57 protein-coding genes (2 of these 57 cut by a window edge) are annotated in these 54,704 nt (G+C 65.6%); 28 read left to right on the plus strand and 29 right to left on the minus strand.

What is annotated here, in order from left to right:
• Positions 1-32: the 3' portion of a M16 family metallopeptidase gene (locus XH79_RS28370; protein WP_271583732.1), read on the plus strand. Its footprint begins 1,339 nt before the window's first position; the window shows 32 of its 1,371 coding nt (coding positions 1,340-1,371); its start codon lies beyond the left edge, outside the window; the stop codon is at positions 30-32.
• A gap of 120 nt (positions 33-152) precedes the next feature.
• Positions 153-569 (plus strand): alternative ribosome rescue aminoacyl-tRNA hydrolase ArfB, encoded by a 417-nt coding sequence (arfB, locus tag XH79_RS28375; RefSeq protein WP_271583733.1) that lies wholly within the window; start codon positions 153-155, stop codon positions 567-569.
• Between the two features lie 60 nt (positions 570-629).
• Here the strand turns inward: arfB and XH79_RS28380 are convergent, their stop codons facing one another.
• Complete coding sequence (locus tag XH79_RS28380; RefSeq protein WP_212341878.1) at positions 630-938, minus strand: hypothetical protein; 309 nt, start codon at positions 936-938, stop codon at positions 630-632.
• Between the two features lie 304 nt (positions 939-1,242).
• Between XH79_RS28380 and XH79_RS28385 the strand changes: the two genes are divergently transcribed.
• From XH79_RS28385 to XH79_RS28400, 4 genes are read left to right on the plus strand one after another with little or no spacing between them, the layout of a single operon-like run.
• Complete coding sequence (locus XH79_RS28385) at positions 1,243-1,629, plus strand: c-type cytochrome (RefSeq protein ID WP_271583936.1); 387 nt, start codon at positions 1,243-1,245, stop codon at positions 1,627-1,629.
• Positions 1,630-2,025 (plus strand): VOC family protein, encoded by a 396-nt coding sequence (locus XH79_RS28390; protein WP_212341882.1) that lies wholly within the window; start codon positions 1,630-1,632, stop codon positions 2,023-2,025.
• Between the two features lie 45 nt (positions 2,026-2,070).
• A complete protein-coding gene (locus XH79_RS28395; protein WP_271583734.1) occupies positions 2,071-2,619 on the plus strand; it encodes a gluconate 2-dehydrogenase subunit 3 family protein in 549 nt (182 codons plus the stop codon).
• 28 nt (positions 2,620-2,647) lie between these two features.
• Positions 2,648-4,216: a GMC family oxidoreductase gene (locus XH79_RS28400; protein WP_271583735.1), complete on the plus strand. Its 1,569-nt coding sequence runs from the start codon at positions 2,648-2,650 to the stop codon at positions 4,214-4,216.
• Between the two features lie 219 nt (positions 4,217-4,435).
• Here XH79_RS28400 and XH79_RS28405 read toward each other — a convergent pair whose 3' ends face one another.
• Complete coding sequence (locus tag XH79_RS28405; protein WP_183242904.1) at positions 4,436-4,753, minus strand: ribbon-helix-helix domain-containing protein; 318 nt, start codon at positions 4,751-4,753, stop codon at positions 4,436-4,438.
• A gap of 240 nt (positions 4,754-4,993) precedes the next feature.
• Between XH79_RS28405 and mutL the strand changes: the two genes are divergently transcribed.
• Positions 4,994-6,808 (plus strand): DNA mismatch repair endonuclease MutL, encoded by a 1,815-nt coding sequence (mutL, locus tag XH79_RS28410; protein ID WP_271583736.1) that lies wholly within the window; start codon positions 4,994-4,996, stop codon positions 6,806-6,808.
• 139 nt (positions 6,809-6,947) lie between these two features.
• Here mutL and rsmD read toward each other — a convergent pair whose 3' ends face one another.
• Complete coding sequence (gene rsmD, locus XH79_RS28415; RefSeq protein WP_271583737.1) at positions 6,948-7,502, minus strand: 16S rRNA (guanine(966)-N(2))-methyltransferase RsmD; 555 nt, start codon at positions 7,500-7,502, stop codon at positions 6,948-6,950.
• Between the two features lies 1 nt (position 7,503).
• Positions 7,504-9,561 carry a pseudouridine synthase gene (locus tag XH79_RS28420; RefSeq protein ID WP_271583738.1) on the minus strand — a complete coding sequence of 686 codons (2,058 nt, stop codon included), beginning with the start codon at positions 9,559-9,561 and terminating at the stop codon, positions 7,504-7,506.
• Positions 9,562-9,679: 118 nt separating this feature from the next.
• On the opposite strand from XH79_RS28420, the gene XH79_RS28425 reads away from it, so the two are divergent.
• Positions 9,680-10,138: a nucleoside deaminase gene (locus XH79_RS28425; RefSeq protein WP_271583739.1), complete on the plus strand. Its 459-nt coding sequence runs from the start codon at positions 9,680-9,682 to the stop codon at positions 10,136-10,138.
• On the opposite strand, the gene XH79_RS28430 is transcribed toward XH79_RS28425, so the two are convergent.
• The 5 genes from XH79_RS28430 to XH79_RS28450 form a co-directional block, all read right to left on the minus strand.
• The gene (locus XH79_RS28430) at positions 10,135-11,040 is read right to left on the minus strand and encodes an alpha/beta fold hydrolase (protein ID WP_271583740.1); all 906 of its coding nucleotides are present in this window, start codon (positions 11,038-11,040) and stop codon (positions 10,135-10,137) included. The two genes, XH79_RS28425 and XH79_RS28430, sit on opposite strands and share 4 nt — an antisense overlap.
• Before the next feature lie 191 nt (positions 11,041-11,231).
• Positions 11,232-12,515 carry a phosphoribosylamine--glycine ligase gene (gene purD / locus XH79_RS28435; RefSeq protein ID WP_271583741.1) on the minus strand — a complete coding sequence of 428 codons (1,284 nt, stop codon included), beginning with the start codon at positions 12,513-12,515 and terminating at the stop codon, positions 11,232-11,234.
• A 280-nt stretch (positions 12,516-12,795) separates the two neighbouring features.
• A complete protein-coding gene (locus tag XH79_RS28440) occupies positions 12,796-13,095 on the minus strand; it encodes a winged helix-turn-helix domain-containing protein (protein ID WP_271583742.1) in 300 nt (99 codons plus the stop codon).
• Between the two features lie 2 nt (positions 13,096-13,097).
• On the minus strand, positions 13,098-13,649 hold the full coding sequence (locus XH79_RS28445) for a hypothetical protein (RefSeq protein WP_271583743.1): 552 nt from the start codon (positions 13,647-13,649) through the stop codon (positions 13,098-13,100).
• A complete protein-coding gene (locus XH79_RS28450; protein WP_271583744.1) occupies positions 13,646-14,656 on the minus strand; it encodes an alpha/beta hydrolase in 1,011 nt (336 codons plus the stop codon). The genes XH79_RS28445 and XH79_RS28450 overlap by 4 nt, the downstream gene beginning before the upstream one ends.
• Before the next feature lie 137 nt (positions 14,657-14,793).
• Here XH79_RS28450 and xseA point away from each other — a divergent pair, with 137 nt between their 5' ends.
• On the plus strand, positions 14,794-16,416 hold the full coding sequence (gene xseA, locus XH79_RS28455) for an exodeoxyribonuclease VII large subunit (protein ID WP_212342448.1): 1,623 nt from the start codon (positions 14,794-14,796) through the stop codon (positions 16,414-16,416).
• A gap of 322 nt (positions 16,417-16,738) precedes the next feature.
• Here the strand turns inward: xseA and XH79_RS28460 are convergent, their stop codons facing one another.
• Together XH79_RS28460 and XH79_RS28465 are read right to left on the minus strand one after the other, a co-directional pair.
• Positions 16,739-16,888 (minus strand): hypothetical protein, encoded by a 150-nt coding sequence (locus XH79_RS28460; protein WP_271583745.1) that lies wholly within the window; start codon positions 16,886-16,888, stop codon positions 16,739-16,741.
• 294 nt (positions 16,889-17,182) lie between these two features.
• Positions 17,183-18,013, minus strand: a complete 831-nt coding sequence (locus tag XH79_RS28465) for a dienelactone hydrolase family protein (protein WP_271583746.1) — start codon at positions 18,011-18,013, stop codon at positions 17,183-17,185.
• Positions 18,014-18,201: 188 nt separating this feature from the next.
• Between XH79_RS28465 and XH79_RS28470 the strand changes: the two genes are divergently transcribed.
• Positions 18,202-18,426, plus strand: a complete 225-nt coding sequence (locus tag XH79_RS28470) for a DUF2093 domain-containing protein (protein WP_183242872.1) — start codon at positions 18,202-18,204, stop codon at positions 18,424-18,426.
• A gap of 163 nt (positions 18,427-18,589) precedes the next feature.
• Here the strand turns inward: XH79_RS28470 and XH79_RS28475 are convergent, their stop codons facing one another.
• On the minus strand, positions 18,590-18,904 hold the full coding sequence (locus tag XH79_RS28475; RefSeq protein ID WP_271583747.1) for a hypothetical protein: 315 nt from the start codon (positions 18,902-18,904) through the stop codon (positions 18,590-18,592).
• 158 nt (positions 18,905-19,062) lie between these two features.
• On the opposite strand from XH79_RS28475, the gene XH79_RS28480 reads away from it, so the two are divergent.
• The 4 genes from XH79_RS28480 to XH79_RS28495 all read left to right on the plus strand — a co-directional run bounded on the left by XH79_RS28480 (position 19,063) and on the right by XH79_RS28495 (position 21,934).
• On the plus strand, positions 19,063-20,385 hold the full coding sequence (locus XH79_RS28480; RefSeq protein WP_271583748.1) for a TadE/TadG family type IV pilus assembly protein: 1,323 nt from the start codon (positions 19,063-19,065) through the stop codon (positions 20,383-20,385).
• Positions 20,386-20,396: 11 nt separating this feature from the next.
• Complete coding sequence (locus tag XH79_RS28485; RefSeq protein ID WP_271583749.1) at positions 20,397-20,900, plus strand: TadE/TadG family type IV pilus assembly protein; 504 nt, start codon at positions 20,397-20,399, stop codon at positions 20,898-20,900.
• A complete protein-coding gene (locus tag XH79_RS28490; protein WP_271583750.1) occupies positions 20,897-21,274 on the plus strand; it encodes a TadE/TadG family type IV pilus assembly protein in 378 nt (125 codons plus the stop codon). The genes XH79_RS28485 and XH79_RS28490 overlap by 4 nt, the downstream gene beginning before the upstream one ends.
• Before the next feature lie 375 nt (positions 21,275-21,649).
• Positions 21,650-21,934 (plus strand): hypothetical protein, encoded by a 285-nt coding sequence (locus XH79_RS28495; protein WP_271583751.1) that lies wholly within the window; start codon positions 21,650-21,652, stop codon positions 21,932-21,934.
• A 306-nt stretch (positions 21,935-22,240) separates the two neighbouring features.
• Here the strand turns inward: XH79_RS28495 and lpxK are convergent, their stop codons facing one another.
• Genes lpxK through XH79_RS28525 form a run of 6 tightly spaced genes read right to left on the minus strand, consistent with a single transcriptional unit; the run spans position 22,241 to position 27,780 of the window.
• Positions 22,241-23,257 carry a tetraacyldisaccharide 4'-kinase gene (lpxK, locus tag XH79_RS28500; protein ID WP_271583752.1) on the minus strand — a complete coding sequence of 339 codons (1,017 nt, stop codon included), beginning with the start codon at positions 23,255-23,257 and terminating at the stop codon, positions 22,241-22,243.
• Complete coding sequence (locus XH79_RS28505; protein WP_271583753.1) at positions 23,250-24,566, minus strand: 3-deoxy-D-manno-octulosonic acid transferase; 1,317 nt, start codon at positions 24,564-24,566, stop codon at positions 23,250-23,252. Before XH79_RS28505 ends, lpxK begins: the two co-directional genes overlap by 8 nt.
• Complete coding sequence (locus XH79_RS28510; RefSeq protein ID WP_212341905.1) at positions 24,559-25,272, minus strand: lysophospholipid acyltransferase family protein; 714 nt, start codon at positions 25,270-25,272, stop codon at positions 24,559-24,561. Before XH79_RS28510 ends, XH79_RS28505 begins: the two co-directional genes overlap by 8 nt.
• Entirely contained in the window at positions 25,269-25,511 is a 243-nt protein-coding gene (locus XH79_RS28515) for a DUF4170 domain-containing protein (RefSeq protein WP_018648410.1), read from the minus strand. The genes XH79_RS28510 and XH79_RS28515 overlap by 4 nt, the downstream gene beginning before the upstream one ends.
• 60 nt (positions 25,512-25,571) lie before the next feature.
• Positions 25,572-26,390, minus strand: coding sequence for an inositol monophosphatase family protein (locus tag XH79_RS28520; RefSeq protein WP_271583754.1), 819 nt, complete (start codon positions 26,388-26,390; stop codon positions 25,572-25,574).
• Entirely contained in the window at positions 26,377-27,780 is a 1,404-nt protein-coding gene (locus tag XH79_RS28525) for a TldD/PmbA family protein (protein WP_271583755.1), read from the minus strand. Before XH79_RS28525 ends, XH79_RS28520 begins: the two co-directional genes overlap by 14 nt.
• Positions 27,781-28,054: 274 nt before the next feature.
• On the opposite strand from XH79_RS28525, the gene XH79_RS28530 reads away from it, so the two are divergent.
• On the plus strand, positions 28,055-28,573 hold the full coding sequence (locus XH79_RS28530) for a DUF6101 family protein (protein ID WP_212341911.1): 519 nt from the start codon (positions 28,055-28,057) through the stop codon (positions 28,571-28,573).
• 99 nt (positions 28,574-28,672) lie between these two features.
• Here XH79_RS28530 and ubiA read toward each other — a convergent pair whose 3' ends face one another.
• A complete protein-coding gene (gene ubiA / locus XH79_RS28535; RefSeq protein ID WP_271583756.1) occupies positions 28,673-29,605 on the minus strand; it encodes a 4-hydroxybenzoate octaprenyltransferase in 933 nt (310 codons plus the stop codon).
• On the minus strand, positions 29,602-30,261 hold the full coding sequence (locus XH79_RS28540) for a hypothetical protein (RefSeq protein WP_212341915.1): 660 nt from the start codon (positions 30,259-30,261) through the stop codon (positions 29,602-29,604). The genes ubiA and XH79_RS28540 overlap by 4 nt, the downstream gene beginning before the upstream one ends.
• A gap of 211 nt (positions 30,262-30,472) precedes the next feature.
• Here XH79_RS28540 and XH79_RS28545 point away from each other — a divergent pair, with 211 nt between their 5' ends.
• From XH79_RS28545 to XH79_RS28570, 6 genes are all read left to right on the plus strand, one after another.
• Positions 30,473-31,228 (plus strand): 16S rRNA (uracil(1498)-N(3))-methyltransferase, encoded by a 756-nt coding sequence (locus tag XH79_RS28545; RefSeq protein WP_271583757.1) that lies wholly within the window; start codon positions 30,473-30,475, stop codon positions 31,226-31,228.
• Positions 31,229-31,359: 131 nt separating this feature from the next.
• The gene (locus XH79_RS28550; RefSeq protein WP_271583758.1) at positions 31,360-32,511 is read left to right on the plus strand and encodes an ATP phosphoribosyltransferase regulatory subunit; all 1,152 of its coding nucleotides are present in this window, start codon (positions 31,360-31,362) and stop codon (positions 32,509-32,511) included.
• A gap of 3 nt (positions 32,512-32,514) precedes the next feature.
• The gene (gene hisG / locus XH79_RS28555) at positions 32,515-33,492 is read left to right on the plus strand and encodes an ATP phosphoribosyltransferase (protein WP_212341918.1); all 978 of its coding nucleotides are present in this window, start codon (positions 32,515-32,517) and stop codon (positions 33,490-33,492) included.
• Between the two features lie 87 nt (positions 33,493-33,579).
• Positions 33,580-34,656, plus strand: a complete 1,077-nt coding sequence (locus tag XH79_RS28560) for a glycosyltransferase family 2 protein (protein WP_212341919.1) — start codon at positions 33,580-33,582, stop codon at positions 34,654-34,656.
• Positions 34,653-35,498, plus strand: coding sequence for a ChbG/HpnK family deacetylase (locus XH79_RS28565; protein ID WP_271583759.1), 846 nt, complete (start codon positions 34,653-34,655; stop codon positions 35,496-35,498). Before XH79_RS28560 ends, XH79_RS28565 begins: the two co-directional genes overlap by 4 nt.
• Positions 35,499-35,634: 136 nt before the next feature.
• Entirely contained in the window at positions 35,635-36,441 is an 807-nt protein-coding gene (locus XH79_RS28570; protein ID WP_271583760.1) for a DUF2076 domain-containing protein, read from the plus strand.
• 126 nt (positions 36,442-36,567) lie between these two features.
• Here the strand turns inward: XH79_RS28570 and XH79_RS28575 are convergent, their stop codons facing one another.
• The gene (locus XH79_RS28575; protein ID WP_212341923.1) at positions 36,568-37,383 is read right to left on the minus strand and encodes a L,D-transpeptidase; all 816 of its coding nucleotides are present in this window, start codon (positions 37,381-37,383) and stop codon (positions 36,568-36,570) included.
• A gap of 316 nt (positions 37,384-37,699) precedes the next feature.
• On the opposite strand from XH79_RS28575, the gene XH79_RS28580 reads away from it, so the two are divergent.
• A complete protein-coding gene (locus tag XH79_RS28580) occupies positions 37,700-38,485 on the plus strand; it encodes a protein phosphatase CheZ (protein ID WP_212341924.1) in 786 nt (261 codons plus the stop codon).
• Positions 38,486-38,664: 179 nt separating this feature from the next.
• Here the strand turns inward: XH79_RS28580 and XH79_RS28585 are convergent, their stop codons facing one another.
• Entirely contained in the window at positions 38,665-39,186 is a 522-nt protein-coding gene (locus tag XH79_RS28585) for a hypothetical protein (protein ID WP_212341925.1), read from the minus strand.
• Positions 39,187-39,502: 316 nt separating this feature from the next.
• Here XH79_RS28585 and XH79_RS28590 point away from each other — a divergent pair, with 316 nt between their 5' ends.
• From XH79_RS28590 to XH79_RS28600, 3 genes are all read left to right on the plus strand, one after another.
• On the plus strand, positions 39,503-39,799 hold the full coding sequence (locus tag XH79_RS28590) for a co-chaperone GroES (protein WP_008544107.1): 297 nt from the start codon (positions 39,503-39,505) through the stop codon (positions 39,797-39,799).
• Between the two features lie 118 nt (positions 39,800-39,917).
• Positions 39,918-41,549, plus strand: a complete 1,632-nt coding sequence (groL, locus tag XH79_RS28595; RefSeq protein ID WP_212341926.1) for a chaperonin GroEL — start codon at positions 39,918-39,920, stop codon at positions 41,547-41,549.
• A gap of 200 nt (positions 41,550-41,749) precedes the next feature.
• Positions 41,750-42,961: a hypothetical protein gene (locus XH79_RS28600; protein WP_271583761.1), complete on the plus strand. Its 1,212-nt coding sequence runs from the start codon at positions 41,750-41,752 to the stop codon at positions 42,959-42,961.
• Between the two features lie 91 nt (positions 42,962-43,052).
• Here XH79_RS28600 and XH79_RS28605 read toward each other — a convergent pair whose 3' ends face one another.
• Both XH79_RS28605 and XH79_RS28610 read right to left on the minus strand, forming a co-directional pair.
• The gene (locus XH79_RS28605; protein WP_212341928.1) at positions 43,053-43,451 is read right to left on the minus strand and encodes an META domain-containing protein; all 399 of its coding nucleotides are present in this window, start codon (positions 43,449-43,451) and stop codon (positions 43,053-43,055) included.
• 138 nt (positions 43,452-43,589) lie between these two features.
• Positions 43,590-45,254 carry an L-lactate permease gene (locus XH79_RS28610; RefSeq protein WP_271583762.1) on the minus strand — a complete coding sequence of 555 codons (1,665 nt, stop codon included), beginning with the start codon at positions 45,252-45,254 and terminating at the stop codon, positions 43,590-43,592.
• Positions 45,255-45,566: 312 nt separating this feature from the next.
• Between XH79_RS28610 and XH79_RS28615 the strand changes: the two genes are divergently transcribed.
• On the plus strand, positions 45,567-47,330 hold the full coding sequence (locus XH79_RS28615) for an ABC transporter ATP-binding protein/permease (RefSeq protein ID WP_271583763.1): 1,764 nt from the start codon (positions 45,567-45,569) through the stop codon (positions 47,328-47,330).
• A 357-nt stretch (positions 47,331-47,687) separates the two neighbouring features.
• On the opposite strand, the gene XH79_RS28620 is transcribed toward XH79_RS28615, so the two are convergent.
• The 4 genes from XH79_RS28620 to XH79_RS28635 all read right to left on the minus strand — a co-directional run bounded on the left by XH79_RS28620 (position 47,688) and on the right by XH79_RS28635 (position 52,118).
• Entirely contained in the window at positions 47,688-48,701 is a 1,014-nt protein-coding gene (locus XH79_RS28620) for a TorF family putative porin (protein ID WP_212341932.1), read from the minus strand.
• Between the two features lie 406 nt (positions 48,702-49,107).
• Positions 49,108-49,488, minus strand: a complete 381-nt coding sequence (locus XH79_RS28625) for a histone (protein ID WP_271583764.1) — start codon at positions 49,486-49,488, stop codon at positions 49,108-49,110.
• 69 nt (positions 49,489-49,557) lie between these two features.
• Positions 49,558-50,880: a glycolate oxidase subunit GlcF gene (glcF, locus tag XH79_RS28630; RefSeq protein ID WP_271583765.1), complete on the minus strand. Its 1,323-nt coding sequence runs from the start codon at positions 50,878-50,880 to the stop codon at positions 49,558-49,560.
• Complete coding sequence (locus tag XH79_RS28635; RefSeq protein WP_212341938.1) at positions 50,877-52,118, minus strand: FAD-binding protein; 1,242 nt, start codon at positions 52,116-52,118, stop codon at positions 50,877-50,879. The genes glcF and XH79_RS28635 overlap by 4 nt, the downstream gene beginning before the upstream one ends.
• Positions 52,119-52,339: 221 nt before the next feature.
• On the opposite strand from XH79_RS28635, the gene XH79_RS28640 reads away from it, so the two are divergent.
• A complete protein-coding gene (locus XH79_RS28640) occupies positions 52,340-52,828 on the plus strand; it encodes a putative quinol monooxygenase (protein ID WP_245003734.1) in 489 nt (162 codons plus the stop codon).
• A 48-nt stretch (positions 52,829-52,876) separates the two neighbouring features.
• Here XH79_RS28640 and XH79_RS28645 read toward each other — a convergent pair whose 3' ends face one another.
• The gene (locus XH79_RS28645; RefSeq protein ID WP_271583766.1) at positions 52,877-54,370 is read right to left on the minus strand and encodes an FAD-linked oxidase C-terminal domain-containing protein; all 1,494 of its coding nucleotides are present in this window, start codon (positions 54,368-54,370) and stop codon (positions 52,877-52,879) included.
• Between the two features lie 230 nt (positions 54,371-54,600).
• Here XH79_RS28645 and cycA point away from each other — a divergent pair, with 230 nt between their 5' ends.
• Positions 54,601-54,704, plus strand: partial view of a cytochrome c-550 CycA gene (gene cycA / locus XH79_RS28650; RefSeq protein ID WP_212341942.1) — the 5' portion only. It continues 307 nt past the right edge of the window; only the first 104 of its 411 coding nucleotides appear in the window; it begins with the start codon at positions 54,601-54,603; the stop codon falls past the right edge of the window.

Below are 54,704 nucleotides of genomic sequence, written 5' to 3' on the forward strand. Positions count from 1 at the left end.
AGCCCGCGGCCACGGCGCCCAAGTCGAACTGATCTCTTCTCTATAGCCTTCGTGAATGGCCGGGCTCGCCCCGGCCATTTGCATTTCGCTGGGAGCGCCATTGCCGAACATGGACGTCCGCGATATGTCCGGGCATCACGAATGGTGCCATCATGCTGCGGATATCCCGCGATCTCGTCATCGACGAGGACGACATCGAGATCGGCTTCGTCCGCGCCTCCGGGCCTGGCGGGCAGAACGTCAACAAGGTCGCGACCTCGGCCCAGTTGCGCTTCGACACGCGCAAGCTGACCCTGCCCGAAGATGCGGCGCTGCGCCTCGCCCGCATCGCCGGCCAGCGCATGACCAAGGACGGCGTCATCGTGATCCATGCCCAGCGCTTCCGCACCCAGGAGCGCAACCGCCAGGACGCTATCGACCGCCTCGTCGAGATCCTCAAGGAGGCTATGGTGCGGCCGACGCCGCGGCGCGCAACGCGGCCGACCTTCGCCTCCAAGCAGCGCCGGCTCGAAGGCAAGAAGCGCCGCAGTGACGTCAAGGCCGGACGCGGCGGCCGCTTCGACGACTAACAGGCGCGGCAAAAAACTCCGGCCGCAAGGCGACCGGAGTTTTGCCGGTTTACCCGCTGACTAGTAACGCTTGGACGGGGCTGCGCCGCCCGTCGCGGCATCGTCGGCCGTTCCCTTGCGCGCAGCGCTGCCCGTGGTGCCGACCGCGCCTCGGGTCGACTTGGTTGACTTCATGCCGGCCTTCTCGCCCGCTGCGCCCGGCTGAGCATTCATCTCCTCATCTTCGCCGACTGCCGCGCCGCCCTGCATGGGCTTGCTTTGCACGGTGCCGCCAGGCCTGGCGCCCGACGACGTCCCTTGCGCGAGAACGGGCGTCGCAATGAGGGCCGCGAGAGCGCATGCGATTGCAGAGGTCTTCACCAACTTCATCCATTATCTCCTGGATTTTTTCGCGATGAACGGATCGGCTGCCTTCTGCGCCGTTCGCCTGCACCGGACCGGTTCATCGCGTAGAGAGTTCGAACGGCGCGTTGGTGATGCAAGCCGCGTCGTGTGGTGATCGTTTAGGGTTTTCGCGGCGGTTTCGCGGAATTGTGCTCCGCATATAAGGCAGCGCGGAACACCACACGCCACAAGCATCGACGCGCGCGGCGAAACAGCCCGCTACTACCACCGCATGTTTGGCCGCGCCTAGTGTTTGCCCTCGTTGATGCAGATGGGCGGATTCTTGGCGATGCGCGTGGTCGTGCTGGGATTGTGCACCGCGATGGTGCTGGTGGTGCGGATTGCGGATGCGCAGATGCCGTTGCCAGCCGCAAAGCCGCCGGATGGTGCCACCTTGTTCAAGCAGCAATGCGCGGTGTGCCACACCTTGAGCCTGTCGGAGCCGATGCGGCAGGGTCCGCCCCTGGTCAAGGTCGTCGGCCGGCCCGCCGGCAAGGCCGAAGGCTTCAAATACTCGGAGGCGATGTCGAAAGCGGACTTTGCCTGGGACGAGACCCGGCTCGATGCCTGGCTGAGCAATCCTCAAGCTGTCATTCCCGGCGTGACCATGGTGTACCGGCAAGCCAAGCCGGAGACTCGCGCCGCCATCATCGCCTTTCTCAAGGAGCAGAACTGAATGGCAAAGCCAGTCCATTCCATGATCCGCGTGCTCGACGAAGCGCGCTCGCTCGACTTCTACGGGCGCGCCTTTGGCCTGGAGGTCGCCGACCATCTGAAGTTTTCCGACTTTGCCCTGATCTATCTGCGTCACCCCTCCTCGCCTTTCGAGGTGGAGCTGACGGTGAATTTCGATCGCAAGGAGCCGTACGCGCTCGGCGACGGCTATGGGCATCTCGCCGTGGTGGTCGAGGACCTCGATGCCGAGCATGCCCGCTTCGAGCGCGAGAAGCTCGCACCGGGACCCCTGCGCGACTTCAAGCATGACGGCCGAACGCTGGCGCGCTTCTTCTTCGTCAGCGATCCCGACGGCTACAAGATCGAGGTGATCCAGCGGGGCGGACGCTTCGGCTGATCACATCACAAAAATCCAAATCATAAAAATCCACGGAGGAATGCCATGAGAGAAGTCGATCGTCGAAGCAAGCACAGCCGCCGCGTCTTTCTCAAGGGCGCGGCGACCGCCGTGCCGGTCGTAACGGTCGCGACCAGCGTCGCCGTCAGCATCGAAGGCGCCTGGGCCGATGATGCGAGCGCGCTCTCGCCCGCGACCATGAAGACGCTGCTGAAGGTCGCGCGCGACATCTATCCGCACGATGTCCTTGGCGACAGCTACTACATCACCGCGATCAAGCCGTGGGACGGCAAGGCGGCGAAGGATCCCGCCATCAAAGCGCTGATCAGCGACGGCATCAGCCGGCTCGATCAGAACGCGCGCGATCGCCACAAGCTCGCTTATGCCGAGGTGCCCTGGGAAGCCGACCGCGTAGTGCTGCTGAAGGAGATCGAGGGAAGCGACTTCTTCCAGAAGGTGCGCGGCGACCTCGTCGTCTCGCTCTACAATCAGAAAGAGGTCTGGCCGCGCTTCGGCTACGAGGGCTCCTCCGCCGAGCATGGCGGCTACATCAACCGCGGCTTCGCCGACATCGACTGGCTGCCGAAGGCTTAAGCTCACCCAACGGTTCAGGAGAACGCATATGGCAAAATTCGATCTGAACGACTCCAGCGTTGTGGTGATTGTCGGCTCCGGTGCCGGCGGCGGCACGCTGGGCAACGAGCTCGCGCAAAAGGGTGTCAAGGTTGTCATCCTGGAAGCAGGTCCCCGCATCGAGAACCAGGACTTCGTCAACGACGAGTGGGAGAGTTTTTCCCAGCTCGCCTGGACCGATGCCCGCACCACATCCGGCACGTGGCGCGTCGCCAAGGATTTTTCGGGCCTGCCTGCCTGGATCGTCAAGGCGGTCGGCGGCTCCACGACACATTGGGCCGGTGCCTCGCTGCGCTTCGACGAGCACGAGTTCCGGGTGAAGAGCGCCTATGGCAACATTCCCGGCGCCAATCTCCTGGACTGGCCGATGACGCTCGCGGAGATGGAGCCGTGGTACGCCAAGGCCGAGAACAAGATGGGCGTGACCCGCACCAACGGCATTCCAGGACTTCCCGGCAACAACAACTTCAAGGTTCTGGAGGCCGGCGCCAGGAAGCTCGGCTACAAGACCGTGCACACCGGCAACATGGCCATCAACAGCCAGCCGCGCGACGGGCGCGGCTCCTGCCAGCAGATCGGCTTCTGCTTCCAGGGCTGCAAGTCCGGCGCGAAATGGTCGACGCTCTACACCGAGATCCCGAAGGGCGAGGCGACCGGCAATCTCGAAGTCAGACCCAGCAGCATGGCGGTCAAGATCGAGCATGACGCCAGCGGCAAGGTCACCGGCGTCGTCTACGCGGACGAGACCGGCGCCATGCAGCGCCAGAAGGCGCGCATCGTCGCGGTCGCCGGCAACTCGATCGAGAGCCCCCGGCTGCTGCTCAACAGCGCCTCGACCATGTTCCCTGACGGTCTGGCGAACTCGTCGGGCCAGGTCGGCCGCAACTACATGCGGCACATGACCGGCAGCGTCTATGCCGTGTTCGAGAGGTCGGTGCACATGTATCGCGGCACCACCATGGCCGGCATCATCCGCGACGAGTCGGTCAACAACCCGAAGCGTGGCTTCGTCGGCGGCTACGAGATGGAGACGCTGTCGATCGGCCTGCCCTTCATGGCGGCGTTCCTCAATCCCGGCGCCTGGGGCCGATCGTTCACGTCAGCGCTCGACGGCTATCCCAGGATGGCCGGCATGTGGCTGGTCGGTGAGGACATGCCGCAGGAGACCAACCGCATCACGCTCGACCCCGTCGTGAAGGACAAGTTCGGCCAGCCGGTCGCGAGCGTGCATTTCGACGATCATCCCAACGACGTCGCGATGCGCGCGCATGCCTACAAGCAGGGCGCCGCCGTCTACGACGCCGTCGGCGCCACCGTGACCTATCCGACGCCGCCCTATCCGAGCACGCACAATCTCGGCACCAACAGGATGAGCGAGAAGCCGCGCGACGGCGTGGTCAACAAGTTCGGGCAGAGCCACGACGTCAAGAACCTGTTCGTCTCCGACGGCAGCCAGTTCACCAGCGGCGCGGCCTGCAACCCGACGCTGACCATCGTCGCGCTGGCGATCCGGCAGGCGGACTACATTGCAGGGGCAATGCAGAAGAAGGAGATTTGAGCCCTGCTCTCTCCCGCGTCATTGCGAGCGGAGCGAAGCAATCCAGAAATGTCTCTGCCGAAAGACTCTGGATTGCTTCGTCGCAAGGGCTCCTCGCAATGACGGTGTGGATGGAGTCGCGTAGCCCGGATGGAGCGCAGCGTAATCCGGGGCCGCCGCCGCTTGTGGCACGAATCCCGGATTGCGCTGCGCTCCATCCGGGCTACGGACCTGGGACAGCTACTCGGCCGCGTCGAGAATGGGCGCAACGGTTGCCTTGAAATCCTGGACCGGCGTGACGCTCCGGGAGCGGTAGATCAAACACGAGCAGCGCAAGAGCGAAGCGAAATTGTTGACCTCGCCGTGGTGGTCGAGCACCTCGTTGTAGAGCGTGGTCAGGAACTTGCCGAGGCTCATGCTCTCCTTGGCCGCGATCTCCTCCAGCGTGTCCCAGAATGCCATCTCGAGCCGGATCGAGGTGCAGTGCCCGCCGATCCGCAAAGAGCGGGTCTGGGATTCGTAGTCTCGTTGGGGCTGGTGCGCGAAGAGATGGCACATGGCGTCCTCCCGTCCTGTTGCCATTTTTTCACGATGCTACACCGCAGCCCGGCACCCCACAATCAGGACGGTATCCGAACCTCCGTCCGTCCCGGTTGCGCGATTTTCTCGAACGCCCAATGTCTTCAATGTGATAGGCAACCCTCTTCCCCAGGCGGCCACGACTCTGTTGCCCAACACATGCTTTTGACGCAACACGGCCTAGAATAGCGCCGTCAGCGAATCCAGATCGTAAGCCTCATGCCCGTCCGCCAGCTTCCAGAACAGGTCGTCAACCGCATCGCCGCCGGCGAGGTGGTCGAGCGGCCCGCGAGCGTGGTCAAGGAGCTGGTCGAGAACGCCATCGATGCCGGCGCGAGCCGGATCGACGTCTTCACCGATGGCGGCGGGCGGCGGCGGATCGGCATCACCGACGACGGCAGCGGCATGACCGCGAAGGACCTGTCGCTCGCCGTCGAGCGCCATGCCACCTCCAAGCTCGACGACGAGGATCTGCTCCAGATCCGCACCCTCGGGTTCCGCGGCGAGGCGCTGCCCTCGATCGGCTCGGTCGCGCGTCTCTCGATCACCACGCGGCACGCCAGCGAGCCGCATGCCTGGGCGCTCAGCGTCGAGGGCGGCGAGAAATCCGAGATCATGCCGGCGGCCCTGGCGCATGGCACGCGGGTCGAGGTGAACGACCTCTTCTATGCGACGCCGGCGCGGCTGAAGTTTTTGAAGACCGACCGCACCGAGGCGGAAGCCATCCGCGAGGTGGTGCGGCGCCTTGCCATGGCGCGGCCCGACGTCGCCTTCACGCTGGCGGGCGAGGAGCGCGCGCCGGTGACCTGGGCCGCCGCGCTACCCGGCGCCGCCGGTCGCCTGACGCGGCTCGGCGATATCCTCGGCGCTGAATTCCGCAGCCACGCCATCGAGGTCCATGCCGAGCGCGAAGGCGTCGTCGTCGCCGGCTATGCCGCGGCTCCCGCGCTGACCAAGGCCAATGCGCTCGGTCAATATCTCTTCGTCAACGGCCGCCCGGTGCGCGACAAGCTGATCCTGGGTGCTGTGCGCGCGGCCTATTCCGACTATCTGCCGCGCGACCGCCATCCGGTGCTGGCGCTGTTCGTCACGCTCGACCCGCGCGAGGTCGACGCCAACGTGCACCCGGCCAAGACCGAGGTGCGCTTCCGCAATGCCGGCCTCGTGCGCGCCCTGATCGTGCACGGATTGAAGGAGGCGCTCGCACGCGAGGGCCGCCGCACCGCCGCCAACAGCGGCGAGAGCGCGCTGTCCTCGTTCCGGCCCGCGTTCACACCGCCGCGTCCGGCGAGTTGGGATTGGCGCGCCTCACCATCCGCTCCGGTCGCGCCGATGCCGTCTTTCGAAGGCGCGGCCACGCCCGCCTTCGCCGAGCGCGTACAGGCCGCGTTTGACGTCGGCGCGCCCAGCGCCGACGTGCGGATCGAGACGCAGCCGGTGGCTGACCTCGTCGACCGCCCGCTCGGCGCGGCGCGCACGCAGATCCACGAGACCTACATCGTCTCGCAGACCCGCGACGGCCTCATCATCGTCGACCAGCACGCAGCGCATGAGCGCATCGTCTACGAGCGGCTGAAGGCCTCGCTCGCCGCAAACGGCGTGCAGCGGCAGATCCTCCTGATCCCCGAGATCGTCGAGATGGACGAAGCGACGGTGGAGCGGCTACTCGAGCGCAGCGAGGAGCTGGCTTCGTTCGGCCTTGCCATCGAATCCTTCGGCCCCGGCGCGGTCGCGGTGCGCGAGACGCCCTCGCTGCTCGGCAAGACCAATGCGGGCGGCTTGCTCCGCGATCTCTCCGAGCACATGGCCGAATGGGACGAGGCGCTCCCTCTCGAACGCCGCCTGATGCACGTCGCTGCCACCATGGCCTGCCATGGCTCGGTGCGCGCCGGCCGCCGGCTGCGGCCCGAGGAGATGAACGCCCTGCTCCGCGAGATGGAGGAGACGCCGAACTCCGGCCAGTGCAACCACGGCCGGCCGACCTATGTCGAGCTGAAGCTGAGCGATGTGGAGAAGCTGTTCGGGCGGCGGTGAAGGCGCCTTGACGCCGTAGGGTGGGTTAGCCCTGCAGATGCGCGAAGCGCATCTGCTCGGCGTAACCCACCTCTTCTTTTTGCGCGGAAACAGACGTGGTGGGTTACGCCTTCGGCTAACCCACCCTACGGCAGCGAGACTACGGCCTCTTCAAGAACACGAACTCCGTATCGTCATAAGCGCGCCGCTCCAATTCCTCGTATCCCTCCGGCGTCACGAACTGCGCGGCCTTGGCCTCTTCCACCACCAACAGCGCGTCTGGTGTCAGCCAGCCGCCGTCGCGCAGGCTTGCCAGCGCCTTCTCCGCAAAACCTTTGCCATAGGGCGGATCGAGGAACACCAGCGAGAACGGCTCGACGGGGTGCGCGGGCCCGAGATCGGTCGCATCGCGGCGATAGACTTTTGTCACACCGCCGAGACCCAGCGACTCGACATTGTTCCGCAGCAGCGCCCGCGCCTCCGCGCCATTGTCCACGAACAGCGTGAACTTCGCGCCGCGCGACGACGCCTCGATGCCGAGCGCGCCGGTGCCGGCGAAGAGATCGAGCACGCGCGCATCTTGAATCGGATCGTCATAGGCGTGCACGAGGATGTTGAACACGGACTCGCGCAGGCGGTCCGCCGTCGGGCGGATGTCGCGCGAGGACGGTGAGGCGAGATTGCGCCCCTTCAACCTGCCGCCGACGACGCGCAAGCTAGTCCTCCCGCGGCGTCAGGTCGCGCTTGCCGTGATAACCACGCTTGGGACGGCGCGGCGGGCCGTAGCCGTTCGCCTCCATCTCGTTGCGCTCACGCGCCTCCTCACTGCCGGTGCGCTGCACCAGCACGCGGCGGCCCTTGCGGTCGTTGATGACGGCACGCTTCATCGGCGTCTTCGGCGCATCGTCACCGTGCCCGGCGGATTTTGTGGGCACGTCGAACTCGGCGCCCGATTTCTCGATCACCTTGTCGCCGAGCTGCTCGCGCAGCACGCGCGACTTGATCTCGTCGACCTGGCCTTCGGGGATCTCGCCGAGCTGGAACGGGCCGTAGGAGACGCGGATCAGCCGGTTCACCTCGAGCCCGAGATGGGCGCAGACGTTGCGCACCTCGCGGTTCTTGCCTTCGCGGATCGCGAACACCAGCCAGACATTGGCGCCCTGGTCGCGCTCGAGCGTCGCCTCGATCGGACCGTATTTGACGCCCTCGACCTCGATGCCGCTCTTGAGCTCATCGAGCTGCGCCTGGGTGACGTCGCCATGGGCGCGGACGCGGTAGCGGCGCAGCCAGCCGGTGTCCGGCAGCTCGAGCGTGCGCGCGAGGCCGCCGTCATTGGTGAGCAGCAAGAGGCCCTCGGTGTTGAAGTCGAGCCGGCCGACACTGATCAGGCGCGGCAGGCCTTCGGGCAGATTGTCGAACACGGTCGGACGACCCTCGGGATCGTCATGCGTCGTCATCAGGCCGCGCGGCTTGTGATAGAGGAACAGCCGCGTGCGCTCGCGCGGCGGCAACGGCTTGCCGTCGACCAGGACGACGTCGTTCGGCGTGATGTCGAGCGCCGGCGAGTTGATGACGCGGCCGTTGACGGTGACGCGGCCCTGCGTGACCATTTCCTCGGCGTCGCGGCGCGAGGCGAGCCCCGCACGCGCCAGCGCCTTGGCGATGCGCTCGCCGGCCTTCTTCGGCTTCGGCGCTTCCTCACGGCGCGGACGGCCCTCGAAATCCCGATCCCGCTCGCGATAGGCGCCGCGGCCGCCGAAGGCGGGACGCTTCTCGAAGATCCTGCTGTCGTCCTCATTGTCGCGGCGCGGACGATCGCGGAAACGGCCTTCGCTGCGCGGATGCTCGTGCCAGTCGGAGCGACCCTCGGAGCGCTCGCGAGGACGATCGAATTTCGGACGGTCACCACGTTCGCTGTCACGATCACGCGGCCGATCGAATTTCGGACGATCGCGGAACGGACGATCGCCAGATGCGCGGTCATCGCGCGAACGCGAGAAGCGCGGACGGTCCTCGCCGCGTCCGCCCTCGCGGCGATCATCGCGCTTCTGCCAGGGCTTTTCGTCGCCGCGATCGCGGCCGCCGAAATCCTTGCGCGGCCCACGATCCCCACCGCCACGCGAAAACTTCCGGTCCTCGAATTTGCGTTCGGGACGCTCGCCGCGAGGCGCGCGATCACCGCGATCGAAATTCGGGCGGTCTCCACGCGGCTTGAAGCTGCGCTCGCCACGATCCTCGCGCGGCCCGCGGTCGCCGCCGCGCGAAAACTTCCGCTCGCCGTCGAACTTGCGCTCCGGGCGGTCGCCGCGCGGCGCATAGGGCTTGTTGTCGCCAAACTTTCTGTCACCGGTCCGGCCGGCGGGGCGGGCATCGTCACGATCCCTGCGCGGCGGACGATCGTCGCGTCCATAGGACGGGCGATCACCGCGCGGCTTGAACGGCCGCTTCTCGCCGTCGCGCGAGGAGCGATCGGAGAACGGACGGTCGCCACGCGGCTTGAAGCTGCGTTCCTCACCGCCGCGGTCGTCGCGCTTGAAGCGCGGACGGTCAGAAAAATCGCGGCGCGGGGCATCGCCGTCCTCGCGACGGCGGAAGGGGCGGCCCTCACGACCCTCGCGGGGCGGACGGCTGTCGCGGTCGCCCTTGCCCTCGAAGCCGCGCTTGGCGAATTTCTTCTCGGGACCGCGCGGCTTGCCGCTACGGCCCTTCGACGGTCCCCTGGAGGGGCCTCGCCGGCCGCGGGAATCGTTGTCTTTGTCGCTGTCGCGAGGCATGAATAATCTCACTCAGGGGTGGCCAGAAAGCAGTGTGCGCGCTCGTTCCGAGCCGCATGCTCAGGCAAAACCGGTATTCACTCTTGCTGAAGGCGGAGCTACTAGCAGGTTTCTGGCGATGATACGAGGCTTGAAAGCCCCCTCTTTCATGGATTTGGCGCTTCTGGCGGCCGAAAATGCCGGAAAAGCGGGCGAAGTTCCGATCGGATGCGTGGTGGTCCGCGATAACGAGGTCGTCGCCACCGCGGCGAACCGGACGCTGACCGACCACGACCCCACCGCCCATGCCGAGATCGTCGCGCTGCGCGAAGCCGCGAAGAAGATCGGCAGCGAGCGCCTCGTCGACTGCGACCTCTACGTGACGCTGGAGCCCTGCACCATGTGTGCGGGCGCGATCTCGTTTGCAAGGGTCAGGCGGCTCTATTACGGCGCGGCCGACCCTAAGGGCGGCGCGGTCGAGTCAGGCGTGCGGTTCTTTGCCTCGCCGACCTGCCACCACGCGCCGGATGTCTATTCCGGCGTCGGCGAGAGCGAGGCGGCGCGGCTGCTCAAGGAGTTCTTCCGGGAGCGGCGTTAACCCGCGGAGAAGAACTCGCGCAGCGCCTTCGCGGTGACATCGGGGTTCTCCTCCGTGAGGAAGTGCCCTGAATCGACCGGCACGCCGTCAACGTTCGTCGCCCATTGCTTCCACGTGTCCAGCGGCGTGGCGGCGGCCTGGGCCACGCCGGCATTGCCCCACAGCGCCAGCATCGGCACCGTGATCTTCTTGCCGGCCTCGAAATCGGCCTTGTCGAGGTCGTAGTCGAAATAGGCGCCGGCGCGGTAGTCCTCGCACATCGCGTGCACGCGGGCGGGATCGCGGAACGGGGCCATGTAGTGCTCGAGCGCGCGCTCGTCGATCGCATCCAGCGTCTTCGACTTGGTCTGGCTCGCCATCTTGAAGCGCAGGAAGAACTCGCCATTGCTCGATATCAGCGTCTCCGGCAACGGCGCAGGCTGGGCCAGGAAGGTCCAGTGATAGATCTTCAGCGCATAGGCGCGGTTCATCCGCTCCCAGTAATTATAGGTCGGCAGGATATCGAGCACGGCGAGTTTTGATAGCCGACCGGGATGGTCGAGCGCCAAGCGATAGGAGACGCGGCCGCCGCGGTCGTGGCCGGCGAGCGCGAAGTGCACGTGGCCGAGCTGCTCCATCGCCTCGACCATGGCTTTCGCCATCGCGCGCTTGCTGTAGGGCATGTGCAGCGCATCGCTCTCGGGCATGTCGGACCAACCATAGCCCGGCAGGTCTGCGATGATCAGCGTGAACTTGTCGGCAAGCTGCGGCGCGACGCGGTGCCACATCACGTTGGTCTCGGAGAAGCCGTGCAGCAGCAGCAGCGGCGGGCCCTTGCCGCCGACGCGGGCGAAGATGCGGCCGAAGGAGGTGTTGATCCATTCGGAGGCGAAGCCGGGATAGAGGTCGGCGAGATCGGACATCTTTCTGCATCCTTGTCTGGTCAGTCCTGAGAGCTGCTCCCAACAAAAAAATGTCGAAAACAACCCCATGCACAGTAGCACGCGTCCTCGGCGAAGGACGCTAAGTCCAACAGCCGACTACGCATTTCTGGAATGTCGATGTGGCGGCGCGATGGCGCAAGGTTTTTGCGCGCGCAGCGGAAAAACCGCTGTCAGCCCTTGGCCTTCTCCGCTTCCACCGCCTGCCAGCCGATGTCGCGGCGGCAGAAGCCGTCCGGCCAGTTGATGCGGTCGACGGCCTGATAGGCGCGCGCCTGCGCCTCGGTCACGGTCTTGCCCAGCGCGCAGACGTTCAGCACGCGGCCGCCATTGGCAAGGATCGCGCCGTCCTTCGCGACAGTTCCGGCGTGGAAGATCTCGACGGTGTCGACCTTCGCGGCATCATCGAGCCCCTCGATCCGCGTGCCCTTCTGGTAGTCGCCGGGATAGCCCTTGGCCGCCATCACCACGGTGATCGCGGATTCCGGATGCCAGCGCAGATCGAAATGCTTCAGCTCCCCGTCGCAGGCGGCGATGAACGCCGGCACGATGTCCGACATCATGCGCAGCATCAGCACCTGGCACTCGGGATCGCCGAAGCGAACGTTGAACTCGAACAGCTTTGGGCCCTGCGTCGTCAGCATGATGCCGGCATAGAGAATGCCGCGGAACGGCGTGCCGCGCTGCTTCATGCCGGCAACGGTCGGCAGGATGATCTTGGCCATGATCGCGTCGTGGATCGCGGGCGTCACCAGCGGCGTCGGCGAATAGGCGCCCATGCCGCCGGTGTTGGGACCGACGTCGTGGTCGAACACGCGCTTGTGGTCCTGCGCGGACGCCAGCGGGATCGCGGTCTCGCCGTCGCATAGCGCGAAGAAGCTGATCTCGCGGCCGGGCAGAAACTCCTCGATCACGACCTCGGCGCCGGCCTCGCCAAAGGCGCCCTCGAACATCATGGCGATGGCGTCTTCCGCCTCGCGCACGGTCTTGGCGACGACGACGCCCTTGCCGGCGGCGAGGCCGTCGGCCTTGACGACGATCGGCGCGCCCTGGCTCTGGACATAGGCGCGCGCGTCATTGGCGTTGGTGAAGCGCTTGTAGGCGCCGGTCGGAATGCCGAATTCGGTGCACAGCGCCTTGGTGAAGCCCTTGGAGCTTTCGAGCTGGGCGGGGATCCTGCTCGGCCCGAACGCCTTGATGCCGGCTGCGGTGAGGTCGTCGACGATGCCGGCCGCCAGCGGCGTCTCCGGGCCGACCACCACGAGCTCGACCGCGTTGTTCTTGCAGAAGTCGATCACGGCGGCGTGGTCGGCGATATCGAGCGCCACGCATTCGGCCTCGCGCGCGATGCCGGCATTGCCGGGCGCGCACCAGAATTTCGTGACCAGGGGGGAGGCCGCGATCTTCCATGCGAGGGCATGTTCGCGGCCGCCGGAACCGAGCAGGAGAATGTGCATCGAGGGCTCAGAAATAAGGGGTTTGCTGGGGGCGGAGGTCGCACGAATCGGGCCGGGTCTCAAGGGGGTGTGGCTTCCCATTCCCCGTCATTCCGGGGCGCGGCGTGCAGCCGATCTTACCCTCCCCTGGAGGGGGAGGGTCGCTACGCATGTAGCGAAGCGGAATGCGTAGCGGGGTGGGGTGACGGTCTCTCCGCACGCGATACTGCCCGTGGGGAGAGATCACCCCACCCCGCTCGCGCTGCGCGCGATCGACCCTCCCCCTCCAGGGGAGGGTAAGTCAGACCTGCTTCCCCGCGATGATCTCCTGCAAGGTCGCCACATGCCGCGCGAAGGCGCCTCGGCCGGTTGCGGTCGCGGTGACCGTGGTCTGCGGCTTCTTGCCGACGAAGGCCTTGTCGACCGAGACGTAGCCGGCCTTGGCCAGGGTCTCGATATGGGCGCCGAGATTGCCGTCGGTCGCGCCGGTGAGCTTCTTCAGGCGGGCGAATTCCAGCCCGACCTCCGCAGGCAGCGCGTTCAGCGCCGCCATGATCTTGAGCCGCAACGGCTGGTGGATGATGTCGTCGAGCCCTGCCACTTCTAGCTCCGACGCATCCAGAGGCCGCCGACGAACAACCCGCCGCCGTTGACGACCGCCATCCACAGCAGGAACGGCATTCCGGGGATGTAGACATATCCGATCAGCGTCAGCGCGATGATCACGGCGCCAATCACGATGAAGGCCGTGCCGAACCACACGCCTGCCAACATGTAGAACATCATGATGTAGACCGGCCAGAACGTCGTCTGCTGACGCGGCGTGAATTGGCCGAACACGCAGCAGAAGATGCCGAATGCAATGATGAACAGGAACGTCAGCAGATAGCGGTGATCGAAGGTACGGATGCGGGATTGTGCATAATTGTAGGCGCTGAGGGCGAACAGCCCGAGAGTCGCGAAGACGTAGACGCCGACCCAGATATAGAGGCCATAGCGCGGCCAGAGCCAGCTCAGGACGTTCCCGGCGAAAACCAGACCGCCCCACATCAACATGATGAGACCGGAGAGCTGGTAGATCAGCGATTGCCGCACGCGGCGGACGGTATCGTCGATGTCAGCCAGTGCATCTGTGGCCTGCTTGCTGTCGATCATGACTGCCCTGCCCCGCGCGTAGCGACGTCCTCGGCGATCGCGGAGATCGCTTTCGGGTTGGTGACCATGCCCATGTGATTGACGCCCTCGATGACCTTGACGTCGACGGACGGCTTCACCGCCTGCACGGCCTCGGCATATTTGTCCGAGATCATCATCTCGTCGTCGGCGGCGCCGAAGATGGTCATCGGATGCGTCACGGCCGGCAGGTCGAGCCGATAGCCGCGCGTGGCAAAATTGCGCATCAGGCGGTCGGAATAGGTCGGCACCAGAATACGCTCGGAATTCGGCGGCACAGCGAACGCCAGCACCGGGAGTTGCGAGCAACAGTCGATGCCGAGCTTGCGCAGCGCGGCGAGACCAAGAAGGCGCGGGATGTCGGGATTGGCCCAGCCACCGGAATTCGGTCTATTGGTCGGTGCGTCGTAGCCGAGATAGGGCGCGATCAGCACGGTGCGGACGAACAGGTCCTGCATGATCGGCGTCGCGGCCACACGCAGCGAGAAGCCGGCACCCGCGGAATGACCGATCAGGGTCAGCGGCAAATCAGGTGCGGACTTGCGCACGTGGGCGACGAAATCGACGAGATCGTCCTCGAGTTGACCGACATAGCCGATGTCGCCGCGGGTGCCCGAGGCGCCGTGACCGCGCATGTCGAGCGCCCAGGTCTCGACGCCGCGCGCGGCGAGCGCGTCCGTCAGCGCGTGATTGACGGTAGCGGACGAGGCCGAGGAGCCATGGATGAAGATGGCGCCGCGATCCGTGGCCGCCCCCTTCGGCGCGTAGTGGCGGAAGCCGAGCCAGGTGCCGTCGCGGGCCTGGAAGCGCTCGAGCGGCGGCAGCGTGGACCAATCGATGCCTTTGGCGGAGTCCGAGACAGAGCGCATCTCGGCGGGCCGCTCGAGCGGCGGCGCGATCAGGGCGGTCAGGAGGAGCGCCACGGCGCCGACCGCGCACAGCCCCCATTTCAGCAAGCCCAGAGCACCTCGCAGCAACTGCATCGGCATGGCCAACTCTCACCCAATTCATCCTCGATAGAGAACTCTATAATACAGAGTACTCTCCCATTCAATCCCCGGATTGGCGCCGCGCGGCGAAAATCCTTAACGTCGGGTCTGACCCCAAAATGCCGAATCGTTTGCCGATGCCGCCTGCGGAACAACTGAACAACGCGTTCGAATTCACCGTCTCCGAGCTTTCACAGTCCCTGAAGCGGACGGTGGAGGACACCTATGGCCACGTCCGGGTCCGCGGCGAGATATCGGGATTCCGTGGTGCCCACTCCTCCGGCCATTGCTATTTCGCACTCAAGGACGAGAGCGCCAAGATCGAGGCCGTGATCTGGAAGGGCGTGCACGGCCGCATGCGCTTCAAGCCCCAGGAGGGGCTCGAGGTGATCGCCACCGGCAAGCTCACGACCTATCCGGGCTCCTCGAAATACCAGATCGTGATCGAGGCGCTGGAGCCGGCCGGCATCGGCGCGCTGATGGCGCTGATGGAGGAACGCAAGAAGAAGCTCGCGGCGGAAGGCCTGTTCGACGAGGCGCGCAAGCAGCTGCTGCCCTGGCTGCCGGAGGTGATCGGCGTCGTGACCTCGCCGACCGGCGCGGTCATCCGCGACATCCTGCATCGGCTCGAGGACCGCTTTCCCCGCCGCGTGCTGGTGTGGCCGGTCAAGGTGCAGGGCGAAGGCTCGGCCGAGCAGGTCGCGGCCGCGATCCGCGGCTTCAACGCGCTGCCTGAAGGTGGCAAGATTCCGCGCCCCGACGTGCTGATCGTCGCGCGCGGCGGCGGCTCGCTGGAGGATCTCTGGTCGTTCAACGAGGAGATCGTGGTGCGGGCGGCGGCCGAGAGCATGATCCCGCTGATCTCGGCGGTCGGACACGAGACCGACATCACGCTGATTGATTTCGTCGCCGACAAGCGCGCGCCGACGCCGACCGCGGCCGCCGAGATGGCCGTCCCCGTGCGCAGCGAATTGTTCGTCGAGGTCGCCGATCTCGGGCGCCGCACCCGCGCCTATTGGCAACGCGCGCAGGAGAGCCGCCGCAGCGAGCTGCGCGCCGCAGCGCGCGCATTGCCGGCCGCGGGCGATCTGCTCGCGATCCCGCGGCAGCGGCTGGATTCGGCAGGCAGCGCCCTGCCGCGTTGCCTCAAGGCCAACACGCATGCGCATTTCCGCAGGTTCACCGCGGCCAGCTCAAAGCTGACGCTGCGGGTGCTGCACGGCCAGATCTCCCAGGCCGATCACCGCCTCACCGTGTGCGGCGAGCGGCTCGGCCTGTCCGCGCGATCGCTGCTGCGACAGCGGCGCGACCGCTTTGCCGGGCTGGAGGTGCGTCTGCGCGCCTCAAAGCTTTCCAATGCGCAGGCGCAGCGCAACGCGATTGCCCGCCAGCGCGAGCGCACGCATCGGCTTGCCGAGCGCGCCGGCCGCGCGCTCGTCACGCTGCTGCAGCGGCTGGAGGCCCGCGTCGAGAACAGCGGCAAGCTGCTCTCCGCTCTGTCCTATCGCAGCGTGCTCGCGCGCGGCTTTGCCCTGGTGCGCGATGAGGCCGGCCATCCCGTGCATGCGGCGGACGCGATCGGCCCCGGCGCGCGCGTCGAGATCGAGTTTGCCGACGGCCGTGTCGGCGCGACCGCCGATGCGGATCGCCCTGCGCCAGCGGCAAAGCGCGCGCCGGCGCAAGCGAAGCCAGCCGCGCAGGAGACAAAGCCAGCGCCGAAGCGCGTGGGCAAGCCGGTGGATCAGGGCAGCTTGTTCTGAGGCGGGAGGGCGGCGCTCGGCCCTCGGTGTCATTCCCCGCGAAAGCGGGGAATCCAGTACGCCGCCGCTTCTCGATGAATCACAGACGCCTCGGCGTACTGGATCGCCCGGTCAAGCCGGGCGATGACAGTGAATGTGTGGAGACACGCGTACAACATTCTCGCTGTCGTCCCGGCGAAGGCCGGGACCCATAACCACAGGAAGGAGTTTGGCGAAGACTCGTCGTTCGGTACTCCGACCGTCCGCAATTGATAGATCACGCGGTATGGGTCCCGGCCTTCGCCGGGACGACGGTCGAGGGCTTGGTGACCGACACCGGCTCTCAGCGGCAGGACAATCCCGCGTCCATCGTGGTCCAGAAGCCGCAATGTTCCGGCGCCAGCTGTGGGGCGCCGGCGTGGGCTTCGTACAGGAAGATCGCGACAGTGAAGACGATCAGGGCGGAGGCGAAGAGCGTGATGCGGTTGCGCATGTGAGATGCGTTTAATCGACATCGTGGTCGAATGATGGCACGTCCACAGGCTGAAACCACGGCCATGCGCGCTCCGTAGATTCACGGTCGGCCATTTTCCGTGCAGGGCGGTGGTCGATGCGGGGCTGTCCGCCAGACGTTGTTCCCCGGGCGGCCCCGCTTCCGCCTTCGCTCTGTCGAGCTACGGCGGGACAAAGTCCGTAGCCCGGATGGAGCGCAGCGTAATCCGGGGTCGAGCTGCAACTTCGACTGTCCCGGATTTCGCTGCGCTCCATCCGGGCTACGGCAGTGCGCTCACCGCGCCAGCCATTGCGCGACTTCCTTCTGCGACTCCGCGCGCGCATCGGCATCCGTGCCGAGATGGCCGTGCTCGGGCGCGGTGGCGTCGCTGCTGCCGCTGGCCGCGTGCAGCGGCGTGTTGGCGCGATCGAAATCGTGATAGGCGCCGGGGTAGACCACGATGCGCGCGAGCGCGCTGCGGCCGCGCGCGCCGTCGACCATCTGGCGGCAGGCCGGCGGCGAGGAGACGTCGTCATCGGCGCCGATCAGCACGAGGGTCGGCACCCGCGCGCTCCATCCTAAACCCGCCGAGATCCGGCAATCCGGATAGAACGCAATCGCGGCGCGGAAATCCGGCCCCTGATCGCGCGCCGTGCTCTGCGGACGCACCGCCCAGAGCAGTGCGCTGGCGCCGTTGGCCCAGCCCATCAGGCTGATGCGGTCGCGCGCCACCCAGGCCTGCTTCATCAGCCAGGCGCGCGAGGCCGCGATGTCGGCGACGCGCTCGCGCCGCGCCTTGACGTGACTCTCCTTGACGCGACACTGCGGACCGAGCTCGCGCGAGCCGTAGCTGTCGGGCATCAGCACGGCGTTGCCCGCCTTGAGCAGGCGCTCGGCCCAGTCGCGATAGCGCGGCAGCACGGGATCGGAATGGCCGCCGAGGCCGCCGCAGCCATGCAGCGCGATCACGGTCGGAAACGGCCCCTCTCCCTCGGGCTTGTAGAGCTGCGCATGCAGCACTCCGGACGCCAGAGGAATCTCGACCTGATGCGGCGCGGGTGCCGGCGCCGCGTGCGCAGCCGGTATCAGGAGCATCAGGAACAGGGCGATCAGTCGAAGGCGCATCGGACTCTGCCGTATCAGGTGCCGGCCGCGAGCGGCGGGACGATCCTTCGCCCGAAGCAGTACCATGCGTAAACGGCGGCAAAACATCACAAACCGGTGGGTTTAACGGGCGGACAAGCCACCCTATCTATGCTACATCCCGTCCAACACATCGTGCCCTTACGGGCCTTCCACGGAGACTTTCGACCGTGCTGAACAAGTTCGGCTCTTCCGGCCATGGCGAAGCGCAGGTGCAATATCTCGACGGCGATTTCCGCGTGATCTCGCCGGGGACATTCGTGCGTTGCGCCATCACCGACACGCGGATCCCGCTCGACGAACTGAAGTACTGGAGCGTGGACCTGCAGGAGGCCTACGCCACGCCCGCCGCGGTGCTGCAGCGGCATTTCCCCGGCGCGCTGAAGCAGTCGTGATCTCGCAGACCTCGTAGGGTGGGCAAAGGCGCAAAGCGCCGTACCCACCATCTCTCCAAGACCGCGACAACCAACGTGGGCACGCTTCCGCCTTCGCTCTCCGAGCTTCGGCGGACAAGTCGCTTTGCCCACCCTACGATACCGCGCTTGTGGCATCGTTCTGCTATTGCGGCTCTGGACCATCTCCGCCTACGCACGTCTTGATGAAACTCTTCCTGGGCTCCCCGATCACCTTCTGATCGATCGCCTGCTTCAGGCAATCGACCCGCGCCTGCGCCATGCACAGCTGCATCTGGTCGCGCTTGTCCTGGCCTTTGAGATTTTGCGTCGTGGCAAGACAGGTGACGCGCTTGGCCGCGGGAACGGGCACGGTGCCCGCCGGAGCGGCGGCAGAGGGCTGCGAGGAAGTCTGAGCCAGGGCGGGCAAAACCGGCAGACACATAAGGCCAGCGGCAACGATTGCGGACCGCAGTTTCATCGAATTCTCCTGATCGGAGGTGTATCGATAGGGGCGCGGCCATGAACGTCGGCTGAATGTCGGCCGATGTCTAAATTTGTCTCGCTCCCGTTGAGCCAGCTTTAAGTCGGTCGGCATCACCATTTTCTGGGAAAAAGTGGCAAGCAGGCAGGTAACGCATGGACCGCCGGAGACTTTGCAACCGTTCGTTGGATGCAACATTGTGTCCAGAGGGACATGCCCGGCGCCGGGAGCGAACGGTCAGCCTGCTTCGGCGATTTGCCCGAGATCAGTCCGGCAGCTATGTGATCGTTTCGGCGCTGCTGATGCCGGTCCTGGTCGGCACCGCGGGCCTCGGCACCGAAGTCGGATGGTGGTACTACAAGCACAAGAATATGCAGAGCGCGGCTGACTCTGGCGCGGTGAGTGCCGCGACTGCGGCGAGTGCCGGGACCGACTTCTTGTCCGAAGCCAGAGCGGTTACGGCAAACTACGGTTACGCCAACGGGGCGAACAACGTCACGGTGACGGTGAACCAGCCACCGAAAACCGGCAATCATGCATCGAATTCGCAGGCAATCGAAGTCATCGTGAGTCAACCGCAACAGCGGTTGCTGTCGGCCTTGTTCGGCTCGGATCCTGTACAGATAACCGCCCGCTCTGTCGCCCTGCCCAATTCCGGGACAGGCTGCGTACTTGCGCTCAACTCAAGCGCAAGTCCCGCTGTCAACGTCACCGGCAGCAACCAGCTCAACCTTATCAAGTGCAATCTTTACAGCAACTCGGGTGCGAGCCCCTCGCTCAACGTCGCCGGCAGCGCCTCGGTCGCAGCAAATCAGGTCGGAGTGGTCGGCGACGTCTCGGGCGCGAGCAGCATCACGGCGACCAACGGTATCAGGACGCACATACTGCCCGTCGCCGATCCGTACGCCAACGTCTCTCCTCCCGCGAGGCCGAGTTGCACCAACGCCAAGATTACGGTCAACGCCAATGGAAAAACAAACTCGCTCGACCCCGGCTGCTACATGGGCAGCATTACGGTCAATGCCGGCGCAACCCTGAACCTTAGTCCGGGCATCTATTATCTGGACGGGGCGAGCTTGAGCGTCGCCGGAAATGCCACGATCACGGGCAGCGGCGTGACCCTCGTGTTTACGGGCTCGGGAAGCGACTGGGGCACCGCTTCAATCGGCAGCAACGCGACCGTCAACCTGACTGCACCGACCAGCGGCTCCACGAAAGGCATCGTCATGTACGGCGACCGCAATATGCCTGCCGGAACTGCCTTCAATCTCACCGGCGGCAGTACTCAGAACTTCGGCGGCGCCATCTACCTGCCAAAGGCGAACCTCAGCTTCAGTGGCGGCAACGGCACGAGCACATCCTGCACCAAGATCATCGCGGACACGCTGACATTCAGCGGCACGTCGAATCTCCAGGTCGATTGCACCGCGCTCGGCACCGCGACGATAGGTTCGCAAACCGCGCAGCTCATTGAATGAGGTTTGGACCCATGCAAAGTCAGAACGTCTCATCGAAGCGCCACCGTCGACTGCTTCATTCGCTGACGGGGCACGTCCGCGCCGCTGTCCACGACAAGAGGGGCGTCGCGGCCGCCGAATTCGGCATCCTGATCCCGGTGTTGGCTCTGATGGCCGTTTCGGTGACGGACATCGGGCTTGCCCTCTATCGCAAGATGCAGGTCGAAAATGCAGCACAAGCGGGCGCACAATACGCAATCGCGCGCGGCTTCAACGAGAGTGGCATTTCCACCGCCGTAACAAGCGCCACCAACGCCACAAACATCACTGCTTCACCTGCGCCGGTCCAATTTTGCGGATGTCCAACGAGCGCGGGAGTGAGCGCCGTCACTTGCGGGACCGCCTGCCCCGGCGGCGCGCAGGCTGGAACATACACGACCGTCTCGGCGCGAGCGACGTACTCTACGCTGATCGATTACCAGATCGTGGCGGCGACATACACTTATAGCGTACAGTCCACTGCGAGGCTGCAGTGAAACTCGCGGCACCATGGCAAGACAATCGGGGCGCGTCAGCGCTGGAATTTGCGCTGACCGCTCCGGTGTTCTTCCTGTTCATATTTGGCATCATCGAATTCGGGCTGCTGTTCTGGACTCAGCTGGGGATCCAGCACGGGAGCGAAATGGCGGCGCGTTGCGCAACCGTCAACAGCACGCTCTGCCCAAGCAGCAGCGCCATCACGAGCTATGCTGCCCAGCAGGCGTACGGCCTCACGCTCCCTGCGGAGACGTTCACCTTTTCCACTTCGGCATGCGGTAACGAGGTAAGTGCGAATTATGCATTTACGTTTCCGCAGGTTCTCAACCTCTCTCCAGTGACGCTGACCGCTCGGGCATGCTTTCCGAGTTGAGGTCGTGAACAGGACGAATGTCTGCAAGGATGGGAGAGTGCAACCATCCTGCCAGCGCAACACGCGCGCGCAACTTCTCGCACGACCTGGGGGATGGAGACGATGTGCACGTGCACTTGAATCGCGGCCCCACAGCCGAAATGATTTCCGTCATTCAATCCGCGTTGCATCGAATAGTACTTGCGCTTCGTAGTTAGTAATTTCGCTTTGTGGTTGGATTTTTCGTCGCAGTCCGGCGTCCTTAAGTTGTTCGACGAAGTCTTGCTGAAACAGAGCGCTGCTAAACTGCGTGTTAGGTAATTAGCCCTGTTCTTTTTATCGCGCAGACAATCAAGTCAACCAAACGGCCGTCGAGCTTTGGAATTGGCGCAGTCTGTGAACGGGCTCATATCGAAGAGCCATCTGACGGGCTACGATCACCTCGAAAATCCGCGGTGGAATATCTGTAAATTCCAAAGTCAATCGATGGGGGTGATCATGCCCATCATACTGGACTTGCTCTATCGCGAATATTGCCGCGCCCGCCTCGCCGAAATGCGCAAACAGCTTCTGATCGCAGCTGAACGCTTTGAAGCGCTCGAAGCGGACTACCTTCTTTCGGATCAAAGTGACGACGAGAAAGCGGCACATCGCAAGGCCGGCCGCGGCGCGCCGAATTGAAGCGACCCAAACCGGCAATCTCTTCCGCGTCGCAGTGACCAGGCAATTGGCATCAGTTTGGATGGCAGCGATGAACACGCCCGAATGCTATACCGTCATGGTGACCTGCGCCTCGTGCCTGACCATCATCGGATTGATGGTCGTTGGGGCGTGGTGAGCACGACTGACTGCTGAACCGCGATCACGGATCGTGACCGGCTTTGCAGGCAAGCACGTTCCGTCGGACCATGGCACGGCCGATGGTCGCGGCACCCAACAAGGCAGCGCCGTAGAATGGGCAAAGCGACGCGTGCCCACCCGACGAGATCAGCGTCTGGAGAACCGCCGCTCGCGCGCCTTGTAGAGATGATCGCTGATCAACTGCCGCAGCTTGGCCGGGTCGTCGAATTCGAGCTGGACGGCGAACGGCACGATGCCGGCGGGCACGCCTTCGCTGCCATGCAGGCGGGCAAGATCCTTTTCCGTCGTCACCAGCGTCAGTTGCTCGCGCTGTGCTTCCGCCGCGAGCGCGGCGAGCTCCTCGCGCGAGAACATGTGATGATCGTCGAAGCGACGCGTGCGCGCGACATCGATGCCACTGCCCTGCAATGTGCGGAAGAAGCGCGCGGGATCGCCGATGCCGGCGAAAGCGAAGACCCGCTTGCCGAGCAGCTGCGCGAGCGAAGCCGCATCCGGCTTCAACCGCGCGCGCAGCTCGGGCTTGTTGCGCTTGGCGAGCTCGGCCGCGACATCGTTCGCGGCGCGGCCGTCGCCGATCAGCACCAGCGCGTCGGTGCGCGCGAGCTGCGCCTGCAGCGGCGCGCGCAGGGGGCCGGCCGGAAACACCTCGCCATTGCCGAGACCGCGCTCGCTGTCGATCACGATCAGCGAAGCATCTTTCAGCAGGCGCGGGTTCTGGAAGCCGTCGTCCAGCAGGACCAAGGTGGCGCCTTGCGACTTCGCCACCGCCACGCCGTCGAGGCGGTCGCGCGCAACGGCGACAGGAACGTCGCGCGCCATCATCAAGGGCTCGTCGCCGACATCAGCTGCGGTGTGACGCATCCGATCGACCATGACAGGGCCCTTCAGGCGTCCGCCATAGCCGCGGCTGAGCACGACAGGCGTCTCGCCGAGCTCGCGCAAAAGCTTGGTCAGCGCCAGCACGGTCGGCGTCTTGCCGGCGCCGCCGACATGGTAGTTGCCGACGCAGATCACGGGGATGCCGGCGTCAAAGCCCGTGCGCAGCATGCGCCGTTCGGTGATCGCGCCGTAGAGCGCACCGAGCGGCCATAGCACGTGCGACTGAAGGGAACGTGGCCGGTACCAGAAGGCCGGCTCACGCATTGGCGGCTCCCATCTCGATCCGCAATTGCAGCAGATAGGGCTCGAGCGCAGTCATGGTGCGGTTGAGCGCGCCGCCGAGTTGCTCGACGACGCCGGCACCTGCCTGCTGCATCTTGTCACGCAACGTGGGATCGGCCAGCAGCTGGCCGAGCTGCTTGACCAGCGCTTCCGGCGTGTCGGCCTGGCGCGCGCCGCCGCTCGCATCGAGCGCCTCGTAGACGTCGGTGAAGTTGAAGACGTGCGGGCCATGGACGATCGCCGCCCCGAGCTTGATCGCCTCGATCGGATTCTGCCCGCCGTGGCGGATCAGCGATCCGCCCATGAACACGATCGGCGAGAGGCGGTAGAACAGGCCGAGCTCGCCCATGGTGTCGGCGACGTAGATGTCGGTCGCGGCCGTCGGCAGCTCCTCGCGCGAGCGCAGGGCAGGCTTGAGGCCCGACGCCGTGACGAGGCCTGCGATCGAGGAGCCGCGGTCGGGATGGCGGGGCACGATCACGGTCAGAAGCTGCGGGAAGAAGCCGACGAGGCTGCGATGCGCGGCGACCAGCATCTCGTCCTCGCCCGGATGGGTCGAGGCGGCGACGATGATCGGCCGCCCGCGCGTCATCGCCATCAGCCGTTCGAGCTTGGCGGGATCGGCCGGCGGTGCGGGCACGTCGAGCTTGAGATTCCCCGTCGTGACGACGTCGCGGCCACCGAGCGCGGAGAAGCGCTCGGCATCGGTCCTGGACTGCGCCAGACAAATGTCGAACCGCGACAGCAGCGCCGAGATGGTGCCGTGCATCCGGCGCCAGCGCGGGAAGGAGCGCGGCGACATCCGCCCGTTGATCAGCACCATCGGCACCCGGCGCGCAGCGCCCGCCAGGATCAGGTTCGGCCACAAATCGGATTCGATGAACAGCGCGAGCGACGGCTTCCAGTGGTCGAGGAAGCGCGCGACATAGCGCGGGGAATCATACGGCACGTATTGATGGATCACGTCGGGCGGAAAGCGTTTTGCGACGACCGCCGCCGAGGTGACCGTGCCTGACGTAAGCAGGATGCGCAAATTGAGATCGCGCAGGCGCTCGATCAGGGCGGCGGCGGCCAGCACCTCGCCGACGCTGGCGCCGTGGATCCAGACCAGCGGGCCGTGCGGCCGCACGTCGCGGGACAGGCCGCGCCGCTCACCGACCCGCGCGGGGTCTTCCTTGCCCTGCTTCAGCCGCCGCTTGATCAGCGCAGGCGCGAGCGGCACCAGGCCGGAGGCCAGGCGCCGATACATCCGCAGCGTGATCGGCAGCGCAATGGGCAGCGATTTAGGCATCTTCCGGTCCCGGGCGGCCGAGCTGCGCGTAGGCGCGCCGGGTCGCCTCGTTCAGCGTGTCCTCCAGCTCCTGCCGCAGCGTCTCCATCATGGCGGCGTCGGCATCTGCGGGAACGTGGATTTCCTTGATGCCGACCAATGCGCCTCGCCCGAATGGCAAATTGATGGTGGTGCGGTCCCAGTTCTTCAGCCGGATGAAGCGGCTCGTGGCCATCGCAAAAGGCATGATCGGCCGCCCCGATTCCCGTGCCAGCATGATGATGCCGAGCCCGGCCACGCGCGAGCGCTTGGGGACATCGGCGGTCAGCGCGACATTACAACCGTCCTGGAGCGTCCGCACCATTTCCTTGAAGGCGCCGACACCACCTTTGCGGTGGAAAGCCCCGCCGTGATCGCCGGAACCTCTGATCGTGCCGATGCCGAGCCGCTCGGCGGCGATGGCATTGAACTCGCCGTCGCGATGCCGCGAGATCAGGACCCTGGCCTTGTACCAGTCCTTGTTCTTGATGAAGGGGGTGAGGAAGTGCTGGCCGTGCCAGAAGGCGAAGATCGCGGGGATCTGCGGCTCGACGATGTCATAGACGTCGGGCGGATCGAACGTGAACTTGTTGGTCCGCCAGACAAGGCGCAGATATTCGGCCGCCAGGACCCCGACGGCACGCTGAACGAAGCTGCTTCGCAGCGTATTGCGAAGCAGTTTTTTCAACGCGCCGGTTCTTGATTGGGGTCGAGCAGCCGGTGGAGATGGACGATGAAATAGCGCATCTGCGCATTGTCGACCGTGCTCTGCGCCTTGGCGCGCCAGGCGGCGTGCGCCGTCGCATAGTTCGGATAGAGGCCGACGATCTCGACGTCGTCCAGGTTCTTGAAGGTGTTGTGCTCGAGATCGACGAGCTCTCCGCCGATGACGAGGTGAAGCAGTTGTTGCGGGGCACTATCTGGCATGGGTTCTCTTTCTAACGGGCTGCCCGGCAAAGCAGTGGTCGACAGGCACGCGAAAGCGCTTCAGGGCAAGGGACGGTCTCGAAAATGCGCGACAATGCTCGCATGACGATCGCGTCCCGCTGCCACCAGCACCCCGTGGGCCACTTCCCGGCGGTTATAGAGGATGGGATCTCCGGAGAGGTCGCTCATCCTACCATCCGCTTCCTGCACGATCAAATCGGCCGCCGCAAGGTCCCAATCATGGCTGTTGCCGCCCGCAAAAGCCGCATCCAGCGCGCCATGGGCGACCCGGCAGAGCCGGAGTGCGAGCGAGCCGATTCGCCGGTGCAGCTTGATCTCGCCGAGCGAGGGCTTCAGGCGCTCGACCAGGGGTTTTGGCCCGGCCACGCGCGAGAAGTCGAGCTCGGATCCGGCAGTAGCCTGCACGGCTCTGCCGTTGAGTGTCGTGCCTTGCCCTCGGACCGCAAAGAAGAACTCGTCGCTGGACGGCGCGAACACCGCGGCGAGCACGGGCGTGGCGCCCTCGACCAGCGCGACGCTGACGCACCATTCGTCATGGCCATTGAGATAGTTGCGCGTGCCGTCGATGGGATCGACCACCCATGTCAGCCGGCGCGACAGCCGCGTGGCGTCGTCGGCGCTCTCCTCGGAGAGCCAGCCGTAGTCCGGCGTGGCGGCGCGCAGGCGCGCTTCGAGCAGGTCGTTGACGGCGATGTCGGCCTCCGACACCGGCGAGGAGACGCCCTTGATCCACTTCTTCAGCTCGGTGCGGAACATCGACTGCGCGAGCGCACCCGCCTCCCGCACCGTGTCCTTGAGCAGCGCCGCATCGCGGGTCAGGATGGTTTCGTCGAGGGAGTTCGCGTCAGCGTCCGCCAAGCGTCAAGCCCTCGATGCGCACCGTCGGCGCATTGATGCCGTACCGGAACTCCAGATTGTTCGCCGGCTGCATCGACTTGAATATCTCGAACAGATGGCCGGCGATCGTGACCTCGCTGACGGGATAGGTGATCTCGCCGTTCTCGATCCAGAAGCCGGAGGCGCCGCGGCTGTAATCGCCGGTGACACCGTTGACGCCGGAGCCGATCAGGTCGGTGACGTAGAAGCCCTGCTTGATGTCGGAGATCAGCTCGGCCGGCGTCGGCGTGCCGGCTTCGAGATGCAGATTGTACGGCCCCGGCGAGGGCGAGGACGAGACGCCGCGATGGGCGTGGCCGGTGGTGGCGAGCCCAAGCTCGCGCGCGGTGGCGCAGTCGAGCAGCCAGGTCGTCAGCACGCCTTCGTCGACGAGGGCGATTTTCTTCACCGCGACGCCTTCGGCATCGAAAGTCTGCGAGCGCAGGCCGCGCTTGCGCAGGGGATCGTCGATGATGCGGATGTTCTTGGCAAAGAGCTGCTGGCCGAGCTTGTCCTTGAGGAAGCTGGTCTTGCGCGCGATCGAGGCGCCGTTGATGGCGCCGACGACGTGGCCGACCAGCGAGCCGGCAACGCGCGGGTCGAACACCACGGGCACCTTGCAGGTCTCGACCTTGCGCGGATTGTAGCGCGCCACGGTGCGCTCGCCGGCGGAACGGCCGACGGTTTCCGGCGACAGCAGATCCGCGCCGTGCGGCGCGGAGGTGAAATCGTAGTCGCGCTCCATGCCGGTGCCTTCGCCTGATATCGCGGTGGCCGAGATGCCCTGGCTGGAGCGCAGGTAGGAGCCGTGGAAGCCGGTCGAGGTGACGAGCACCATGCCGCCCATGCCGGCGGAGGCCGAGGCGCCGCCGGATTTTGTGACTCCCTTCACTGCGAGTGCGGCAGCTTCAGCGGCGAGCGCACGGCGCTCGAGCTCGCTGGTCGCGGGCACATCGGGATCGAGCAGATCGAGATCGGGGAAGTCGCGCGCCAGCAGCGCGGGATCGGCGAGGCCGACATATTTGTCTGATGGCGCAACCTTCGCCATCGCCACCGCGCGTTCGGCAAGCTTGGTCACGGCATCGCCGCTGACGTCGTTGGTCGAGACCACCGCCTGGCGCTGGCCGACCAGCACGCGCAGGCCGACATCGTCACCCTCGGACCGCTCGGATTCCTCCACACGGCCGTCGCGCACCTCGACCCCTTGCGAGATGCCGCGCACCGCGACCGCATCGGCCGCATCGGCGCCTGCGCGTTTGGCCGCCTCCACCAGCCGCTGTGCGAGATCGGACAGCGCGGACTGATCGAACAGGTCGCGATTGGCCTTGGAAGAATCCTGGGGCGAAAGCGTCGAGCTTGGTGAAGGGTTCACAAACGAAATCCTGTTGGGGCGGAGGTCGGGGCTCGGGACGGCCGAACCCACCAGATGTGCCCAAATGGTGCGGACTTCAAGCATTTTCAGCCCGCAAAAAGCTCAGATTCGCTTCGTTGGCGCAACGTCTCGTCAATCATGCGCGCCAAGGTATTGTCAATCATGAGCCGCGGTGACGCTGGGTTAACCAGCCTTTTTAAGCGGTTTCGGAAAGGGCCGCGCTAAGGTCCTCGCATCGACCGGGAACATAATCCTGGCGGGGAGAACGAAAGCCGTGAGGCGTCAAACATCAGCATGCGGGGTCGCTCCCGCCGGGTCGAGCCGCAGCTTGCGGCTCGACCCCCTTTCCCTTCCGGTCCGCTTCGACGCGCATGATCCGCGCGCCGACGGATACACCAGGCAGATCGAGCTTCATCGCGAGCGTGTCGTGCTGCGCCGTGCCGTCCGCGGCATGCAGATGGCGATCAACGTCCGCGTCAGCGATTTCACCGGCGTCGCGCTGCGCGGCAATGACGAGGCGCAGGCGCTCGTCCTCGTCCATCGCGACCCCTCGCTCTCCGTTCCGCTGCTGGTCGGTGCCGAAGCCGATGAGCTCACCGAGGCCTGGGCGATCTGGAGCGAGATTTTTGCGCTTCCGCAACTCGACGAAGGTGCGCGCAAGCCCGCAGCCCGCCGCCGCCGCGCCAATGCGATCCGCGCCCGCCGTCCGAAATTCTTGATGCGCCGCCGCACCGGCATGGTGCGCGAGCTGGCCGTTCATCAGGGCGAACGCGAGATCATCGCGAGGAACTAAAGGTGCCGTAGGGTGGGTTAGCCGTAGGCGTAACCCACCTCTTCTGTTTCCGTGGAGAGAGACAGTGGTGGGTTACGCTTCGCTAACCCACCCTACGAGTCACGCCGCCCGCATCACGGCGTCCGCGAGCAATCCCGCAAACAGTAGCAGCCCTGCATCCCGGTTCGATTTGAACAGGCGCAGGCAGAGCGCGCCATCAGCGATCCTCAAGCGCACGATCTGCGACGCCAGATGCGCGGCAAAGGCCGCAAGCCCAAGCCAGGCCGGCCAGCGCACATCGCCGGAGGCCAACGCGACGCCGATCAGCACCACCGCAAGCCCATAGAACAGGATCAGCGCCTGACGCGTATGCGCGCCGAACAAACGCGCAGTGGACTTGACGCCGATCAGCGCGTCGTCCTCGGCGTCCTGATGCGCATAGATCGTGTCATAGCCGATCACCCAGGCGATCGACCCCGCATAGAGCACCAGCGCGGTGAGGTCGATGCGTCCGAGGATGACGGCAAAGCCCATCAGCGCGCCCCAGGAGAAGGCAAGCCCGAGGAAGACCTGCGGCCACCAGGTGACACGCTTCATGAAGGGATAGATGGCGACGACCGCGAGCGAGGCGATGCCGGTCGCGACGGCAAAACGGTTGAACTGGAGCAGCACGACGAGACCGATCACGGCCTGCGCGACCATGAAGGCCAGCGCCTGCTTCACGGTGATCTGCCCCGCGGGCAGCGGCCGCGAGCGGGTGCGCTCGACCTTGGCGTCGAGGTCGCGGTCGGTGATGTCGTTCCAGGTGCAGCCCGCGCCACGCATCACGAAGGCGCCGATGAAGAACAGCACGATGGTGAGCGGCAGGCGGCTGATATCATGCGCGATGCCGGCGGCGAGCGCCGCCGACCACCAGCACGGCATCAGCAGCAGCCAGGAGCCGATCGGACGATCGAAGCGCGACACGCGCAAGTAAGGCCGCGCCCAATGCGGCGCGAGCGTATCGACCCAGTTGCCGGTGGAGTCGGCAACGCGGGCGGATGTATCACTCATCGGGTCAGGACGTTGCCGTTGAGCGTATCGAACGTGCTGCCGCCCTTCTTGCCGGCATTGGCCTCGGGCGCCGAGCCCGAACCCAGCACCTCGCTCAGCGACGGACCGGCCGGACCGCGCGGCTGGTTCTGCATCTGCTGCGCGACGTTGCAGACCTTGGTCTGCATGGCCTCGGTGTTCTTGTGGCCGTCCTTCATCTGCGCGCCGACCTGCGGCGGGATTCCGCACTTCGAGGCATTGGCCTCGATGTACTTGATCATCTTCGACTCGGCCTGGCTGAAATTGCGGATCAGCTTGCAGGCCTCGTCCGGCGGCGCGTGACGGTCGCTCGCCGCCTTGATCGCCTTGCCGCGCTTCTCGGCCTCCTCGCGCAGGGGCATGAACGCCTTCATGCAGTCCTCACCCGGGCCCTGCGTCGGCGGGGCCGCACTGAAAGCGCCGGCGCCGCCGATCGGCGCTGCGCCGTTCACCGGAAACGAGGATTGCGGCGCCGTGCCGACGGAGGCGGTCGGCGCCGAGCCGTTCACGGGCGGAAACGCCGAGCTGCTCGCGGCCTGGTTCGGCAGCGGCGCCGGGAAGGCGCTCTGCGCATAGGCGCCCGCGGCACCCATGGTGACCATGGCGGCAGTGATCGGAACCATCAGATGACGGATCATCAAGGCAGTCTCTCCGGCAGGAGCTTACGGGGTTCGGCGTCTTCCCAATTGAAGCGCACCCAGCGTGTTCGTGTTTTTACGATTCCCGCCGACGCTTAACAACCCGCCGAATAGGGCAAGAGCGCGGCGCGGGGACGCACCGATTCGGCGATATTTACCCCCAAAACGACTGGTTTCGGTTAAGAACGGCCCCAAATTGGACCTTTGAACGATGCCATCCCACGATTTTCGCGCCCCCCGCCTGTTCGTCGATGCCCCCCTCGCCCAGGATGCCAGGGTCCCGCTCGACCGCGACCAGAGCAATTATCTCGGCAATGTGCTGCGGCTGGCCGCCGGGGCCGAGGTCCTGGCCTTCAACGGCCGCGACGGCGAGTGGCAGGCCGCGATCGAAGGCCGCAAGCGGCCCGACGGCCTCGTCATCCTCCAGCAGACCCGGCCTCAGGACCGGCTGGCCGACCTCACTTATGTCTTCGCTCCGCTCAAGCATGCCCGGCTCGACTATATGGTCCAGAAGGCCATCGAGATGGGCGCCGCCAGCCTGCAGCCGGTCCTGACCCGGTTCACCCAGGCTTCCCGCGTCAACACCGAGCGGATGCGCGCCAATGTGGTCGAGGCGGCGGAGCAATGCGGGATCCTGAGCATCGCCACTGTGGCCGAGCCGGTGCCGCTGGACCGGTACCTCAGCCAGCGCCCTGCCGACCGGCTGCTGATCTTCTGCGATGAGGCGGCAGAGGTCCAAAACCCCGTTCAGAGCCTGCAAGGCGCGCGTGAGGCCGGGCAAGGTATCGACGTGCTGATCGGCCCCGAAGGCGGTTTTGCCGAGGAAGAACGGGCGCTGCTGCTGCGGCAGCCCACGATCCTGCGGCTGGCGCTCGGCCCCCGCATCATGCGGGCCGACACCGCCGCCGTGGCTGCACTGGCGCTGGTGCAGGCGGTGCTGGGCGATTGGGGCGGCGGAACCGCCTGATCCCTCGCATTGCCCGCCTGTTAAGCGATTGATCCTTTGGAGGTCGAAACCGCTGTCGGGCCATGCTAAGGGCTGCGCCAATTCGCCTCCCCCTTGCCCTGCCCGGTTCCGCCGGGACGATGGACCCTGAGATGACTGCGACTGCCACCTCAAATGCTGCCGGCTCCGCCGCCTGGGCGGATACGCTGCTCTTGTCGTTCGCGCAGGCCGGCTATGTCAGGGCCGAGCCCGCGATCCTGCAGCCGGCCGAGCCGTTCCTGGATCTGTCCGGCGAGGACATCCGCAAGAGCCTGTACCTGACGAGCGACCTGTCCGGCGAAGAGCTCTGCCTGCGCCCGGACCTGACCATTCCCGTCGCCCGCGACTATCTCGCCTCGGGCCGGGCCGGCCAGCCGGCCGGGTTCAGCTATCTCGGACCGGTGTTCCGCTACCGCAGCGGCCAGGCCAGCGAATTCCTGCAGGCCGGCATCGAATCGTTCGGCCGTCAGGACCGCGCCGCGGCCGACGCCGAGATGCTGGCGCTGGCCCTGGAGGCGACGGCCGCCTTCGGTGTCCGCGACGTCGAGATCCGCACCGGCGACGTCGCGCTGTTCAACGCGCTGCTCGACGCGCTCAACCTTTATCCGGTCTGGCGCCGCCGCCTGGTCAAGGATTTCAACCGCAAGATCAGCCTCGAGCAGGATCTCGAGCGGCTGGCGGCCGCGGCCACCGCGACGCGCAGCGAATATGAGGGCGTGCTGGCGGCCCTCGCCGGCTCCGACCGCAAGGCGGCGCTCGCCTTCGTCACCGATCTGATGTCGATCGCCGGCACCACCAATGTCGGCGGCCGCACCACGGCCGAGATCGCCGACCGTTTCCTCGAGCAATCGACGCTGAAGGGCGGCGCGCTGCCGCGCGAGGCCATCGCCGTGCTCAAGCGCTTCCTGTCGATCGCGGGCAATCCGGACGATGCCATCGCCAAGCTGCGCGCGCTGACGACTGACGCGAAGCTCGATCTTGCTGCTGCGATCGACCAGTTCGAGAGCCGGGTCGGCTTCATGGCCGCGCGCGGCATCGACGTGAAGCAGACGCGCTTTTCGACCGCGTTCGGGCGCGGCCTCGACTATTACACCGGCTTCGAATTCGAGCTGCATCACAGGGGCAACGGCGCCGAGCCGCTGGTCGCCGGCGGCCGCTATGACGGGCTGATGACCCAGCTCGGATCGAGCGAGCCGATCGCCGCGGTCGGCTTCTCGGTCTGGGTGGACGCGCTGAACCGGATCGGCCGCAAGGTGGGAGCTTAAGTCATGAGCGCGCCATTCGTTCTGGCCGTTCCCTCCAAGGGCCGCCTGCAGGAAAACGCCGAAGGCTTCTTTGCCCGTGCCGGCCTCAAGCTGTCGAAGGCCGGCGGCGCCCGCGACTATCGCGGCACCATCGCAGGGCTGGACAATGTCGAGGTCGCCTATCTCTCGGCGAGCGAGATCGCATCGCAGCTGTCGCGCGGCTTCGCCCATCTCGGCGTCACCGGTGAAGACCTGGTGCGCGAGAACATTGCCGATGCCGACAAGCGCGTGTCCCTGATCGAGGGGCTCGGCTTCGGCTATGCCGACGTCGTGGTCGCGGTGCCGCAGGCCTGGATCGACGTCCGCACCATGGCCGATCTCGACGACGTCACCACCGGCTTCCGCGAGCAGCATCACATGCGCATGCGGGTGGCGACCAAGTTCGTCAACCTCACCCGCGCGTTCTTCCAGAGCCACGGCATCACCGATTACCGCATCGTCGAGAGCGCGGGCGCAACCGAAGGCGCGCCGGCGGCCGGCAGCGCCGAACTGATCGTCGACATCACCACCACGGGCGCGACGCTCGCCGCCAACGGCCTCCGCGTGCTCGACGACGGCGTGATCCTGCGCAGCCAGGCCAATCTGGTCGCCTCCCGGGAAGCCGACTGGTCGCCGCAGGCGCGCGAGACCGCGCGAGTCATCCTCGATCACATCGCAGCAAGGGCGCGCGCCAACAAATACCGCGAGGTCCGCACCCGCTTCCGGCAGTGCGACGCCGCCCTGCTCGGCGAAGCCCACAGCCGGTTCGGCGTCGAGGCCCCATTTGGCGGGCCGACCTCGTCCGGCATGCTGACGCTGCACTGCCCACCGGGGCAGCTCTATGCGCTGGCGAGCTTCCTGCGCGAGCACGGCGCCGAGACCGTCTCGGTGGTCTCGCTCGACTACGTGTTCGACCAGCAGAACCCGCTGTTCGCCAAGCTCGAGGCGTTCCTGCGGCGGTGAGCCCCAGGTCCGTTCAGCGTAGCGACAGCTAACGGCAGCTATCATATGCTGTTGAGATGACCTTGATCGCCTTTGGAACCCTAATCGATGACGCTGGGCTCTGACGTTTCCGCCCTGACGACCACCGCGGCGAACTCCGCCGCGAAGGGATTGTCGATTGTCGTCCCCGTCTATAACGAGGCGGCGGGTCTCGCCGCGCTGCATCAGCGCATCTGCGAGCTCGCAAAAACCTTGCGCGAGCGCCACCGCCTCGGTTGCGAGGTCGTCTATGTCGACGACGGCAGCGCGGACGCGACGCTGTCGATCGCACGCAACCTGCCGGCCGACGCCATCGACGTCCAGGTGGTGTCGCTGTCGCGCAATTTCGGCAAGGAGGCGGCGCTGATGGCCGGCCTCGACCACGCCCGCCTCGGCGCCGTGATGTTCATGGACGGCGACGGCCAGCACCCGCCGGCCCTGGTCGAGCAGCTGGTACGGCACTGGATCGATGACGGCTATGACGTCGTCTATACCGCCAAGGCGCATCGCGACAACGAACCCTTCCTGCGCCGGCTCGCCGTGCACGGTTTCTACGCGCTGATCAATTGGGGCGCGCGCCAGAAGATCCCCGAGGACGCCGGCGACTTCCGCCTGCTGTCGCCGCGCGCGGTCGCAGCGCTCAGGCAGCTGCCCGAGCGCAACCGTTTCTTCAAGGGCCTCGCCAGCTGGATCGGCTTCCGCCAGATCCGCGTCGACTACGAACCGGCGGCACGCGCCCATGGCGTCACCACCTTCAACGCCGCGCGATTGCTCGGTCTGTCCATCGAGGGCCTGACCTCGTTCTCGGTGGCGCCGCTGCGTTTCGCCAGCCTGCTCGGCGTGGTGCTCGCCGGCGGCGCCTTCCTGTTCGGCCTGTCGATCCTCTGGGAGGTCTGGACCACCGGCAAGCAGGTGCCCGGCTATCCCTCGCTCGTGGTCGGCCTGATGACCATCGGCGGCGTCCAGCTCATCATGATCGGCATCGTCGGCGAATATATCGGCAAGATCCTTTCCGAGCTGAAGGCGCGCCCGATCTACTTCGTCGCCGAGCACAGCCAGAAGCATTTCGAGGCCGGCAAGGCCCAGGACGCTTCAACCCAGGACGCTTCAAGCCAAGACGCCTCGAGCAGGACGGCGGCCGAATGAGCAGCGCCGCGAGCCCGCGGCGAATCTGGCTCTGCGCCGACGATTACGGCATCAGCCCGGGCGTCAACCGCGCCATCCGCGACCTGATCGAACGCGGGCGTCTCAACGCCACGTCGGTGATGATGGTGGGAGCTGCGATCGAGCGCAGCGAGGCCGAAGCGCTGCAGGCCTCGGCCAAAGCGAGCCCGCGCTGCGCGATCGGATTGCACGTCACGCTGTCGGCGCCGTTCCGGCCGCTCACCATGCATTTCCGTCCCCTCGACGGCGACATGTTCATGCCCTTTCCGAAGCTGTTGCGCGCCGGCCTTGCACGGCGGCTCGACCGCGAATTCTTTCGCGCCGAGGTGAAGGCGCAGCTCGCGGCCTTCGTGGACGCCTTCGGCCGCGCGCCTGATTTCGTCGACGGCCATCAGCATGTGCAGCTCTATCCGCAGGTGCGCGACGGCTTTGTCGATGCGGTCGCTGAGGCTGCGCCACAGGCGTGGGTGCGCCAGGGCGGCCGCAACCTGCCACTGGCACAGCGGCTGGCCTCGCCCAAAGCCATGGTGCTCGACATCCTCAGCGCGCAATTCCGCCGCCGCGCCGGCGGCGCCGGTCTCGGCTTCAATCCCGGCTTTGCCGGTGCCTACGACTTCACGCGCGCCGCCGATTTCGGCGAGCTGATGCGGCAGTTTCTGGACGGCCTGCCGGATGGCGGCCTCGTGATGTGCCATCCCGGCTTCGTCGACGACATCCTCACCAGCCACGATCCGATGACCGACGTCCGCGAGCGCGAGCACGCCTATCTCAAGAGCGATGCCTTCGCGCGCCTGCTGGCGGACACCAACGTGACACTGGGATGAAACCGGCGAAAAGCGGCCAAGGGACAGCTAAGGGGCAGCTTGTCGCATACCGAAATTTAATCCGGCCGGCACTGTTGGGGCCACAATGGAACCCTACATCTCCTGCGCGCTTGGTTTTGCGCGAAGGAGACAGATCATGACGCCGCAGGAACGCCAGCTCGTCGACGACCTTTTCGACCGGCTTTCAAAGCTGGAAAATGCCCCGCGCGATCCCGACGCGATCGCCGCGATCTCCGACGGCCTGCGCAAGGCGCCCAGCGCGGTCTACGCGCTGGTGCAGACCGTGCTGCTACAGGATGAAGCGCTGAAGCGCGCCAATACCCGCATCCAGGAACTGGAAGCGGCCCATGCGCCCGAGCCGGCCCAGTCCGGCGGCTTCCTCGATACCATGCGCGACTCGCTGTTCGGGTCGAGCCCGTCGCGTGGCTCGGTTCCGAACGTGCCGCCGCGTGAGCAGCGGCCGGTCTGGAACACCGGCCAGGCGATGCAGCAGTCCCAGCCGGGCTACGGCCAGCCGCCTTACGGCCAGGCTCCGGGACAAGGTTACGGCGCCCCGCCGGCCGGCGGTGGCGGCGGCTCGTTCCTCGGCACGGCGGCGGCGGCCGCAGCCGGCGTGGTCGGCGGCTCGCTGCTGCTCTCGAGCATCCGCGGCATGATGGGCGGCTCGCACCAGCAGGCCTTCGGCGACACCAACGCGCTCGGCGACCGCAGCTCTGGTGGAAGCCCTTGGGGCGGCAGTGACCAGTCCGGCGGCTCGCTTGCGCGCGATGCCGGACTTAACGACATCGGCTCTAACCGCGACTCCCGCCAAGGCTTCGTCGACCAGGCCTCGAACGATCGTGACAACAACGACCAGAACTACGACGACGATCACGACGACAATACGGACATGGCCGACGACAGCGATTTCGGCGACGACGACGGCGGCAGCGACTACGCGTGAGGCTGCTCCATAACATTGCAAACAAGAACGGCCGCCGAGGAGGCGGCCGTTTTCATTTGAATCGTCTGGCGCTGGCCCCTTCCCTTCTCCCCTTGCAAGGAGAGAGGGTGAGCAGCGAGCGCTTGGCTACATCACCACGACCTTGGTGCCGACATTGACGCGGCCGTAGAGGTCGATGACGTCCTCGTTGCGCATGCGGATGCAGCCGGAGGAGACGTTGGTGCCGATGGTCCAGGGCTCGTTGGAGCCGTGGATGCGGTAGAGCGTGGAGCCGAGATACATCGCACGCGCGCCGAGCGGATTTTCCGGGCCGCCTTCCATGTGGCGGGGCAGATCGGGCCGGCGCGCGATCATTTCCGCGGGCGGGGTCCAGTCCGGCCATTCGCGCTTGGCCGTGATCGACTTCACGCCCGACCAGGTGAAGCCGGGACGCCCGACGCCGATGCCGTAGCGCATCGCCTTGCCGTTGCCCTCGACGAGATAGAGGAACTTGTTGGGCGTATCGACCACGATCGTGCCGGCGCCTTCCTTGCCGCTATAGTCAACAAGCTGTTTCTCGAATCTCGGATCGAACGGGCGCTGCCGCGGGTCGACCATCTCCTGCTGCAGACTTGCGCCTTGCTGATATCCACCTTGCATCTGCGGCTCGCCCATCGGCGGCAGGCGGCGCTGATCGTAGTAGCCGGGCTGCTGCTGATATACCGGGCGCTCCGGCGCATAGGCGGGGCCGCGGCCCGGACCGTCGCCGAACAGAAACTCGATGAAGCCGCCGCCCATGTTCGCATTGGAGGCGACGCGTACCGGCGCCGGCGGCACGCGCGGCTGATAGATCACCGCGGGCGGATCGTTCGGCACCGTGTTGTCGAAGGCGCCGGCGCCGCTGGTGCCGGCAATGAAGGTGCAAGCGCTGCCGAGCAGCGCGACAGACATTTTCTTGAACATCGACGTACTCTGTACTGTTTCGTCTAGATCACATGCGTCGTGCAGGGCTGATGGCTGATCCGCGCCCGCGACGTGGTCAATAAAAAGCAAAAGCCGTTTTGTTTGGTAAACAGAAGCGGCGTTTCGATTCACCACGTCGCGAGCGGGCCCGCAATTTGGCGATCAGCGTTTATTTTCGATGAACGCGGTGCGGTGATGGTTAATCGCTTCTTTGCGCGCCGTCGCGCACAGCCGCAACGACAGTTCCTGCTGTGAACTTCGTGTTAAATCGCTTCTGCCTAAAAAGACGCGTGAGTGAGGTGGGGGGAGTGTCCTGATGGCTGTTCACCGCAAACGTTTTCGTGTCGAGGATATCGCCGGTGGCGAGATGCCCATTCTAGACGTAACTGAAGAGGCAGGGCCGATGCACAGCGAGATCATGGCCGAGTTGCGCGCGATCCGCGCCCAGATGGCGAAGGGCATCACGGCTGCCCCGCTGTCCGGCAGCGCCGCGATGGCGGCGATCGACGCGTCGACGGCGCATGAGCTGTCCGAAGCGCGCACCATGCTCGAGACCTACCGGGCGCAGATCGAGCAGTGCGAGAAGCTGAAGGTCGAGCTCGACCTCATCCACGACGCCATCGACCGCACCAAGCGCGAGATCGCGACCCTGCACGGCAAGAGCTTCGACGGCGGCGAGATGGCCAAGGTCAATGGCGAGCTCGGCGCGGTGGTCGGCGGCACCGAGCAGGCGACCCAGCAGATCCTCGAAGCGGCCGAGTCGATCGACCAGGCCGCCAGCGCGATGTCCAAGGTGGACTCGGCCGACCAGCAGAAGCGGCTCGCCGACGACATCCAGGAACGCGTCATCTCGATTTTCGAAGCCTGCAACTTCCAGGACCTGACCGGCCAGCGCATCAGCAAGGTCATGAGCACGATGAAGTTCATCGAGCAGCACATCAATGCGATGATGGAGATCTGGGGCGGCGTCGACGCGATCAAGGCCCATGTGCCGGCGCCGGTCGACCAGCGCAGCGAGGACGAGAAGCTCCTCAACGGCCCCAAGCTCGCCGGCGACGTCGGCCACGCCTCGCAGGACGACATCGACGCGCTGTTCGACTGAGCGGACGCGGCATAGGAAACAGCAAAACGCCGGCCCTTGAGGCCGGCGTTTTTGTTTTGGGACTCACATTGTCATTCCGGGGCACGCGAAGCGTGAACTATGGTGCGCACTTGCGCACCTGAGAATCTCGAGGTTCCGGGTTCGGTCCTGCGGACCGCCCCGGAACGACAATCAGAAAATCACGCCCTCGGCGCGCAGCGGACGTAGACCATGTTGCCGTAGCGGGTGGCGGCGTCCTTGTCGATGAAGCGGGTGATCAGGACACGGCCGTCGAAGGAGACGATCTCGCGGTCCTGGTCGCCAGGGGTCGGACCCGCCGGCCCGATATAGTTCTTGCCGCTGGGCGAGCCCTTCAGCCGCAGCTCCTGCGGCGTCGCCTGGTCGGCCAGATGCATGATCACGCCGCCGGAGGAGCCGGCGGTGATCACGTAAGGATTCTTGCACTGGGACCTCGCCGCGGCCTCGGTGCGGGCGCGGTCGGCCGGGTTCTGGAACGAGGCAAGACCCCAGCGGCCGACGATCTCGTCGGCGCGGATGGTCGCCGGCATTTCCGGAGCGACGCCGGGCTCCGCCTCGGGCGGCGGCGGCGACGATGAGAAGGACGGCAGGCTCATACCGCCGCCGCAGGCGCCAAGCAGCAGCGCCAAGCCAGAAGCGGCCGCCAGATTGGCAACCGTGCGCGCGCGAGCTGAACTGATCATGGCATTCCCCCGAACAAGACCATGGCCGCACCCCTCCCGCAGCCAAGCGCAAAACCGCTGCCGGAGCAATGACGTCCTTTGACACGCCGGCGCCCCGAACAAGTTTCCAATGCCACCATCCTATATCCGCCTCACCAATCGCTTAACCACCTTTGCTTGACAGGATCGCGGCCAAGCCATATTCCCGGGCGCACTATTAGCACTCGGAAAGCCCGATTGCTAAGCGCGCCGTTCGATCCTCGGGACGAGGGGGAATGGCAGCGCCGCCCCACCCACTTCCACTTACTTCCGAAGCGAGCCTCCAAAGGGAAACGTCATGGCTAAATCCAAATTTCGTCCGCTGCATGACCGTGTCGTGGTCAAACGTATCGACGCCGAGGAAAAGACCAAGGGCGGCATTATCATTCCGGACACCGCCAAGGAAAAGCCGTCCCAGGGCGAGATTGTCGCCGTCGGCCCGGGCGGCCGCGACGAGACGGGCAAGCTGATTCCGATCGACCTCAAGGTCGGCGACCGCGTGCTGTTCGGCAAGTGGTCGGGCACCGAGGTCAAGATCGACAACGAAGAGCTCCTGATCATGAAGGAGTCGGACATCATGGGCGTTCTGGCCTAAGGCCATCCGCCTGAACGGCCGCTGAATGTCATGCCCGGATCGCGGAGGTCCGGGCATCCATCATTCCGCCGCACAGCACCAAACAAGACACATTACGAAACACGAGGGATTGCAGACCATGGCTGCCAAAGACGTCAAGTTTTCCGGAGACGCGCGCGATCGCATGCTGCGCGGCGTCGACATTCTCGCCAACGCCGTCAAGGTGACGCTCGGCCCGAAGGGCCGCAACGTCGTCATCGAGAAGAGCTTCGGCGCGCCCCGCATCACCAAGGACGGCGTCACCGTCGCCAAGGAGATCGAGCTCGAGGACAAGTTCGAGAACATGGGCGCCCAGATGGTGCGTGAGGTCGCCTCCAAGACCAACGACCTCGCCGGCGACGGCACCACCACCGCGACCGTGCTGGCCCAGGCCATCGTGCGCGAAGGCGCCAAGGCGGTTGCCGCCGGCATGAACCCGATGGACCTCAAGCGCGGCATCGACACCGCGGTGGCCGCGGTCGTCAAGGACATCGAGAAGCGCGCCAAGCCGGTTGCCGCCTCCTCCGAGGTCGCCCAGGTCGGCACCATCTCGGCCAACGGCGATGCCGCCATCGGCAAGATGATCGCCCAGGCGATGCAGAAGGTCGGCAACGAGGGCGTCATCACCGTCGAGGAGAACAAGTCGCTCGACACCGAGGTCGACATCGTCGAGGGCATGAAGTTCGATCGCGGCTATCTCAGCCCCTACTTCGTCACCAACGCCGAGAAGATGACCGCCGAGCTCGAGGACGCCTACATCCTCCTGCACGAGAAGAAGCTGTCGGGCCTGCAGGCCATGCTGCCGGTGCTCGAAGCCGTGGTGCAGTCGGGCAAGCCGCTCGTCATCATCGCCGAGGACGTCGAGGGCGAGGCGCTGGCCACCCTGGTCGTCAACCGCCTGCGCGGCGGCCTCAAGGTTGCCGCCGTGAAGGCGCCGGGCTTCGGTGACCGCCGCAAGGCCATGCTCGAGGACATCGCGATCCTCACCGGCGGCCAGCTGATCTCCGAGGAGCTCGGCATCAAGCTCGAGAACGTCACGGTGAAGATGCTCGGCCGCGCCAAGAAGGTGGTGATCGACAAGGAGAACACCACGATCGTCAACGGCGCCGGCAAGAAGCCCGACATCGAGGCCCGCGTCGGCCAGATCAAGGCGCAGATCGAGGAGACCACCTCGGACTACGACCGCGAGAAGCTGCAGGAGCGCCTCGCCAAGCTCGCCGGCGGCGTCGCGGTGATCCGCGTCGGCGGCGCCACCGAGATCGAGGTCAAGGAGAAGAAGGACCGCGTCGAGGACGCGCTCAACGCCACCCGCGCCGCGGTGCAGGAAGGCATCGTCCCCGGCGGCGGCGTCGCGCTGCTGCGCGCCAAGAAGGCGGTGGGCCGTCTGTCCAACGCCAATGACGACGTCCAGGCCGGCATCAACATCGTGCTGAAGGCGCTGGAAGCCCCGATCCGCCAGATCTCCGAGAACGCCGGCGTGGAAGGCTCGATCGTGGTCGGCAAGATCCTGGAGAACAAGTCCGAGACCTTCGGCTTCGACGCCCAGAACGAGGACTATGTCGACATGGTCGAGAAGGGCATCATCGACCCCGCCAAGGTGGTGCGCACCGCGCTGCAGGACGCTTCCTCCGTGGCCGGCCTCTTGGTGACCACCGAAGCCATGGTCGCCGAGCTGCCGAAGAAGGACGCTCCGCCCGCGATGCCCGCCGGCGGCGGCATGGGCGGCTTCTGAGCCCATCCTGATCTTACACCACCAACGAAGGCCGCCTCCGGGCGGCCTTCTTTTTGCCGACGTTGCCCCAAGCTTTTCCGATTCAACCGGCGGCCAAAACCCACTACGGTGGCGCCGATTCTGATTGTTTGGGCATGATCCGCTCGGAAAACCGCTTCACACTTTTCCGGATCATGCCCCACTGCCCGAGGATTTCGTCGATGCGCGCGCTCCTGGTTTGTTCGACTGCCCTTCTGGCGGCTCTGCTCGCCGTCTCGCCCGAAGTCGCCTCCGCCCAGATGAAATTGTCGCCCAAGGCCACGGCGCCGGGCGGAACCGAGACGCGCTATTTCACCTCGATCGACGGGCTGATGGACGGCAATGCCGACGTGATCCTGAAGGAGACGCGGCAGGGCAAGACGGTCACCGCGGCCGTGCTCGACGTCTGTTACCCCGTCGCGAAGAATTCCGAGCGCAAGGACCGCTTCGTCGTCAATCTCCAGGTCGCCGGCCAGACGCTGACCGGCACGACGCAGAGCATCAGTGAGAAGTCGCCCGTCAGCGTCAAGCTGCAGCGCAAGCAGAGCGGAGACACGTTCGAATTCCGCGGCCAGATCAGCATCGGCCAGGCCGTGACCGAGGTCACCTCGCCCGACAATTCCGATCTCAGCGAGAGGGAGTTTCAGGACAACCAGACCTCCGATGACGGCATCACGTCGCAGCCGAAGGATTTCACCGACGTCTCGCCCGAGGCGATCGCGGTGAAGGTCAAGCTGGACGCGGCGACCGAGTTCCTGAAGAGCCTGAAGGGCCAGGCGGTCGAGGTGACGCTGGCGAGCCTCAATGTCGGCTGCGACGCGCTGCGCGCCGGCGAGCAGACCATCAACATGTCGGTCGACCCGGAGCGAGCAGCCGCGCTGCTGGCAAAATTCAAGGCGATGCCGGGCGTCACCGCGGCAGGCTGGACCGCGGGCATGACCGAGATGGACCGCACCATCCGTTTCCCCGCCGCCGACTGGCGCGACGGCGACAAGATCAACCGCGACAAGCTCGCGGCCGCCGTTGCCGGCGTGCTGAGCAGGACGCTCGCGGCAAAGCCGGTGTCGCAAAGCTTCAACCCGGCGACCGGCAAGCTCAAGCTGGTGTTCAAGCGGCCGAACCAGGATCATCCGGCGCTCGAGCTCACCGACACGATCGAGGTCGCAGGGCTCGTCTCGCCCGACAAGCCGGGCAGCACCGACAAGCTGATGCTCTGGATCGGCAGCCCCGCGACCACGACCAGCGACGAGAGCAGCGGTGCCAAGCTCAACCTCTCGGACGACGCTTCGGCCGACGAGGAAGGCGATCTGCCCGACGACAACGGCTCGGTCGAGGCGCTCGCCAAGGAGTTGAAGGGCCAGCGCTGGGACGCGGACAAGTCGGTGTGGAAGTAGGCGTAGTCATTCCGGGGCGACGCGTCAGCGTCGAACCCGGAATCTCGAGATTCCGGGTTCGCGCTTCGCGCGCCCCGGAATGACCTGACGGTCAATTCCCGTTCACGCGAAAGCGCAGCGGCTTGGGGCCGATCAGCGTCAGCACGTCGCCCTGGCGTTTCCAGGTCTCGATGCTGCCGAGCGCTGCGACCAGCTCATCGTCGGCCTGGGCCCTGGCCGGCGGACAGGACCGGTCCTGGATCTGGCCGGGGACGAAGATCACTGTGTTGCCGGCGACCGAGAACTGGCCCTTGCCGCCCTTGCACCAGAGCTCGAGCACGACCTCGCCATTGTCGCCGATCTCGATGTTCGGAATCCGCTTCGAGCCTGCTTGCGGCAACGCCTCCAGCGTCATCTCGGTGCCGAACGGAAAACCCTCCTCGGCGCGCGCGAGCGTGGACATCGCGAGCATTGCAACCACAGCGCACACCATCTGCCTGAGCGAAACCATGACACCTCTCGACCGACCTGATTTGCCGCACCTTCTATAAGACGGCGGCGTCATTGAGAAGGTTCGCCTGCGCAGGATGCAAAAATCCCCGCGGGGGCGAACCTCGCGGGGATTTGCGTCGAAGCGAGACGCCGATTGCTACTTCAGGACCATTGCCGTGAACGGCCAGACATAGGCCTGCAACGTCACGAGCACACCGACCAGACAGGCCAGCACGATCGAGTGCCAGAACACGAAGCGCAGGATGGTGCCCTCGTGGCCGTACCAGTTGGTGGCGGTGGAGGCGACCACGATCGACTGCGCGTCGATCATTTTGCCCATCACGCCGCCGGAGGAGTTCGCAGCAGCCATCAGGATCGGCGACAGGCCGAGCTGCTCGGAGGTGATCTTCTGGAGGTTGCCGAACAGGATGTTCGACGACGTATCCGATCCCGTCAGCGCCACACCCAGCCAGCCGAGCAGCGTGCCGAAGAAGGGATAGAGCACGCCGGTCGCGGCGAAGGCGAGACCGAGCGTGGCGTCGACGCCGGACAGCCGCGTCAGCGTGCCGATCGCGAGCATCGCCGAGATCGTGATCAGCGAGATCGCGCACAGGCGGATGGTGCGGCCGTACTCGGTCAGTAACCGTCCGGGACCGACGCCCATCAGGAAGCCCGAGATGATCGCCGCGATCAGCATGCCGGTGCCGGTGAACGAGAGATAGGTGAAGCCGAACACCGCGGCTTCCTTGGTCGGCGCCGGCGCCACCGGCGGCATCTTGTTGATCATCTGGTGCAGCTCGGGCACAGGATAGTTCCAGACGAAGATCGAGTTCGCCCAAGTCTTGAACGCACCATTGCCCCAGATCAGCATCACGATGCAGACGATGATCCACGGCAGCAGCGCGCTCCAGAGCTCCGCTTGCGTGAGCGGGGTTTTGTCGAGCGGCTTCGCCGGCGCCATGGTCGCCGCCGATTCATCGTGCCCGCGCAGCTCCGGCGACAACCAGAGCTGCTTCGGCTGCCACACCTTCAGGAACAGGATCAGCGCCCCCATCGAGATCAGCGACGCCCCGATGTCGACGATCCACGGATTGATGAAGTTCGAGATCACGAATTGCGGGACCGCGAACGACACGCCGGTGACGAGGATGGCCGGCCAGACGTCCTTCATGCCCCGCCAGCCCGCGAAGGCCCACACCACCCAGAAGGGGACGATCAGCGAGAAGAACGGCAATTGCCGGCCGACCATCGCGCCGAGGATGTAGGGATCGAGCCCGGTGACCGAGGCAAGGCCCTGGATCGGCGTGCCGAGCGCGCCATAGGCGACCGGCGCGGTGTTGGCGATCAGCGACAGGCCGGAAGCTGCGAGCGGCGAGAAGCCGAGGCCGATCAGCACGGCGCCGGTGATCGCGACCGGCGTGCCGAAGCCCGAGGCGCCCTCGAAGAACGCGCCGAACGAGAACGCGATCAGCAGCAGCTGCAGCCGCCGGTCCTCGGTGACGCCGCCGATGGCGCGCTTGAGCAATTCGAAGCGCCCGGTGCTCACCGTCACCTGGTAGAGGAAGATGACGTTGAGGACGATCCAGCCGATCGGGAAGAAGCCGGTGACGATGCCCAGCACCGAAGCGCGGATCGACATGCCCGTGGGCATGCCAAACACCCGAATGGTGATCAGGTTGGTCACGATCACGGCGATGACGGCCGCGATGTGAGCCTGAACGCGGCCGCTCGCGATCAGGACCAGCAGCGTGACGACGGGCACGGCCGCCGCGATCGTCGACAGCACCGGGCTGTTCAGCGGATCATAGACTTGATTCCACATGGTCTTCCTCCCCACGCATGTTTGCGGCAGACGGCCCGCGTGGAGAGCCGAGCCTGCTTTTCGCTGGAAGCGATAACCCCGAATTGGACGCGAATTCCTCGCGAATGCGGCGGTTCCCCTCCGCTCACAAGCTCGCGAAATCCCGGGGCACCCCGCCCCGCGCCATCGCGCCCATGCTAGGGTTGCAGGCTGCGACAATCCAACGCAATTTGCAGAACTTGCGACTTTAGTCTAAGCGCGCCCGTTTCCGCCATTGCCTCAAGTCTTTGGCTCAGGGCATTTGTGCACATCCCCTCGAGGAGACAGAGCTCTGTGAAGAACATCCGCGCCACGCTCGCGACCGTCTGGCGAATCGCCATCCCGTATTTCCGATCCGAGGACAAATGGGCCGGCCGCGGCCTGCTCGGCGCCGTCATCGCGATCGAGTTGGCCCTGGTCGGAAACGATGTGCTGCTCAACCAATGGCGCAGCCGTTTTTACAACGCGCTGCAAGACAAGAACTGGGACGGCTTCAAACGCGAGATGCTGGTGTTCTGCGTACTGGCGACCGTCAGCGTCGCGCTCGGCGTCTACCAGCTCTATCTCAACCAATGGCTCCAGATCCGCTGGCGCAACTGGATGACGAACCAATACCTCTCCAGCTGGATGCACGACGCGAACCACTATCGCATGCAACTCGCCGGTGATGCGGCCGACAACCCCGATCAGCGCACGAGCGACGACGTCAAGCTGTTCGTCAGCCAGACGCTGGGAATCGGCGTCGGGCTGCTGAGCTCGATCGTGACGCTGGCGTCTTTCGTCATCATCCTGTGGGGCTTGTCGGCGGCGGCGCCGCTCCTGCTGTCCGGCAGCGAGATCGCGATTCCCGGATATCTGGTGTGGGCTGCACTGATCTACGCCATTTTCGGCACAGCTTTCACGCAGTGGATCGGCTCCCCGCTGGTCAATCTGGATTTCCATCAGCAGCGCCTCGAGGCCGATTTCCGCTACAATCTGGTGCGCGTGCGCGAAAATTCCGAACAGATCGCCCTCCTCAAGGGCGAGAGCGCCGAGCGTGAGCGGCTGTCCGAGCGATTCAGTCGCGTGGTCGGCAATTGGTACGGCATCATGAGCCGGACCAAGCGGCTGACCGCCTTCACGCAAAGCTACTCCCAGGCCGCAGTGGTGTTTCCTTTCGCGCTCGTCACGCCTGCCTATCTCGCCGACAAGATTCAGCTCGGCGCGCTGATCCAGATCTCGGAAGCGTTCGGCAAGGTGCAGGACGCTCTATCTTTCTTCGTCTCGGTCTATCGCACCATGGCGGAGTGGCGGGCTGTGGTCGCGCGTCTCGACGGGTTCGAATCGTCGATCAGAAGCGCGGAGACGCTTGCCATCGATCCGGCCTCGATCCGGATCACGCAGGCACCCGCGCGCGAGATCGAATTGCGCCAACTCCTCGTCAGTCTGCCGAACGGGGAGCCGCTGGTCGCAGCCGACGGCTTCCACCTTCGCGCCTCCGAGCGCGTGCTGGTGACCGGCCCCTCCGGTGCGGGCAAATCGACGCTATTCCGCGCCATCGCCGGCATATGGCCATTCGGAAAGGGCGCCGTGGCGGTACCCGAGAAAGCCAAGCTGATGATGCTGCCGCAGCGCCCCTATTTCCCGATCGGGCGCCTCGGCGACGCCATCATCTACCCGGCCCCAGGAGGGGCGTTCACATCCGTCCAAATCAGCGAAGCCGTGCTCGCGGTCGGGCTGCCCAACCTCGCCGGACGGCTCGACGAGGACGGTCACTGGAACCGGACGCTGTCGCTGGGCGAGCAGCAGCGCCTCGGGCTCGCCCGCGCCCTGCTGCATGCCCCCGACTATCTCTTCCTGGACGAGGCCACGGCGTCGCTGGACGAGCCGTCCGAGGCGCGGCTGTACCGGCTGCTGGCGGAGAAGCTGCCGCAGGCCACCATCGTCTCGATCGGCCACCGCTCGACGCTCGACGTCTTCCACACTCGCAAGGTGGCGATGGTGCAGGACGGCAAGATCCACGTCCTCGGCAACGCCGCCGGCACGCTGGCCGAGACGGAGCCGACCGCCGCGCGCTGAGGCGGCACAACCAGGCCGGAGGCCACCGTGACCTCGACAGGACCTTCTTTGCAGCCATCCTTCGAGACGCCCGCCTCCGGCGGGCCATCAGGATGAGGTCTGTCCTCGCGGCAAGATCCTAAAGCCCGATGAGATTGCGATGAATCGTCATCGCGCTTTAGGTTACTGTTTGAGCATGATCTTTTCGGAAAACCGCTGCGCACTTTTCCGGATCATGCTCTAGACCCTCTTGGTGAGGAGCGCCGCCTTCCGGCGCGTCTCGAACCATGCAGGCCGAGCGCTCCCACAGAAGTACGACGCAAAGCAAAAGGGCGGCAGGTTGCCCTGCCGCCCTCGTGAGTAGTCCCGAGAAGAAACTTACTTCAGGTTGGTCATCGCCGTCAGGTCGAACGACAGCTTGGCGATGCCGGCCGCGCCGCACCAGTTGGAGCCGACGCCCGACGGATTGATCGGCGTCACGAAGGTGCCGGTCGAGGCGCTCAGGTTGCCGCGAGCCGACCAGTCGCTGGTGAAGGCGTTACAGTCACCCTTCGACAGGTCCGTATCCGAGTAGCGCAGATCCAGCGTCATGACCTTGTAGGTGAAGCCGATGCCGATGTTCCAGGTGTTGTAGTCGGCATATTTGATGCCGTTCGGGAAGGCCGGCACGCCGTAGAAGCTGTCGGAGGTGCCGAGCCACTGACGACCGAACTCACCCGACACATACATGCCGACGCCGCTCGAGCCGAACACCGTGCTGGGCGCGGTATACTTGCCGACGATCGAGGTGTAGTTGCCCCAGGCGCCCGAGTTCAGATAGCTCGGGGTGTAGTATTCGTTCAGGCCGAACGACCAGTTGTCGTTCACGGTGTAGGTGAACTTGCCGTAGACTTCGAAGAAGCTCAGGTCCTTCTTGATCACGTTGGTGTTGAGCAGGGCCTTCTCGGCGCACTCGGCGCCCTGGAAGACGCCGGCGTTGTCGATGCCGGTGCCGCCGAAGTAGCAGGTGCCGCCCGGATACAGGTAGCCCCACACGCCGATGTCGAAGGCGAACGCGCCGAAGGTCGGGCGGATACCGCCGTAGACGTCGATCTCGGCCGCCGCGCGGTTCGGGAAGGAAATGCTCTCACCGGCCACGCCGACATAGAGCTGCAGGTCCTTGGTGACGTTGTAGCGCGGCTCGAAATAGGCCGCGACCGACGGCTTGTGGTTCGACTGGGTGATACCGCGGAAGATGTAGTCGCTCATGATCGCGCCGCCGAAGGCGATATCCCAGGGATCGAAAGCAACCACCGGCGGGGCCTTCTTGGCCTTCACTGCCATGTCCGCTGCAAAAGCCGAACCCGTCGTCACCATTGCCAGCGCCGTTGCCAACAAAGCCACTTTTTTCATTTCGATCCCCATCTACCCGTTCTTACTTACCAGTCGGCACCCGGAAGCCCCCCGGGGCATGCGACCAATCTGCAAAATTGCGTTACTGCGACAATCTGGAGCGAGGGATGCGAACGGTGAAGCAAAAAGCGCGGGCATCTGCCGACTTTTTAGGCGTTTTAACGTTTCCAGGAAAGGTTGTGGGCCTGTGTGGCTTCTCGACCACATCATTTGCACGCCAGAGTGCATAAGGGGGCCGTGCAAGTACGGATGCCTTTGGCTCCGTGGTGCCGACGCAACGAATCAACCTTCCCCAAAGAATCGGCAGCACCCGCCTTTCACAGGGCGATGCAAAAAGGCCGCAGCGTCGCCGCTGCGGCCTTCCCGGTGTTCGATCATGGCCGGGGCATTGGACCCGGCCTTCAGCCTAGCCCTGCCCCTCGGCCGGCGTCGGTTCCGCAGAAGACGAAGGCATCGCCCAGCTTGTCTCGGCGACAGGCTCGGGAGCCGGAGCTGCCGCCGGCGCTGACGGCTTCGGCGCGGGAGCTGCCTTCGCCTTCTTCGGTGCCGCTTTCTTTGCAGCCTTCTTGGCGGCCTTCTTCGGTGCAGCCTTCTTGGCTGCCGCCTTCTTTGCCGTCTTCTTGGCAGCTTTCTTCGGGGCGGCCTTCTTTGCAGATTTCTTGGCAGATTTCTTCGCGGACTTCTTGGCGGCCTTCTTCTTCGTCGCCTTCTTGGCAGACTTCTTCGCCGCTACAGCCTTCTTGGCCTTTTTGGCCTTCTTGCTTTTCTTCTTCTTCGCTTTCGCCATCGTGGTCCTCCTGTTGCCGCCGAACAATGGTCGATCGGGCGCCTTCAGTCGTCACCTCGGGAGGAAAGCTCAGCTCGACGCGTTCAGTGCCGGCCGCGACCCGCCCGTAGCCCAATCGAGAAGCTCAATCGTGTGTACGACCGGAACTGACGTGCCACTGGCAATCTGCACCATGCAGCCGATATTGCCCGCGGCAATCATGTCCGGCTTGACGCTTGCGATGTTGGCGACCTTGCGATCGCGCAACCGGCCCGCAAGCTCGGGCTGGAGAATGTTGTAGGTCCCCGCCGAGCCGCAACACAAATGGCTCTCGGGTACATCTTTCACCACGAATCCATTCTTGGAAAGCAATTCTTTCGGAAGCCCCGTGATTTTCTGTCCGTGCTGCAACGAACATGCGGAGTGATAGGCGACGACGATGTTGTCGCCTCTCTCGGTCGTCGCGAGGCTGAGGCCGGCGACGTACTCGGTGATGTCCTTGGCGAGCGCGGACACCTTCGCAGCATCGGCGGCAAACGCAGCGTCCTCGCGCAGCAGATAGCCATAGTCCTTGATGACCGTGCCGCAGCCGGAGGTCGTCACCAGGATGGCATCGAGCCCCTCGCCTGCCGCCTCGGCGCTCCACGCCGTGACGTTGGCACGCGCCCGCGCCAATGCATCGTGGTCGTTGCCGAGGTGATGGGTCAGCGCGCCGCAGCACTGCTCGTCCCTGACCAGGACGACCTCGATGCCGTGGCGAGTGAGCAGGCTGATGGCGGCCTGGTTGATGCGCGGCGCCAGCACCTGCTGGGCACAGCCCTGGAGCAGCGCGACCCGGCCGCGCTTCTTGCCGAGGGCTGCGAACACGCTGCCCGGGAGCGGCCCCGGTGACGGCAGCCGGCTCGGCGCCAGCGCCAGCATCGCCTTGATGCGCTGGATCAGGCCGGGCGTCGCCGAGGGCCGCGGCGTCGGCAGGAACACGGCGAGCGGACGGGCCAGCCGCGCCAGCACCATGCTCCAGCGAAAGCGCTGCGGGTCCGGCAGGACAAAGGCCAGAACCTGGCGCAACAGCCGCTCGGCCAGCGGCCGCTGATAACGCTGCTCGATCCTGACCCGGGCCTGATCGACGAGGTGCATGTAATTCACCCCGGAGGGGCAGGTCGTCATGCAGGCCAGGCACGACAGGCAGCGGTCGACATGCTTGACCACCTCCGCCGTCGGGGTCTGGTCCTTCTCCAGCATCTCCTTGATCAGATAGATGCGGCCGCGGGGGCTATCGAGCTCGTCGCCGAGCAGCACATAGGTCGGACAGGTTGCAGTGCAGAAGCCGCAATGGACACAGGCGCGCAGGATCTTGTCGGCTTCCGCGATATCGGGGTCGGCGAGCTGCGCGAGTGAGAATTCGGTCTTCATGATGCCGCAGCGCCCCGCGTCAACCGTCCCCGGTTCAAGATCGTCTTCGGATCGAAACTGGCGCGCACCCGCTCGCTCAGGGCCGCGATGCCGGGCGCCTGCGGATGGAACACATCGACATCGCGCCTGACGTCCTCGGCCGCCCGGATCAGCGTGGCGTGCCCCCCAACCGCATTCGCGCACGCACGCACGACCGGGGCATGCGCGTCGCCCTTCGGCGGCAATGCGGCCCAGATCAATCCGCCGCCCCAATCATAGATCACGTCGCCGCCGGTCTCGCGCGCCAATCGCGTCCCGAGCGCCGCACCCGATGCGGGCGGGCAAACGATCCGCCAGACCGGCCAAGCGCCCAGCGCGCCGCCGGCCGCAAACGGCAGGACGTCGCGCAGCGTGGCCCATAGCGCGGACGACGCCGCGTCCTCGATCAGGGTTGCGGTTCCGAAGGGCGCCAGCAGTTCACGCAGCGAGCCGGCGCGGTGGGCGGCGGAGGCGGTGATGCCCTCGAGCCGCAGTGCGGTCAGCGCCTCGCCCTCGCCTGCAATGTCGCCAAGCCCGTCGGTCCTGGCCCGAAACGCCGATTTCGGCAGGTGCGCGGCACCGGAGACGTCAAAGGGCGAGCCCAGCGCCGCGGTCATCGCCTTGTTGGCGGCGGCATCATCTAACCCGCGCAGCAGCAGCGTCCGCTCGGCCTCGGGCTTCGGCATCACCTTGAGCGTGACCTCGGTCATCACCGACAGCGTGCCCCAGGACCCCGCGAGCAGCTTGCAGAGGTCGTAGCCGGTGACGTTCTTCACCACCTTGCCGCCGGTCTTGAAGCTGTCACCGAAACCGGAAACGGCATGCGCGCCGAGCAGGTGATCGCGCGCCCCGCCCGCCCGGATGCGCCGCGGCCCGGCGAGCCCGGCCGCAATCATGCCGCCGATGGTGCCTGATACCGGCGTGCCGAGCAGCGGAGCGGTGTTCATCGGCTCGAAGGCGAATTGCTGGTTCTTGGCATCGATCAGCGACAGCACGTCGGCCAGCGGCGCGCCGGCCTGGAGCGTCACGATCAATTCGTTGGGCTCGTAGGAGGTGACGGCATTCAGCGCGGAGACGTCGAGCACGGCGTTGGTCGCCATGGCGTGGCCGATGCTGCGCTTGGAGCCATGGCCGATGATCTCGAGCGGCTGCTCGTTGGCAATCGCCGCGCGCACCACCTCTTCGACGTCTTTGGCGTCTCTGACCCTGAGCGTATCCACGGGAAAAGGCGGTAGCGAAATTCGCCGCCAAAATCAAATGCGGCGTGACGCCAGCGGCCACCGCCGCGCGATTGGAATCCTGCCGGACGCCAACATCGACGCTTCGATCATCATCGATACGTTCACGACATCGACACTTCGATCATCGGCGAACCAAAGCCGGCGGGCCATCGCTACGAATCTGCGCCGATCGCAGTCGCGATCAACCGATGGAGGCAGACATGAAGCGATCGACAGATGAGCGGCTGGTGCCGCGCGCCAACGAAGCGTTCAGCCGCAGGTCGGTCGTCCGCGCCTTCGGTGCCGTGCTGGCGATCTACCTCTCGCCATGGACGGCGGCGTCATCTCAAGCCCAGCAGCAAGGAGGAAGGACCATGAACCACTATGCCACGCAGAAATCTCTCAGTGACGCCGTCGACGGCGGCGGCCTGCTGGTCGTCGCGCAATGGGAGGCGAAGCCCGGCGAGGCCGACACGGTCGCAGGGATCCTCGACCGTTTCCTGCCGGAGGCGCAGCGCGAGGACGGCGTCAAGCTGTTCCTGATCTCGCGGGCGAAGGACAATCCGGCCCAATTCCTGTTCTACGAGCTGTTCCGCGACGAGGCCGCTTTCAAGGCGCATCAGGAGAGCGCGCATTTCAAGAGCTACATCGCCGGACAGGCGCTGCCGCTATTGGCGAAGCGCGAGCGGGCGCAATACGGGCTGCTGTGAGGCTCGCGGAGAAGGGCCCGCACCGCGGGCCCTTCCTTTCACGAGCGCCTAGAACCGCGGAATGTCCGGAAACGCCAGCTTCCCCGCATGGACATGCATGCGGCCGAGCTCGGCGCAGCGGTGCAGGGTCGGGAACACTTTTCCGGGATTGAGCAGGCCCTGCGCGTCGAAGGCGCATTTCAGGCGCTGCTGCTGGTTGAGGTCGATCTCGGTAAACATGTCGCCCATGAGATCGCGTTTCTCGATGCCGACACCGTGCTCCCCGGTGAGCACGCCGCCGAATTCGACGCAGGCGCGCAGGATGTCGGCGCCGAACGCCTCGGCGCGCTCGATCTCGCCGGGCTTGTTGGCATCGTAGAGGATCAGCGGGTGCAGATTGCCGTCGCCGGCGTGGAACACGTTGGCGCAGCCGAGCTGGTATTTTTCCGAGAGCTCGCGGATGCGCGCCAGCGCCTTGGGCAGCGCGCCGCGCGGAATGGTGCCGTCCATGCAGAGATAATCGGGCGAGATGCGGCCGACGGCGGGGAATGCGGCTTTGCGGCCCGCCCAGAACAGGTTGCGCTCGGCCTCCGAATTGGAGATCTGCAGCGTCACCGAGCCGCAGCCCCTTGCGATGCTCTCGACCCGCGTGATCAGCTCGTCGACCTCGATCTTCGGACCGTCGAGCTCGATGATCAGCAGCGCTTCGACATCGAGCGGATAGCCGGCATGGACGAAAGCTTCGGCGGCGTGGATCGCGGGCCTGTCCATCATTTCCATGCCGCCGGGAATGATGCCGGCGCCGATGATGCGCGCCACGCATTCGCCGGCGGCCTCGACCTGCGCAAAGCCGACCATCAGCGCGCGCGCCGTTTCCGGCTTTTGCAGGATGCGCACCGTGATCTCGGTGATGACGCCGAGCAGGCCTTCGGAGCCGGTGATGACGCCCATCAGATCGTAGCCGGCGTTCTCGCACCCCTTGCCGCCGATGCGCAGGATCTCACCGCTCATCAGGACAATCTCGCAACCGAGCACGTTGTTGGTGGTCATGCCGTATTTCAGGCAGTGCACGCCGCCGGAATTCTCCGCGACGTTGCCGCCGATCGAGCAGGCGATCTGCGACGACGGATCGGGTGCGTAATAGAAGCCGGCATGCGCGACCGCCTGGCTGATGGCGAGATTGGTGACGCCAGGCTCGGTGACGACGACGCGGTTGTCGAAATCGATCTCGCGGATGCGCTTGAACTTGCCGAGGCCGAGCAGCACGCCGTCTTCAAGCGGCAGCGCGCCGCCTGATAGCGACGTGCCGGAGCCGCGCGGCACCACCTTGATACCGTGCTCGGCACAATATTTCAGGACGAGCGAGACCTGCTCGGTCGTGTCGGGCAGCACCACGACCATCGGCGGCTGCCGATAGGCGGTCAGGCCGTCGGATTCATAGGCCCGCATCTCGGCGGCACTGTCGATCACGCCTTCGCCTGGCACGATCGCGCGCAAGGCGGCGACGATCTCGCTGCGACGCGCCAGCACTTTCTGGTCGCTCGCGGGCATCATGATGGCCATATTACGAAGCCTTCGTCCGATGGAGGAAATTGTCCCGCCAAATCAATCATGTCTTGCCCTCTTTGGGTAGGGTCCTCCGAAGGTCGCATTGCTTTGTTGCAGCGCAAGTTCTCTCTGGGGCAAGTCGGCTATCAGGAAACCTGTCAAAGTTTCGCGGCTTGTCCACCTGCATCGGACCTGCCAAAACCACGACCCTCCATCTGACCCGGGAAGAGACGAAGAGCACCCTTATGACAAAACTGACTTTCGGCGCGCTGGTTGCCCTCGCCATGACGGCCGCAGCGTCCACTGCCATATCTTCCAAAGCGATGGCGCAGGACGCCGCTGCAGGCAA

The sequence above is a fragment of the Bradyrhizobium sp. CCBAU 45389 genome (assembly GCF_028128625.1).
GTDB lineage: Bacteria > Pseudomonadota > Alphaproteobacteria > Rhizobiales > Xanthobacteraceae > Bradyrhizobium > Bradyrhizobium liaoningense_B.

Excerpts from the sequence above, each read along its gene's own strand:
- arfB (WP_271583733.1), top strand. The coding sequence starts at position 153 with ATGCTGCGGATATCCCGCGATCTCGTCATCGACGAGGACGACATCGAG.
- XH79_RS28380 (WP_212341878.1), bottom strand. The coding sequence starts at position 938 with ATGAAGTTGGTGAAGACCTCTGCAATCGCATGCGCTCTCGCGGCCCTC.
- XH79_RS28385 (WP_271583936.1), top strand. The coding sequence starts at position 1,243 with ATGCGCGTGGTCGTGCTGGGATTGTGCACCGCGATGGTGCTGGTGGTG.
- XH79_RS28390 (WP_212341882.1), top strand. The coding sequence starts at position 1,630 with ATGGCAAAGCCAGTCCATTCCATGATCCGCGTGCTCGACGAAGCGCGC.
- XH79_RS28395 (WP_271583734.1), top strand. The coding sequence starts at position 2,071 with ATGAGAGAAGTCGATCGTCGAAGCAAGCACAGCCGCCGCGTCTTTCTC.
- XH79_RS28400 (WP_271583735.1), top strand. The coding sequence starts at position 2,648 with ATGGCAAAATTCGATCTGAACGACTCCAGCGTTGTGGTGATTGTCGGC.
- XH79_RS28405 (WP_183242904.1), bottom strand. The coding sequence starts at position 4,753 with ATGTGCCATCTCTTCGCGCACCAGCCCCAACGAGACTACGAATCCCAG.
- mutL (WP_271583736.1), top strand. The coding sequence starts at position 4,994 with ATGCCCGTCCGCCAGCTTCCAGAACAGGTCGTCAACCGCATCGCCGCC.
- XH79_RS28420 (WP_271583738.1), bottom strand. The coding sequence starts at position 9,561 with ATGCCTCGCGACAGCGACAAAGACAACGATTCCCGCGGCCGGCGAGGC.
- XH79_RS28425 (WP_271583739.1), top strand. The coding sequence starts at position 9,680 with ATGATACGAGGCTTGAAAGCCCCCTCTTTCATGGATTTGGCGCTTCTG.
- XH79_RS28430 (WP_271583740.1), bottom strand. The coding sequence starts at position 11,040 with ATGTCCGATCTCGCCGACCTCTATCCCGGCTTCGCCTCCGAATGGATC.
- purD (WP_271583741.1), bottom strand. The coding sequence starts at position 12,515 with ATGCACATTCTCCTGCTCGGTTCCGGCGGCCGCGAACATGCCCTCGCA.
- XH79_RS28445 (WP_271583743.1), bottom strand. The coding sequence starts at position 13,649 with ATGATCGACAGCAAGCAGGCCACAGATGCACTGGCTGACATCGACGAT.
- XH79_RS28450 (WP_271583744.1), bottom strand. The coding sequence starts at position 14,656 with ATGCCGATGCAGTTGCTGCGAGGTGCTCTGGGCTTGCTGAAATGGGGG.
- xseA (WP_212342448.1), top strand. The coding sequence starts at position 14,794 with ATGCCGCCTGCGGAACAACTGAACAACGCGTTCGAATTCACCGTCTCC.
- XH79_RS28460 (WP_271583745.1), bottom strand. The coding sequence starts at position 16,888 with ATGCGCAACCGCATCACGCTCTTCGCCTCCGCCCTGATCGTCTTCACT.
- XH79_RS28465 (WP_271583746.1), bottom strand. The coding sequence starts at position 18,013 with ATGCGCCTTCGACTGATCGCCCTGTTCCTGATGCTCCTGATACCGGCT.
- XH79_RS28475 (WP_271583747.1), bottom strand. The coding sequence starts at position 18,904 with ATGAAACTGCGGTCCGCAATCGTTGCCGCTGGCCTTATGTGTCTGCCG.
- XH79_RS28480 (WP_271583748.1), top strand. The coding sequence starts at position 19,063 with ATGGACCGCCGGAGACTTTGCAACCGTTCGTTGGATGCAACATTGTGT.
- XH79_RS28485 (WP_271583749.1), top strand. The coding sequence starts at position 20,397 with ATGCAAAGTCAGAACGTCTCATCGAAGCGCCACCGTCGACTGCTTCAT.
- lpxK (WP_271583752.1), bottom strand. The coding sequence starts at position 23,257 with ATGCGTGAGCCGGCCTTCTGGTACCGGCCACGTTCCCTTCAGTCGCAC.
- XH79_RS28505 (WP_271583753.1), bottom strand. The coding sequence starts at position 24,566 with ATGCCTAAATCGCTGCCCATTGCGCTGCCGATCACGCTGCGGATGTAT.
- XH79_RS28515 (WP_018648410.1), bottom strand. The coding sequence starts at position 25,511 with ATGCCAGATAGTGCCCCGCAACAACTGCTTCACCTCGTCATCGGCGGA.
- ubiA (WP_271583756.1), bottom strand. The coding sequence starts at position 29,605 with ATGAGTGATACATCCGCCCGCGTTGCCGACTCCACCGGCAACTGGGTC.
- XH79_RS28540 (WP_212341915.1), bottom strand. The coding sequence starts at position 30,261 with ATGATCCGTCATCTGATGGTTCCGATCACTGCCGCCATGGTCACCATG.
- XH79_RS28545 (WP_271583757.1), top strand. The coding sequence starts at position 30,473 with ATGCCATCCCACGATTTTCGCGCCCCCCGCCTGTTCGTCGATGCCCCC.
- XH79_RS28550 (WP_271583758.1), top strand. The coding sequence starts at position 31,360 with ATGACTGCGACTGCCACCTCAAATGCTGCCGGCTCCGCCGCCTGGGCG.
- hisG (WP_212341918.1), top strand. The coding sequence starts at position 32,515 with ATGAGCGCGCCATTCGTTCTGGCCGTTCCCTCCAAGGGCCGCCTGCAG.
- XH79_RS28560 (WP_212341919.1), top strand. The coding sequence starts at position 33,580 with ATGACGCTGGGCTCTGACGTTTCCGCCCTGACGACCACCGCGGCGAAC.
- XH79_RS28565 (WP_271583759.1), top strand. The coding sequence starts at position 34,653 with ATGAGCAGCGCCGCGAGCCCGCGGCGAATCTGGCTCTGCGCCGACGAT.
- XH79_RS28570 (WP_271583760.1), top strand. The coding sequence starts at position 35,635 with ATGACGCCGCAGGAACGCCAGCTCGTCGACGACCTTTTCGACCGGCTT.
- XH79_RS28575 (WP_212341923.1), bottom strand. The coding sequence starts at position 37,383 with ATGTTCAAGAAAATGTCTGTCGCGCTGCTCGGCAGCGCTTGCACCTTC.
- XH79_RS28580 (WP_212341924.1), top strand. The coding sequence starts at position 37,700 with ATGGCTGTTCACCGCAAACGTTTTCGTGTCGAGGATATCGCCGGTGGC.
- XH79_RS28585 (WP_212341925.1), bottom strand. The coding sequence starts at position 39,186 with ATGATCAGTTCAGCTCGCGCGCGCACGGTTGCCAATCTGGCGGCCGCT.
- XH79_RS28590 (WP_008544107.1), top strand. The coding sequence starts at position 39,503 with ATGGCTAAATCCAAATTTCGTCCGCTGCATGACCGTGTCGTGGTCAAA.
- groL (WP_212341926.1), top strand. The coding sequence starts at position 39,918 with ATGGCTGCCAAAGACGTCAAGTTTTCCGGAGACGCGCGCGATCGCATG.
- XH79_RS28600 (WP_271583761.1), top strand. The coding sequence starts at position 41,750 with ATGCGCGCGCTCCTGGTTTGTTCGACTGCCCTTCTGGCGGCTCTGCTC.
- XH79_RS28605 (WP_212341928.1), bottom strand. The coding sequence starts at position 43,451 with ATGGTTTCGCTCAGGCAGATGGTGTGCGCTGTGGTTGCAATGCTCGCG.
- XH79_RS28610 (WP_271583762.1), bottom strand. The coding sequence starts at position 45,254 with ATGTGGAATCAAGTCTATGATCCGCTGAACAGCCCGGTGCTGTCGACG.
- XH79_RS28620 (WP_212341932.1), bottom strand. The coding sequence starts at position 48,701 with ATGAAAAAAGTGGCTTTGTTGGCAACGGCGCTGGCAATGGTGACGACG.
- XH79_RS28625 (WP_271583764.1), bottom strand. The coding sequence starts at position 49,488 with ATGGCGAAAGCGAAGAAGAAGAAAAGCAAGAAGGCCAAAAAGGCCAAG.
- glcF (WP_271583765.1), bottom strand. The coding sequence starts at position 50,880 with ATGAAGACCGAATTCTCACTCGCGCAGCTCGCCGACCCCGATATCGCG.
- XH79_RS28640 (WP_245003734.1), top strand. The coding sequence starts at position 52,340 with ATGAAGCGATCGACAGATGAGCGGCTGGTGCCGCGCGCCAACGAAGCG.
- XH79_RS28645 (WP_271583766.1), bottom strand. The coding sequence starts at position 54,370 with ATGGCCATCATGATGCCCGCGAGCGACCAGAAAGTGCTGGCGCGTCGC.